The following is a 57671-nucleotide window of genomic DNA, read 5'->3' as shown; positions in this document are numbered from 1 at the left end:
CAACGAGACGGCCACGGACGTGCTCCCCTTCATCCGCGCCGCGCGCGACTCGGCGGGCGACGAGGACGCCCACTACCGAGTCGAGATCGACGTCGAGGGCAAGCGGCTCGTCAGCTACGACAAAGACACCTTCCTCGTGTACGACCACGAGGGGAACCTCCTGCGCAACGAGAGTCTGATCCCGTCGGGCGTCGAGCTGTGACCGCGCGTCAGCCGTCTATTCCGCTGTTTTGAGGGCGGTCGGTCACCCCAACTCGATCGTCTCGATGTACCGGAGAAGGGATTCCAGCCCCTGATTCGCCGTGTAGTGGACCGTTCCAGCGTCGGCGTCATACCGGACGATCCCCGCCTCTCGGAGCTTCGGGAGGTGCGTCTGGACAAGTTCGGTCCGGATCTCCTCGGGCGGCGATGCGTCTCGGATCGGGAGTGCTCGATCGAGGTCGTGGACTTCCTCGACCAGCCGATCGAGCGGAATCTCCTCGCTCGGCCGGTTCTTCAAGTTGTACAGCAGCGTGCGCCGGCGCGCGGACGACAGTAGGTCCAGTATCGTATCGAAGGAGTACCGCATCGGTACCGTTTCGGGGCGGGCCGGGTCCGTCTTTGCCGCTCCGCCGGGTGGGGGCACCGTCGAACGGAACGTCGGTGCCGTCCCCGTTCTCTCACTCACCGTCGGGATCCAGCCGTCGGCCGGAGTGTACTCCACCACCGCGTCGTACAGCGGCCGAAGCATCGCCACCGTCTCTTCGCCGTGTTCGTCCGGATCGACATGGTGGTGAGCGATCACGCCGAGATGCTCGCAGAGGTCGTTGAGGGAGGTGATAAGGTCGATCACTCGCTCGGGGCTGTAGGTTGCGAGCAGCGCCGTCACCGAGTGGAGACACATGGCCGTCGTTTCGTCGGTGTCGCTCCACGCACCGAGCTGGTTGGCGATGACGAGGCCGATGTCGTGGAGGGTCGCGTTCTCGGGAACCCGCCGTACGGAGATCGGTCCCTCTCCGGAGGCCGGAAGCCGCTCTTTCGTCATACTCTGCCGCGCGTCGACGATCGTTGCCCGTGTCGGGAGTTCGCTGCCGGCCTCGCGCTGCCAGATCGACAGCCGCTCCGTTGGTGACGCCGAGAGAGTGACGCTCAAGACGTTGGTCTCGACGGCCGGATCGCGAGCCAACAGGTCGATACAGGCGCTGTCGTCGGGAGATTCGTGTAACGGAGCGAGAAGGAGAACGGACGACGCCCTACCGATCTGATTGCTGAGCGCGAGAGACGGATCGGTCACTGCCGCCTTTCGGTAACTGACTGTCATAAAGTTGTCGTCTATTCTATATTTTGCTACCACAGATCGCGGGTGAAACGATGTCTATCTCTCGATCTCTGTCACGCATCTCTCAATCTCTGTCACGCATCTCTCAATCTCTGTCACGTCCCTCGGTTACGGAGGAGGAGACATCGATCGTCGAACAGCCGTCTCTGTAACGGCTCGGTCCCCGACGGAGGGTCGACGGAGCCGCCGTGCTACAAGCTCACGTTGTCGGCGACGATCCGCACCTCATCACCGGGTCGGAGGTCGAACGCGCCGTCGCCGCGCCCGTCGTTCACGTCGCACTCGACGTAGCCGTGGCTCCCGACGGTGACGAGCCGGTCGCCCGGGTCGACCGCGCCGAACGTCTCGGCGACCGGGGTGAGGTCCCCGTTGATCCGGACCCAGTCGCGGCCGCGGATCAGCCCTCCCGGGACGTTGGTGACCACGTTGCCGAACCGGTCGATCGCGAGCACCTCGCCGTCGACGGCGACCGGGTCCCTCCCGTCGTCGCGCTCCACGGTCGGCTCGGGGAAGTCGAGGTCGACCGGGTCCGTTGCCGGCGAAACGTCCTCCATCGACGCGAGCGCCTCGGAGACCTCCGCCGGGGTCGACGCCGCCGGACCGCCGTCGAGCGCCGCCCGAATCCGGGCCGCGACCGGCGCGAATACGTCGCGGCCGTGGAACGTCTCGCTCGCCGGCTCGTCGACGTCGACGACGAACGCCTCGATCGCTTCCCCTCCCTCCTCCCCAGCGAGCGCTCGGGCCGGCGGCATCGCGAGCCCGTTGTCGGGGGCGACGAGCACGTGCGATCCGGCCCGGACGACCAAGGCGTCTCGGTCGGTGCCGACGCCCGGATCGATCACCGCGCAGTGGACGGCCGGCGGAAACTCCGAGAGCACGAAGCGGAGCCAGAAGGCGGCCGCCCGCGGGTCCCCCCGGGGGAGGTCGTGAGCGACGTCGATCATCTCGGCGTCCGTGTGCCGGCGGATCACTCCCTTCATCGCGGCGGGGTACGGCGACCCGAAGTCCGAGGTCAGCGTGATCATGAGCGATCCGCAGTGCGGCTCGTTCTTAAAAGGCGGGTGGCCGAACTCGACGGTGGGCGGCTGTCGGCTACGCGTCGGAGGGCGCGTCGCCGTTCGTGTCGGTCTCCGCGATCCGGCGGATGCGCTCAACGCCGTCGATCTCCTCGATCACGTCGACGACGGTCTCGGGGACCAGCGCCTCCCAGTCGCGGCCGTGGATCATACGCTCGCGGAGTTCGGTCCCCTCCAACACGTCGCGGCGGAACATCGGGGAGCCGCGGACCTCGACGCCGGCCTCTTCGAACAGCCGGACGACGAGGGGGTTGTTAGAGTACGCCACGTCGAACCGCGGGGTCATGCTCTGGACGTGGCTCACCCACACGGAGTTGCGCTCGAGGTCCTCGATCGGGACGACGTAGGTGGTCACGTCGAGCTCTTCGACGGCCTTCGTCACCATCATCACGCGCTCGCCGGCCGTGAACGGGTTTCGGGTCGTGTGAGAGTCGCCGGCCGATCCGATCCCGAGGACGAGCTCGTCGACCTCGGCCGCGATCTCCTCGACCATGTGTCGGTGGCCGTCGTGAAACGGCTGATACCGCCCGATGTAGAACCCGCGCATGGATCCACGTTGCGGGAGCCTTGTTTATAAACCTCGTGGGAACCGCTTTCGGACAATTTCGGCGTCTGTGGGGCGTATCGGGGGCGTTTTTCTGATTTTGCACCGATCGGCCGCGGGGAGAAAGTATATCAGTTGCCGACCCTTCGTTTTTCGTAGCGAACCCCGATTCTATGAGCAACGAAAAGGACGCGAACGACCCGCCGACCGAGGACCCCGACGAGCCGGACGAGTCCGGCGTCGGGGCCGCGGACCCGACGGGGAACGGCGAGGACGCCCGCGACGACGGCGCCCGCGCGCCGGCGGACGACGGCGTCGACGAGCCCGACGGCGCCGGCGACTCGGCTTCCGAGGAGGAGGCGGTCGCCGACGAGCCCGCCGAGCCCGACGAGATCTGGGACGACGGAGTCGTCGTCGACGACCCCGGGCCGGACGGCGCCGACACGGGCCGCGAGGAAGCGAACGGCGCCACCCCCGAGGGTGTCACCGAAGCAAACGAGGGCGGCGGCATCGACGAGCTCGGCAGCACCGTCGAGGTCGAGGGCGCCGAGATCGACGAGGACCCCGACGAGGACGACCTCCTCGGCGGGCTCAAGATCGACACGACGGCCGAACTCGAGATTCCCGACCGGCTCGTCGATCAGGTCATCGGGCAGGAGCACGCCCGCGACGTGATCATCAAGGCGGCCAAGCAGCGCCGCCACGTGATGATGATCGGCTCGCCCGGGACCGGGAAGTCGATGCTGGCGAAGGCGATGTCCGAGCTGCTCCCGAAAGAGGAGCTCCAGGACGTGCTCGTCTACCACAACCCGGACGACGGCAACAAGCCGAAGGTCCGGACGGTCCCCGCCGGGAAGGGCGACCAGATCGTCGACGCGCACCGCGAGGAGGCGCGCAAGCGCAACCAGATGCGGTCGCTGTTGATGTGGATCATCATCGCCGTCGTGCTGGGCTACGCGCTCATCATCGTCGGCCAGATCCTCGTCGGCATTATCGCCGCCGGGGTCGTCTACCTGGTCTTCCGCTACCTGAACCGCGGGTCGGACGCGATGATCCCGAACCTGCTGGTGAACAACGGCGACACGAAGACGGCGCCGTTCCGCGACGCGACCGGCGCACACGCCGGCGCGCTGCTCGGCGACGTGCGGCACGACCCGTTCCAGTCCGGCGGGATGGAGACGCCCAGCCACGACCGCGTCGAGGCCGGGGCCATCCACAAGGCGAACAAGGGCGTGCTGTTCATCGACGAGATCAACACGCTGGACATCCGCAGCCAGCAGCACCTCATGACGGCGATTCAGGAGGGCGAGTTCTCGATCACGGGCCAGTCCGAGCGCTCCTCGGGCGCGATGGTCCAGACCGAGCCCGTCCCGACCGACTTCGTCATGATCGCGGCCGGGAACCTCGACGCGATGGAGAACATGCACCCGGCGCTGCGCTCCCGTATCAAGGGGTACGGCTACGAGGTGTACATGGAGGACACCATCGAGGACACCCCGGAGATGCGCCGGAAGTACGTCCGGTTCATCGCCCAGGAGGTCGCGAAGGACGGCCGCCTGCCGGAGTTCACGGCCGAGGCCGTCGAGGAGGTCATCCTCGAGGCCAAGCGCCGCTCGGGCCGGAAGGGCCACCTCACTCTCCTGTTCCGGAACCTCGGCGGGCTCGTCCGCGTCGCCGGCGACATCGCCCGCGGCGAGGACGCCGAGCTGACCACCCGCGACCACGTGCTGCAGGCGAAGGGGCGCTCGCGCTCCATCGAGCAGCAGCTCGCGGACGACTTCATCGAGCGCCGGAAGGACTACGAGCTGCAGGTCTCCGACGGCTACGTCGTCGGCCGCGTCAACGGCCTCGCCGTGATGGGCGAGGACTCCGGGATCATGCTCCCGGTGATGGCCGAGGTCGCGCCCTCGCAGGGCCCCGGCGAAGTGATCGCCACGGGGCAGCTGAAGGAGATGGCCCAGGAGTCGGTGTCGAACGTCTCCGCCATCATCAAGAAGTTCTCCGACGAGAACATCTCGGAGATGGACATCCACATCCAGTTCGTGCAGGCGGGCCAGCAGGGCGTCGACGGGGATAGCGCGTCCATCACGGTCGCGACCGCCGTCATCTCCGCGTTAGAGGACGTGGGCGTCGACCAGAGCCTCGCGATGACGGGCTCGCTGTCGGTCCGGGGCGACGTGCTCCCGGTCGGCGGCGTCACCCACAAGATCGAGGCGGCCGCGAAGGCCGGCTGCACCCGGGTCATCATCCCGCAGGCGAACGAGCAGGACGTGATGATCGAAGACGAGTACGAGGACATGATCGAGGTCATCCCGGTCTCGCACATCAGCGAGGTCCTCGACATCGCCTTAGAGGGCGAAGCCGAGAAGGACTCGCTCGTCTCCCGGCTCAAGTCGATCACCGGCTCGGCGCTGAAGGAGGGGAGCGTCTCCGGTCCTTCCAGCCCGAGCCCGCAGTAGGGTAGCCACTCTCACCAACACCGATGCCCGACTGGGCGACGTTCGCGACCGCGACCGTCGCCCTGACGCTGCTGCTTTTGGTTCTCACCCGTCGTTCACGGCGAGCGCTGGAGAGCGCTCGGCTCGTCGATGCGCGGAGCGACGTGGCCGACCGCGACGAAGTCGGTGACGGTGACCGCGACGAAGTCGATGACGGCGACCGCGATGGAAACGCCGATGCTGACAGCGACGCCGCCCCGTCGCCCGACGCGGTCCGACGCGATCAGCCGGTCCTCACGACGCGCCTGTTGCTGGCCAACGCGGCCGCCACGCAGGCGATCGCGCTGGCGGTTCTCGTCGCGATCGGGTGGTGGGCCACGGTACCGGCGTCGGCGTTCGGGATCGGCGGGCACCCGACGCTCGGATCGTCGACGCTCGGTCCTCTCGAACTCCCCGGACACCTCGCTCTCGGCGTCGGCGCGGGAATCGTCCTCGCCGCCGGCAACGAGGCGGCCGCGTGGCTGGGCGCTCGGGCCGGCGCCGCGCCCTCGACGCGGCTCCGCGAGGCGATGGCCCCGACCGACGCCGGCGAGTGGGCGCTACTGCTCGCCGTCGTCCTCCCGGTCGTCGCCGCCTTCGAGGAGGCGCTGTTCCGCGGCGCGCTGATCGGCGCACTGTCTGTCGGCTTCGCGGTCGAGCCGTGGTTCCTCGTCGCCGCGTCGTCGGTCGCGTTCGCGCTCGGACACGGCGCGCAGGGGCGGCTCGGCGTCGTCGTCGCCGGGGGGCTCGGGGTCGCGCTCGCGGGCCTGTTCGTCGCCACCGGGAGCCTCCTCGCGGTCGCCGTCGCGCACTACGTCGTCAACGCGCTGGAGTTCGTCGCACACGAGCGCTCGGGGGCCGTTCCCTCGGCCCCGGAGACGGGGTGACGGAACCCCCCGCCTCCCGCCCCTTTTTACTCCGCCGGCGTCAACCACGGACGATGAGCGGAAAACCGACCGTCGGCGAGTACATGACCCGCGACGTCGAGACCGTGAGCCCCGACGAGACGGTGGAGACGGTCGCGCGACGCATGGCCGAGAGCGACGGTCACAACGGGTTCCCCGTCACGCAGGGGCGGACGGTCGAGGGGTTCGTCTCGGCGGCCGACCTCCTGCTCGCGGGCGACGAGGCCCCCGTCTTCACCGTGATGTCCGACGACCTCATCGTGGCGCACCCGGACATGAAGGTGACCGACGCCGCGCGCGTCATCCTCCGGTCCGGGATCCAGCGCCTCCCGGTCGTCGACGACGCCGACAACCTCGTGGGGATCATCTCGAACACGGACGTGGTCCGCTCGCAGATCGAGCGCGCCACCCCGAGCAAGGTGGGAAAGCTGATGCGGACGCTCGAACAGATCCACGGCGTCGGGCTCTCGGAGGAGCGCCGCGAGGTGGAGCTCACCAATCTCACGCCGACGCAGGCCCGAGTCTACGCCGACGAACTAGAGGGGCGGAAGTACGAGCTGGAGCGCGGGCTAGCGGAGCCACTCGTCGTCATCGACAACGGCGGGGAGCTCCACCTCGCCGACGGTCACCACCGTGTGATGGCGGCCCACGAGGCCGGGATCGATGAGATGGACGCGTACGTGATCGTCACCGACCGTCCCGTCGACCTCGGGATGGCCAAAACCGCCGAGAAGGAGGGGCTCGACGATATCACCGATATCGAGATCGTCGACTACGCGCGCCATCCCCTCGTGGAGACCACGAAGCGACTGCAGTGACCGCGCCCGCGGCCCCGAGCTTTCTCTTCGGCCGTCATCTTCCGTCCTCACGGCGACGACAGGTTTTTGAGAGCTCGCAGCGAAGTGACGTGTATGCGATCCAAGATCAAGGGCGCGCTGTCCCGAGCGAAGTACGCGGCGGTCGGGGCGGCGGTCGGCGCCGCAGTCGGTGGATTGGTCAGCCGAAACGCGGCGAGTACCGGCGGTGCGCTCGGCGGGCTCGCGGGCGCGACGCTCGCGGACCTGCGAAGCGGCGCCGACGGCGTCTTCGCGGAGTTCCGCTCGGGATCGGACGACGCGGACGGATCCGACGAATCCGACGACGCGGGCGCGACGATCGAACTGGCCGACGAGTAGCCGCAGCGGTTCCCCTTTTCGCGCGGAGCGTCCCGAAGCCGTTTCGGGAACGCCTATACGACCGGCCGGAGTAGCCACGGGCAATGACCGACACCGACGACAACGCGGGCGCGGGCTGGTTCGCGGGCGGTTCGCCCCCCGGCTCCGAGGCGACGGGCGACGAGGGGACGCTCCGCGTCCGAATCGTCGACGGCGAGGCCGACGAGCCGGACGACTGGCCCGGCCTCGCGGTCGAGTCCGGCTTCGCCGACTCGCGCGACGACTACTACGACCGGCTCCACGACGCGTCCGTTGCGGCGACCCGCGAGGCGGTCCGCGAGCGCGAGCGCGCCGACGACAGACAGCTCGTCCACGCGGTGCGGGCGATGGACGACTGCGAGCGCACCGCCAACGAGCTGGCCGAGCGCGCCGCCGAGTGGGCGGGGAGCCTCTTCGACGACGCCGAACCGGGGATCGAGGGCGCTCGCGCCGTGGCAGAGCGCGAGCCGGACGGCGAACTGGAGCGGCGCGCCGTCTCGCTCGCGGCGCGCGTCGCCGACCTCGCCGCGGAGCGCGACGCGCTCGCCGAGACGATCGAGCGGACCGCGCCGGCGGTGGCGCCGAATCTCACCGAGATGGCCGGCCCGGAGCTCGCGGCTCGGCTGATCGCGCTCGCGGGGGGGCTGGAGTCGCTCGCGAAGAAGCCCTCCGGGACCGTGCAGGTGCTCGGCGCCGAAGAGGCGTTGTTCGCCCACCTCGCCGGGCGCGCTCCCTCGCCGAAACACGGGATCATCTACACGCACGAGTACGTGCGGAACACCCGCCCGGAGGATCGCGGATCGGCCGCGCGAGCGCTCGCGGGCAAGCTCACGCTCGCGGCCCGGGTGGACCACTACTCGGGCGAACGCCGCGAGACGCTCCACGAGGAGCTCCGCGAGCGAATGGCGACGATCCGGGCGCGGGCGGAAGAGGGGGGCGACGGTAGCGGGAGCGATGGCGGGGGCAGCGACACCGACGCGGAGGGCGACGCATGAGCGCTCCCGACCTACCGGCGGGCGTCGAGCGCCGCGAGATAAACGGGGAGACCCGGCTGGCGACCCGCGGTCCGCCGGTGTACGGCGAGCCGACCGCGGACGGGTGGCGCGCGTGGGACGCCGGTCGCTCGAAGCTCGGCGGGATGTTCGAGCTCGGGGTCGAGACGGGGCTCTCGGGCGGCGAGACGGTGCTGTACCTCGGCGCCGCCAGCGGGACGACGGTCAGCCACGTCGCCGACTTCGCGGGGCCGACGTACGCGGTGGAGTTCGCGCCGCGCCCGGCACGGGACCTCGTCGAGGCGGCCGAGCCCCGCGACCGGCTGTTCCCGCTGTTGAAGGACGCCCGGACGCCGAACCGGTACGCGCACGTCGTCGAGAGCGACGTGGACGCCATCGTCCAGGACGTGGCGACGCGCGGGCAGGCGGAGGTCGCGGTCCGGAACCGCCAGTTCCTCGCTGACGACGGGCGGCTGCTGCTCGCGATCAAGGCGCGCAGCGAGGACGTGACGGCGGATCCCGAAACCGTGTTCGAGAGCGCGCTCGATCGGCTCCGGGAGGCCTACGAGATCTTGGAGACGCAGCGGCTCGACCGGTTCCACGAGGACCACCTCGGCGTCGTGGCGACGCCGCGATAGGGTGCGCGGTAGCGGAGGCGTCGCGGCGGCGGGGTGAGTACGTCGGGGAGTGTCAACGCGGCTCGACCTTATACCGCTTCGGCTCGCTCGCCGATCGCCTCGAACAGCTGCGGCACGAACGCCTCCGCGAGCGGCGACAGCTCGTACACCCGAGCCTTTCCGTCCCGGAATTTCCCGACGAGGCCCGCGTCTTCGAGGGTGTTGAGGTGATGGTACAGGTCGTTTTGACGGCGATCGAGGGCGTCTGCGAGCTCGCCGCTCTCGATCTGACCCTCCCGGGAGAGGAGGTACAAGAGCGTGAATCTGGTCGGCTCGCCCATCGCCTTGAGTCGCTCGCTCTCCCGATCGAGGTCGAGCGACCCGTCGAGCAGCTCCGATTCTACTCGCCTGTACCCCTCCGGACGGGCGTTCGCGGCTTCGCTCCGGTCGGTGACTTCCGCTTCCCGTTCGCTCATACGCGTGTGTTCGTCGGCGAGACGGATATACTTAATCGTCGTTAAGAAGAACGGTGGGCAGTATTGATAATCGAAGCGGCACCGAGACCGGACACGATGACCGGCCTTCGAACGTACCAGGACACGCCGATCCGAGAGATCATCGTCGGATCCGTTCCGTGGGCGGACGCCTCCGACGCACTCGTCTTCCTGATGGGTCCGTATCGGCTGCTGGACCCGTCGTATCTCTATCCCGACGACGAGTACCCGTTGCCACCGGATCCGCTCGCTCCCGAGAGTGACGACGCGGCTCCGGATGCGATTCAGGCCACACTCAGATCGATCTGTCGGGCGGTCTCGGCAGAGACGCAAGCAGCGCTTTTCATCGCGAGCGACGTTGAGATTCCGACGAAGCAAGAGGTCACAACCGAAGAGCTCGCGGAACCCGGCATGGCGGTGATCGACCAGTCGGTCGCGTTCGCGACGGCGAGTGACGGGAACGCGTTCGTCTTCACGAAAGCGGGGCTCACGACCGGTGCAGGTGCCGAAGCGGGCGCAGTTCCGGAGCACTTCAGCCTACGAGACACCGACGCAGCCAGACGAGACCCGCGGACGTTCTGCATCTTCTCTGAAGCCGAACGAAGCGGCGGGGGGCGAAAGACGTACGAGCCGAAATTCAGCAGCGCGTCGATCGACGAGATGGACGACGCCTACAGTCTGCGTTTCCGGTATTTCGTCGATCGAGACGAGCTGGAAGAGAAGCTCATCGACTTCGTCGAATCGTACGTTATTCCATTATAAAGAGAAGTACCGCGGACGCGGCGGCGCGCCTCCGAGATCCCTCAGCGGTCCTCCGCCGTGGGATCGAACAGGTCCTCGATCCGGCAGCCGAAGTGGGCGGCCAGATCGAAGGCGAGCTCCAGCGAGGGGTCGTAGCGTTCGCGTTCGATCGCGTTGATCGTCTGGCGGGTGACGCCGACGGCGGCGGCGAGGTCGGCCTGGCTCTCGCCGGTCTCCGCGCGTCTGTCGGGGATGTCGTTTCTCATGTCCGGTACTTGTAGTAGAGGACGAACGCGCCGAACACGGCGGACACCGCGAAGAGGGTCCACATCGCGCCGTAGAATTCGCCCGGGAGCGTGACGATCCCGCTCTCCTCTAACACGAGCCCGCCGGGCGCGCCGAGGATGAACACGTACGCGAAGACGTTCATCGTGCTCTCGCTGGCCTTGCGCTCGATAGTGGTGTCGCGCTCGTCGTACAGGTCCACGGGGCTGAATCGCTGGACGAGCCCCATCCCGAGGCCGCCGGCCCAGTAGAGGGCGACGCCGAGGACGAACCGATCGAGGGCGACGGCGACGAACAGCGCCGCGATACCGGCGCCGAGCAGTGCGTAGGCGATGCGTTTGTACCGTTTTCGGGTGGAGGGCCGCGTCGTCGCGGGGGTGGTGCGTTCGCTCATGATTGCGCGTAAAGCGAGCGCGATCTGGTTGTAAAGCTCGCTTTACAGTAAAGCATCCTTTACGTTTGCTAATAAATCTATCGCCGATGGCGGATCGGGGCGGAACAGGGCGTTAAAAGCGGTCGGGAGGCGTTCTCGGCGGACTCACCACGTCGGCGGTGAGAAGCCGGCGTCTTCCAGAATCGGCTTCCAGCGCTTCTGCACCGAGAGCCTGGAGACGTCCATCGCGTCGGCGACGGCGGACTGCGACCGCTCTTGGCCGCGGATCAGCGCGGCGGCGTAGAGGCTGGCGGCCGCGACGACGCGCTTCCCGCGGTCGTCGTCGGGGGCGCGCGACAGGAAGAGATCCGTCGCCGTCGACAGCGTCTCCTCGTCGAGGTCGAGCGTCGCGCACGCGTCGTCGAGCCGGTCGATCCACGCCGCGTTGTCGACGCGATCGCTCGCGCGGTACATGGCCTGCAGTTAGGCGCACCAGTTTAAAAAGATCGCGCGGGGGAGAGGCGAGTCGAGTCGGGGATCCCGGGGCGATCGGAGATACGAGGCGAGTCGGGGATCCCGGGGCGACGGAGAGCGCGAGCTGGCCACGCCTCCTCCCGGTCGTCGCCCTCAAGTCCGCGCCGTCCGTACGACGGGTATGTCGACGCACGCGTGGACCGAATCGCGGGTCCGCGAGCTCCACGACGATCTGGTGTCGCTGTACGAGCCGGTGGACCGCGTCGCCGAGCACGGCGCCGATCCGACCGCCGACCCCGGCGAGGGGGTCCGCCAGCTGGTGACGACGATCCTCTCGCAGAACGTCGCCGACGCGAACACGAGCCGGGCCGCGGAGGCGCTCTTTGAACGGTACGACGACTTCGCGGCGATCGAGGCCGCGGACCACGAGGAGCTGAGAGAGACGATCCGGGTGGCGGGGCTCGCCGACCAGAAGGCCGCCCGGATCCAGCGCGCGCTGGCCGCCATCCGCGAGGAGACCGGCGGGGCGTACTCGCTGGCGTTCCTCGACGCGATGGCGACCGACGACGCGAAGGCGTGGCTCACCGAGATCAAGGGCGTGGGGCCGAAGACCGCCAGCGTCGTGTTGAACTTCCACTTCGGGAAGCCGACGATGGCGGTCGACACCCACGTCGAGCGCGTCTCCAAGCGGTTCGGGTTGGTGCCGGAGTCGGCGTCGAATCAGGCGGCGCACGACGCGCTCGACGCGCTGGTCCCCGACGAGCTAACCTACCCGCTCCACGTCCTGTTGATCCGGCACGGTCGCGAGCACTGCTCGGCCCGCGGCGCCGACTGCGACAACCCGGTGTGTGAGGCGTACTGCGACTGCGAGTACTGTTGAGACGTGGGATCGGCGACGTACATCTTCAAAGCCCCACCCACTCGGCAGTGCGTAATTGGTAACTGTGGATCGACGGCGAAGACCTCCAAAGCCCCAGTCGCGAGGACTCGCGCGGCTCGTGGCGTTCCTCACTCGTTCGCTCCGCTCACTCGCTGCGGTACTTACGTCGCCGTGCTTCGCCCTCGCGACTGCCCCTTTGAGTCCCGCCCCGCACCGCACAGCCTCACGCCTCCCCAGCCTCGTCGGCCGGCGCTTACAAGCGCCGGCCGACTCCCTCGCGCGTGCACCTCGTGCCCTTCGGGCGCTCGGCGGCACGCGCCGCCGCAGTTATCGCACGGTCGCCGTCGTCGGTTCGTCAGGTTCTTGAGTCGGTTTCGCCTACGCTCGGTCGCGCGCGGGTTGCCGAGCCAGGCCAAAGGCGTAGCGCTTAGGACGCTATCCCGTAGGGGTCCGCCGGTTCGAATCCGGTCCCGCGCACTGAGCGAAGGAGCGTAGCGACTGAGCGAGAGAGCAGGTGCGGATTTGAATCCTGGAAGTCGCGCGCGACGAGCGGAGCGAGTGAGCACGTCTTCCTCCGGTTCGAATCCGGTCCCGCGCATATCTCTCCGAGCAATTCGCGAGGAGAGGCATTTCGACGAGGATTCGAACCCTACCAGACGCGCGCAGCGAAGCGAGCACGTCTGGTTCCGGTTCGAATCCGGTCCCGCGCATGCTTCTGCAGGCGGCGATGGAAGGCGACGGTTCCCCGGATCGATCCGCGCCACTCGCACAACACTTGCCGCTTCCGAGGTTCCCGCACAAACACGACCGCTATCGGAGAACCCCGACAGAGTTGGCCGTAGCGGGCCTGATTAAGTCGATCCGGGTGGATGAGCGGGTATGGACACCGAATTCGCGTACTGGGTGCCGAACGTCAGCGGCGGGCTGGTCGTCTCGGACTGGGAGACGGAGACGGACTGGACGTACGACTACAACCTCGATCTCGCCCGCACGGCGGAGTCGGTCGGGTTCGACTACGCGCTCGCGCAGGCGCGCTTCTTCGGGAGCTACGGCGCGGACAAGCAGTTGGAGGCGCTGTCGATCGCCAACGCGCTCGCCGCGCAGACCGACGAGCTGCACGTGATCGGCGCGGTCCACCCCGGGCTGTGGGAGCCCGGCCCGCTGGCGAACTTCATCTCGACGGCCGACCGCATCAGCGACGGGCGGTTTTCGATCAACGTCGTCTCCGGCTGGTTCAAAGGCGAGTTCACCGGGTTCGGCCAGCCGTGGCTCGAACACGACGAGCGGTACGCCCGCTCGTCGGAGTTCATCGAGGTGCTGCAGGCGCTGTGGACCGAGGAGCGCGCGACCTACGACGGGCGGTTCTACACGATCGGGAAGGACATCGAGGGGTTCGAGGGCGCGCCGATGGAGCCCAAACCGATCCAAGATCCGTACCCGCAGGTGTTCCAGGGCGGGAACTCGCAGGCGGCCCGCGAGATGGCCGCGAGACACGCGGACGTGCTGTTCATCAACGGGGGCAGCCTCCAGGAGATCCGCGCCGTCATCGACGACGTCGAGGAGTACGCCGCGGAGTTCGGCACGGAGCCGCCGCGGTTCGCCGCGAACGCGTTCGTCATCCAGCGCGACACCGAAGCGGAGGCCAAGGAGGTCTTGGAGGGGATCATCGAGAACGCCACCGACGAGGCGGTCGATGCGTTCAAAGACCAGGTGAAGGAGGCCGGCCAGTCGTCCGAGGAAGGCGAGGGGATGTGGGCCGACTCGGACTTCGAGGATCTCGTCCAGTACAACGACGGGTTCAAGACCGGACTCATCGGGACCGACGACCAGATCGTCGAGCGGATCCGGAAGCTGGACGCGATCGGGATCGACATCGTCCTCGCGGGGTTCCTCGACTTCGAGAAGGAGCTCGAACGCTTCGGCGAGACGATCATCCCGGCGATCGACGAGGCGGACCCGCTCGACCCCGAGGCGGTCGACGCGGTCGACGAGATCGAGGAGATCGGCGGCGCGAAGGTGGCCCGGTAGATGACCGACAGAACGCTTCTCGGGATCGTCGGCAGCGTCTCCGCCGACTCCCGGACGCGGACCGCGGTCGAGGTCGCGCTGGACGCGGCGGCCGACCGAGACGGCGTCGAGACCGACGTGCTCCACCTCGCCGACTACGACCTGGACACGGCTGACGGTCGCGGGATCGACAACTACGAGGGCGACACCGCCGCCGCGCTCGACCTGATCGTCGAGGCCGACGCCTACGTCGTCGGCACCCCGGTCTATCGCGGGTCGTACTCGGGCGCGCTCAAGAACCTCCTCGACATGGTGCCGCGCGACCAGTGGCAGGGGGACGTGGCCCCCTTCGAGAACGCGGCGGTCGGACTCGTCGCGACCGGCGCGACGGACCACCACTTCCTCGCGGTCGATCAGGAGCTCCGCCCGGCGTTCGCGTTCTTCGGGGCTCACGCCGTGGGGGGCGCGACGTACGCGAGCGGCGACGACTTCGACGACGGCGAGCTCGTCGACGCCGACCTCCGCGAGCGACTCGAACTGCTCGGCGAGGCGACCGTCGATCTGGCGGCCGCGATCGACGAGTCGGAGGCGCTCGGGTCGCTCGGGCCCGCGATCTGACTCGAATCGATCCCGATACTGAAGGCCGAACTCACGCCAGTTCGGAAACGGATTCCGTATATCACGTCATTGATTGCTGGTTGCACCAACCATATGTGGGCGTGTCGTATCGGTTGGGCTATGGCTGGACCGCCGATCCACGAATTGCACTTCGCGGAGGAGCCGAGCGTCGACCAAGTCCCCGGTCCGAACTCGCGGCGCCTCCTCGACAGACAGGAGGCGATCGACAGCAGCGCGGTCGCGTACCCGAACGACATCCCGCTCGCGTTCGAGGAGGGGCGCGGTGCGACCCTCAAAGACGCCGACGGGAACCTGTTTCTCGACTTTTTCGCCGGCATCGGCGTGTACAACGTCGGCCACGCGAACCCGTACGTCAACGAGGGCGTCCACGAACAGATCGACAAGCTCACGCACTCGGTCGACTTCCCGACGGAGCCCCGGCTCGACCTCATCGACAAGCTCGACGAGATCGCCCCCGGGAGCCTCGCCGGCAACAGCCGGTTCGTCTTCGGCGGCCCCACCGGCAGCGACGCGATCGAGGCGTCGATCAAGCTCGCGAAGTACAACACGGGCGGGAACGGGCTGCTCGCGTTTCGGAACTCCTACCACGGAGCGACGACCGGGGCGATGAGCATCACGTCGAACAAGAAGTTCAAGAAGCCGTACGCGCCGCTCTTGCCCGACGTGGTCCACGCGCCCTTCCCGTACCCGTTTCGGGAGGGTCGTAGCCCCGAGGAGTCGGTCGACCGCGCGCTCGAAGAGGTCAGGGCGATCGTCGAGGAGCCGTACGGCGGTCTCACGGACCCGGCCGGTATCTTCGTCGAGCCCATCCAGGGCGAGGGTGGCGTCGTCGTCCCGCCCGAGGGGTTCCTCTCGGGGCTGCGCGAGATCGCCGACGAGAACGACCTCCCGCTGGTGTTCGACGAGATCCAGGTCGGGATGGGGCGCACCGGCGAGTGGTGGGCGTCCGATCACTACGACGTGACGCCGGACGTGATGACGACCGCGAAGGCGCTCGGCGGCAACGGTCAGCCGCTGTCGGGAACGCTGTATCACGAGGACCTGGACACGTGGGGGTCGGGCGACCACGCCGGGACCTACCGCGGACACGTTCCCGCGATGGTCGGCGGGCTGCGCGCGATCGAGTACATCCAGTCGCACGACTTACTCGACCACGCGACCGAGGTCGGCGCGTGGATCCGCGCCCGCCTCCGCGACGCGGGCGAGGGCGACCCGGGGCTCGGCCAGGTCCGCGGGAAGGGGCTGTTCGTCGGCGCCGAGTTCGTCGACGCGAGCGGCGACCCGGACGACGACCGCGTCGAGGCGATCCAGCAGTACTGCTACGAGCGCGGCGTCCTCGTCTGGACGGCCGGCCAGTACGGCAACGTCATCCGACTGCTCCCGCCGCTCGTCCTGACCCAGCGGCAGGCGGAGGTCGGGACCGAGGTCATCGCGGACGCGATCGACGCGACCGCCGAGTAACCCCGCTCGGTGCCGCTCAACCACCGATATCGGCATCTCCGTTTCGATCGCGGTCCGCGGGCGCTTTCGGTCAGAACCCACGCCCGAAAATATATACGAAGCAGAATTTACAGTAGGTTTATATCTTCACCGAGCGATAGAAGACTGTAAGTAAAGGTATCATGTCTCAAAATGAACTCTCGCGGCGAATCGTACTGCGGAGGAGCGCTATCCTCTCGACGTCGCTCGGACTGGCCCTGCTGACGACGACGGGGCAGGCGGCGGCGATGAACAAAGCGGAGCTCATCGAGTCCATGGCGAGCGAGGCCGAACTGAGCAAGTCGGACGCGAAGGCGGCGCTGGACGCGTTCACCGGCGCGGCGACGGAGGCCCTGAAGAGTGGCGACAGCGCCGCACTGATCGGGTTCGGCTCGTTCAGCATCTCGAAGCGCTCCGCGCGAACGGGGCGGAATCCGCGGTCCGTCAACGGACCTGCGGACGACTCGCCGGTGACGTTCGACTGGTGTCCGGAGTTCGCGGCCGCGCTCGATCTCAACCCCGGTCGGGGCGACGAGGCCAGCGCCAAGTGTCGGGACGCCGACGTGGTGATCGACGCGGCGTACGTCGCGCGTGAAACGCGAGGCGACTCGGACGAGGGATTATCCGAGAGGGACGCGAAGCGGGCGCTCGAGGCGTTCATCGACACGACGACGAAAGCCCTGAAGAAGGGTGATCGGTTGTCGTTGGGCGAGGAGGGAGGAGATGAGGCGTTCGGCACGTTCAGTATCTCGAAGCGGTCCGCCCGGACCGGACGCAACCCCCAGACCGGGAAGAAGATCCAGGCCGCGGCGAAGAACGTGGTCAGGTTCAAGGCGGGTGCCGAGCTCTCCAAGGCAGTGAACTGAACGACGGGAGTTCGACGGGCGTCACTGCACCGAGTTCGAGCGGCGCGTTTGCCTCACGCCGGCAGCGCCGAGTCGGGGACCGTGCCGTCGTCGTCCCACCCGCGGATCTCGTAGTAGGAGTCGATGGCGTCGTCGAGGCCGGGGAGTTCGTCCTCGTAGGGGAGGCGGTCGTCGTCGCCGTCGATGCCGCGCCGGTTGTTGAAGTGCCGCTCCAGAGTCACGGTCCGCGCGCCCGCCGCGAGCAGCTCCTCGAACTCGGCGTCGAAGAGGAGCTCGTAGCGCTCGGGCGTCATGAAGTCGCGGGAGAACTTGCAGACGACGCCGCTGTCGTTGAGCGCCATCAGGTTCTCGCGCTGGACGAGGCGCTCGGCCTTCCCCTCGAACCCCGCGGGCTCCATCGCCTCTTCCTCCTCGACGAGGGGATACTCGACCGAGTAGAAGGTCGCGTACATGTGGTCGGCGCCGCGGTTCGCGACCGCGTACGAGAGCGCCTGCCCGTGGAGGAGCCGGCCCTCGTGGGCCGCGAAGTCCATGTTCTTCACCGACCAGTTCCCCACGCCGAGGTCGTCGTGGATCCGGCCGATCCCCTCCGCGAGCCGGTCGCCCACGCCGTCGCGCTCGGCGATCTTGTCGACGAGGTCCCAGATGAGTTCGCGGTTGCCGAACTCGTCTTCGGCCTCCAGGTACGCGGCGATCGTGTTCCCCGTGGAGATGGCGTCGAGTCCGTACTCGTCGCAGCGCCGGTTCGACTCCATCACGTCGACGATGTCGTCGATCCCGGAGTTCGAGCCGAACGCCATCGCCACCTCGAACTCGGGGCCCTCTGTCTCGACGCCCCGCTCCTCGTCGCGGGTCGGGAGCTTGCAGGCGAACGCGCAGCTAGAGCAGGTCCCCTTCTTATACTTCTTCTCCGCGACGGCGGCGCCGTTGATCCCCTCGACGCCCTCGAAGGATCGCTCGGAGAAGTAGTACGACGGCAGCCCGTCCATCTCGTTGGCGAGGTCCATCACCGCCACCGTCCCCTGCTCTTTCATGATGTGGTCGTCCGTGGCGGCGTCCCGGTGGATCTCGTTGGCGGTCGCCGAGATCTCGATCTCGGGCGCCGAGTCGCCGCCGAAGGTTAGGGCCTTGACGTTCTTCGAGCCGAGGACCGCCCCCAGCCCGCCGCGGCCGAACGCGCGCTCCTCGGTCGTCATGATCGACGCGAACCGGACCTCGTTCTCGCCCGCCGGCCCGATCACCGCCGTCCGGTCGCTGGAGATGGCGCGTTCGTCGTCGAGGTAGCCGGTCGTCTCCGAGACGGTCGCCCCCGCGAGCTCCGGTACGGCTTCGAACTCGACGCCGTCGTCGCGCACGTGGACGGCGATCAGTTCGTCGCTCGCGCTGGCCAACTCGACCGCCCCGTACCCCGTCGCCGCGAGGTGACGGGACATGAACCCGCCCGCGTTCGACGAGAGCAGGCCGTCCGTCAGCGGCGAGAGCGCGGTGCAGTTCGTCCGCCCCGTGAAGCTCATCTGGGACGCCTGCATCGGCCCGGTGGTGAACACGGCGCGGTTCTCTGGACCGAGCGGGTCCGCGTCGAACGGGACCCGCTCGTGCGCCAGCCGCGTCCCTACGCCTCGCCCGCCGATGTATCGCTCCTGCACCTCGCTGATGTCGGTTTCCGTCGTCGTCCGCTCGCCGACGTCGATCGACAGCAGCGGCCCGGCACTGTGTAGCATGCGTACGTATCCGCGGACCCGATACAAAAACCCCGATCCAAGAGGAACTGATTGAGGCTTTCGGGCCCTGTCGACGCCTCCTACGAGGTATCTCCCCGCTGTGTAACGGAGCGCTACCGCGCTGATTCTCCGGATCCGCGCCGTAAATCGTACACAGTATCTGTTTTTAATATACACGGTAATTTTATGCTGTTGCTGGCTGATCGCTTCTGTAGACGCCCTGTTACCATGCCACGGGAACATATCTTCGACGAGACCGAGTACGAGCGACGGGTGGCGCGGACGAAAGAGCGGTTGCGCGAGCGGAACCTCGACGCGATCGTGGTCAGCGACCCGGCGAACATGAACTACCTGACCGGCTACGACGGCTGGTCGTTCTACGTCCACCAGGCGGTCGTGGTCACGCCCGACCGCGACGAGCCGATCTGGATCGGCCGCGACATGGACGGCGACGGCGCGCAGGCGACGACCCACCTCGCCGAGGAGAGCATCCGCGCGTACAGCGACGACCACGTGCAGTCGCCGCGCGACCTCCATCCGATGGACTACGTCGCCGGCGTCCTCGAAGAGCTGGGGGTCGCGGACGGGCGCGTCGGCTTGGAGATGGACGCCGCCTACTTCACCGCGAAGTCGTACACCCGACTGCAGGGGAACCTCCCGGACGCCGAGTTCGCGGACGCGACGCTGCTCGTCGGCTGGATCCGGATCAAGAAATCCGACCGGGAGCTGGAGTATATGGAGCAGGCCGCGCGGATCTCCGAGAACGCGATGCGGGCCGGCCTCGACGCCGTCGGGGAGGGGATCCCGGAGTACGAGGTCGCGTCCGCCGTCTACCAGCAGCTGATCGACGGGACCGACGAGTTCGGCGGCGACTACCCGGCGATCGTCCCGCTGATGCCGTCGGGCGACCACACCGGAACCCCGCACCTCACGTGGACGGACCGGGAGTACGAGGACGGCGACCCGGTGATCATCGAGCTCTCCGGCTGTCGGCACCGCTACCACTCGCCGCTGGCGCGGACGACGTTCGTCGGCGACCCGCCGGCCGAGCTGCGGGAGACCGCGGACATCGTCGTCGAGGGACTGGAGGCGGCGCTCGACGCCGCGGAGCCCGGCGTCAAATGCGAGACCGTCGAGAAGGCGTGGCGGACCACTATCGAGCGGTACGGGCTCGAAAAGGAGGACCGAATCGGCTACTCGATGGGACTCGGCTACCCGCCGGACTGGGGCGAACACACCGCGAGCATCCGCCCCGGTGACGAGACCGTCCTCCAGGAGAACATGACGTTCCACATGATCCCGGGCATCTGGACCGACGAGATCGGGATGGAGATCAGCGAGACGTTCCGAGTCACCTCGACCGGCGCGGAGACGCTGGCCGAGTTCCCCCGCGAGCTGTTCACGGCCTGAGCGGGCCCTCCCCGGGCGACCGCGCCCCTCCGATCAGCCGTCCGCGTCCGGGGTGACGACCGCGTTCTCCAACTCGCCGTCCCCGTCGAGCGCCGCGACGTTGCTCGCGACGATGTCGGCCAGCCGGTCCCAGTGTTTGGGCGTGTGGCCGCCGGTGTGCGGGGTGATGAGGCAGTTCTCTAAGTCCCAGAGCACGTGGTCCGGCGGGAGCGGCTCGGGGTCCGTGACGTCGAGCGCGGCGCCGCGGATCCCCTCGGTCTGCAGCGCCGACACCAGGGCGTCGGTGTCGACGAGCCCGCCGCGGGCCGCGTTGACGACGACCGCCTCGGGCGGGAGCGTCGCCAGCTCCGCCGCCCCGATCAGGCCTCGGGTCAGGTCGTTGAGCGGGCACGCGAGCACGACGTAGTCGCTCCGCGCGAGCGCCGCGTGGACGTCGTCGTCGTCGAAGCCGAGCACCTCGTCGGTGGGGCCGCCCTTCTCGGGCGTGTAGCGGATCCCGATCGTCTCCACCTCGAACCCCGCGAGCCGCTGGACGACCGCCTGGCCGATCGATCCGAGCCCCACGACGGTGACCGTGCTGTCGGTGAACTCGCGCGACTGGAAGTGGCGCCACTCGCCGTTCGACTTCCGGCGGAACCCCTCGTGGAGATTGCGCGCGAACACGAGCATGTTGGCGATCGCCTGCTCGGCGATGCCCGGCGCGTGGATCCCCCCGGCGTTCGTCACGCTCACGCCGTGCTCGCGCAGCGCGTCGGTCGGGACGTGGTCGGTGCCGGCGAAGGTGCACGCGAACAGCTCCAGCCGGTCGGCGCGGTCGAGGAGGTCGGCGTCGATCGTGATGCCGGTCACGGCGCGGGCCGTCGGCACGAGGTCGCGCTCCTCGGCGGGCGTCCGGGCGAGCGCGACCGTCCGGTCCGGGAGTCGCTCGCGGAGCGCGTCCGCGTACGACGCCATCGACAGGCCCTCCGTTCCCTCCCGTAGCACGACGATATCGGGATCAGCGGTCTGGTGTGCACTCATGGGTAGTTGACGCGTCGAAACGACGCGTTGGCGGATCATCACGAGGGTGGTTCTTAGCCTTTTGTGTATCTCTTGTACACGACAATTGTGTACAGTTAAGGCGATCGAGCGAGAGGGTGACACTCATGAACGAACCGATCCGGGACCGGCTCGCCAGCGTTCGCCGCCGACTCCACCGCCATCCGGAGCCCGCGTGGCGCGAGTTCCTCACGACTGCGAGGCTCGTCGAGGAGATCCGGGCGATCGGCGTCGACGAGCTCGCGATCGGGCCGGACGCGTACGACTCGGCCGACCGCATGGCCGTTCCCGATGCCGACCTCGATCCGTGGCTGGAGCGCGCCCGCGACCGCGGCGCGGACGCGGAGCTGCTCGATCGCATGGCCGGCGGCAACACCGGCGCCGTCGCCGTGCTCGACCGCGGCGACGGGCCCGCGATCGGGCTCCGCGTCGACGTCGACGGGCTGTTCATCGGGGAGTCGACCGAGCCCGACCACGACCCCGTCGACGAGGGGTTCCGCTCGGAGATCGACGGCACGATGCACGCCTGCGGCCACGACGCCCACATGACGTGGGGGCTCGCCGTCCTCGAAGCCATCGCCGAGAGCGACTTCGCCGGGCGGCTGGTCGTCTTCTTCCAGCCGGCCGAGGAGACGGGGGGCGGCGGCCGGCCGATGGCCGAGAGCCGGTTCGCGGACGACCTCGACTACCTGCTCGCGGCTCACGTCGGCTTGGACCACCCGACCGGCGAGGTGGTCGCCGGGATCGAGAAGCCGCTGGCGATGGCGCACCTCGACGCGACGATCGAGGGCACGTCGGCGCACGCCGGCAAAGCCCCCAACGAGGGCGACAACGCGATGCAGGCGATGGGGGCGGCGATCGTGAACGCCTACGGGATCGCCCGTCACGCCGACGGGATGACGCGGGTCAACGTCGGGAAGGCCGAGGCCGGCACCGCGAGCAACGTCATCGCCGAGCGCGCGCACATGGAGGCCGAGGTGCGCGGCGAGACGACCGAGCTGATGGAGTTCATGAAACGCCGGTTCGAGCGCACCGTGCGCGGCGCCGCGACGATGCACGGCTGTCGCGCGACCGTCGACGTGGTGAGCGAGTGTCCGCGCGCGGACAGCGATCCGGAGCTACAGGCGCTGGTGGCCGGGGTCGCCGAGGGTGTCGACGGGATCGAGACTGTGCTCCCGGCGGCGGACTTCGGCGCGAGCGAGGACGCGACGTTCCTGATGGAGCGCGTCCAAGAGGACGGCGGACTCGCGACGTACCTCATCGTCGGCACCGACCATCCGACGAGCCACCACACGCCCACCTTCGACGTCGACGAGCGAAGCCTCCGGCACGGCGTGGACGTCTTGGTCGGCGCGATCCGCGACCTCGAACGGCGCCATCCCGTGCCGCAGGCGGACGCCCCCGAGGACGCCCACCCCGGCCTCGAATGACAGAGGACGAGCCCGACGACCGCGACGCCGACGAGCGGGGCGACGGCGGGGAGAACTCCCCGCCGTCCGTCACGCGCGCCGCGATCGAGGACGCCCGCCGCCGGCTCGCGGACGTTGCGCACCGAACGCCGCTCGACACCTCGCGCACGTTCGCCGAGATGAGCGGGGCCGCGTCGCTGGGGCTCAAGCTCGAGTCCTTCCAGCGGACCGGCTCGTTCAAGATCCGCGGGGCTTACAACGCGATGGCGCGGCTCTCCCCGGACGAGCGCGAGGCCGGCGTGATCGCCGCCAGCGCGGGCAACCACGCGCAAGGGGTGGCCCTCGCGGGCGACCTGCTCGGGATCGACACGACGATCGTCGTCCCCGAGGTGACGCCGGCGGCGAAGGTCGCGGCGACAAGGGAGTACGGCGCGACCGTGCTCGTGGAGGGCGACATCTACGAGCGCTCCTACGAGCACGCCGTGGCGCGCGCCGACGAGACCGGTGAGACGTTCGTCCACCCGTTCGACGACGCCGCCGTCGTCGCGGGCCAGGGGACGATCGGCCTCGAACTGATAGAGCAGTACCCCGCGATGGACGCCGTCCTCGTTGCCATCGGCGGCGGCGGGCTCATCTCGGGGATCGGCACCGCGGTGGCGGCCGCGGACCGCGACGTTCGAGTTATCGGCGTCCAGCCGGAGGGGGCGGCACACGCGAAGCCGTCGCTGGAGGCCGGCGAGATCCGCCAGCTCGACGACGTGGACACCGTCGCCGAGGGGGTCGCCGACACCCGGATGCTGGGGACCACCTTCGAAGTCGCGAGCGAGGTCGTCGACGACGTGGTGACCGTCTCCGACCGCGAGATCGCCGCCGCCGTGACGCTGCTGGCCGAGCGGCAGAAGACGGTCGCCGAGGGCGCCGGCGCCGCGCCGCTCGCCGCCGCGCTCTCGGACCGGCTGGACCTCGCGGACGCCAACCCCGCCGTCGTCGTCTCGGGCGGCAACGTGAACCTCACCGGCCACGCCGAGCTCACCCGGATCGGCCTGTTCGAACTCGGACGCTACGCCGAGGCGCGGCTCGCGCTCGCGGCGTGGCCGACGCAGGTTAGCGAAGTGGTCGAGGCGGTGACCGACGCGGGCGCCGAGCTCGACGCCCTCGAACGCGCGCGTCGAACGGGGACCGACCACCCCAACCGCACCCCCGTGACGGTCGGGATCGAAGGACGCGACGCCGACCACCTGGATGCGGTGCTGGCGGCGGTGTCGGCGCTCGACGGCGTGTCGGTCGTCGAGCGGTCGGTCGCTGAGGAGAACTGAGCGGGTCGGCAACGAAGTTCGCACTGCGGCTCTCGGATCCCCTCACTTCATTTTTTGGTGTCGTGGTGGGAGGATACTAATCCCGGTCCGGTGTCACGTGTGAGTTGCTCGACGGCGATCACCGGGCGGACAGAACCAATCCGCCCCCGACAGCGACCAGTCCGAGCGGAGCGAGGACCGCAGGAAGCGGGATACTACACTCGTTCACTCCGTCGGGCGTGTACAGGAGGTCTGCCCCCTGTACGCCGAGAACGCCGACGCCGGTCCCCCGTCCCTCCGAGACGCCGACGTCGGTACAGCCGCCGAACAGCATTCCGGGGAAGGAGACCAGTTCCGCGAGGGCGATACCGACTCCGACGACGAGCAACGCGCCGCCGAGGAGGGCTGTTCGATTCATGATCGGTTCGGTTGTACGGTCCCCGATAGGGCCACGGCCCACTTCAGCCTCCCGCCGTCCTGCGCCCGAACCCGGCCGGCTCACGCGCCGCCGGGCGCGGCTGCTCAGTTCGCCGCCGCGCTCGCGCTGACGGCGTCGATCGCGTCGAGGAAGATCCCGGTCCCGAGCGCGATCTCGCGTTCGGTCGAGTCCAGCGGGGGGAGTAGCCGGATCGTCTTCTTGCCGCAGCCGAGCGTGAGGAGGCCGCGGTCGAGCGCGGCCTCGACGACGGCGGAGCGCCGCTCGGGCGTGTCGAACTCCACCGCGAGCATTAGCCCCTTGCCGCGGACATCGACGACGGTGTCGGGCGCGTCGTCGCGGAGGATCTCGCACGCCTGCCGACCGCGCCGGGTCGCGTTGGCCAGCAGGTCGTGCTCATCGATCGCCTCCAGCGTGAACGTCCCCATCATCGAGCCGAGGACGTCGCCGCCGCCGAACGTCGAGCCGAGGCGGTTCTTCTCGGTGGGGAACACCTCCGACCGGGAGATCGTCGCGCCGACGCGCAGCGCCTTCGCGCTCGCGATCACGTCCGGCTCGATGGCGTAGTGGTCCGCCGCCCACATCTCGCCGGTGCGTCCGACGCCCGACTGGATCTCGTCGACGACGAGCGGGATGTCGTACTCGTCGGTGACGGCCGCCACCTCGTCCATGAACGCCTCGCTGGGGAAGCGGTAGCCGCCGACGCCCTGGATCGGTTCGAGCGTCAGGAAGGCGATCTCCGCCGGGTCGACGTGGCCGCCCTCGGGCGCGAGCATGTTCCGCAGCTGCGAGCCGCCGCCCGCGAAGAAGCCGCAGTCGCAGCTCGCCGCGTCACAGCCTCGATCCGCACAGAAGGGTACCGTCTCGACGCCGCTGATCTCGGGGTACTGGCGCGTGTACACGTCCTTCGACTTCGTCAGCGAGAGCGTGCCGAGCGTGCGCCCGTGGAAGCTCCCGTCGAACGCCACGCCGTACTTCGCGGGGGCGCGGTAGTCGTGGGTGATCTTCATCGCGTTCTCCATCGCCTCGGCGCCGGAGTTCGAGAGGAAGACGGTGTCCATCCCGTAGTGACCGGACACGTCGGTCAGCCGGTCCATGAGGTGACTCGACCCGGGGAAGTCGGCCTCCTCGGGGGTGGGGCCCGACCCGAAGTACATGTCCTGACCGGCGATCTTCATCGGCTCGACGAGGTCGAACTCCCGGAGCTTCGAGAGCACCTTCTCGTTGTTGTAGCCGAGCGGAGCCGCGCCGATGTGACAGGTGAAATCCAACAGAACGTTGCCGTCGACGTCGGTGACGAAGGGCCCGTCGGCCTCGCGGGTCACGTCCCAGACGAACTCGTGCGAGTATTCGCTGGGCGCGGAGTGCGACTGGTGGAAGTCGACCCAGCGCTGCGCGTTCGGGCCGGGGAGCGCGTCCGCGCTTGGTTCCGCCGTATCCCTATCCATACACAGATTATGTATACGTTATACATTAAAACTTGGTATGGAAGCCCAAAAGCGGGTCAGGTGAGCGTCAGTCGTCGTCCGACCCGGCGGACTCGACCGACTCGGACCGGGCGTCGACGTCTTTCCCCGCTCCGTACAGCACCGTGTCGTCCTGCAAGAGCACTTGGTCGTAGTGCTTGCCGAAGTCTTTGATCAGCGCTAACATCGCGAGGAAACAGACCAACGCGAACGGCGTGCCGGTGATGATCGCCGCCTGCTGGAGCGTGTTCGCGCTGCCGCTGCCGCCGAGGATCATCAGGATCGCCGCGGTCATCCCGAGGACGACGCCCCAGAAGATGCGGTTGATGTTCGACGGCCTGGCCTTCCCGCCGGTGGTCATCATCGAGACGGCCAGCGTCGAGGAGTCCGCCGACGTGATGAAGAACGTCGTCACGAGGATCATGAACGCGTAGATCAGCACGGACCCGATCGGGATCGTCATCGACGCTCCACCGAGGTTCAGCGTGAAGTTCAGCGCCTCGAAGAGGATGAACCCGGACACCTCCGGCCCCGCGTCGCCGGCGATCACCGCGCCGAAGTCGGCGATCCCGTTGTGCTGTGCCCACACCGCGGTGCCGCCGACGAACGTGAACCACGGGATGGTGGCGCCGGAGGTCGCGACGATCCCCGTGAACGCGACCTCGCGGACGGTCCGTCCCTTGGAGATCCGCGCGATGAACAGCCCCGCGAACGGCGACCACGAGAGCGCCCACGCCCAGTAGAACACCGTCCACGCGTTGATCCAGCCGGTCGCGCTCGCGTCGCCGCCACCCATCGGCCCGGCGCCGGTGAAGAGGCTCATCGAGACGAACTCGCTTATCATGCCGCCGAACGCCTGCGTGCCGAGCAGCACGAGGAACAGCGTCGGGCCCACGATGAACGTCGCGAACATGAGCACGACGAAGAGGATCATGTTGAAGTTCGAGAGCCGGCGGATCCCCTTGTCGACCCCGAGCACCATCGAGGTGGTAAAGAGGAGGGTCATCATGGTGACGACGAGCAGGATCCCGAGATCGCCCATGTTGATCCCCCACTGGTAGTCGAGCCCGGTGACGAACTGGCTCCCGATGAACCCGAGCGACGTGGCGACGCCGCCGATGGTCGCGAAGACGGCCAGAATGTCGACGACCTTCGCGGCCGGGCCGTCGAGATTGTCGGCGCCGAGGATCGGCATGAGCGCCGAGGAGACGCGCAGCGGGACGTTCTCGTAGTTGTACGCGAAGTAGCCGATCGCGATACCCATGATGGTGAACACCGCGAGCTGCGGCAGCGCCCAGTGGAACAGCGTCTGTTGGACCGCGACGGTCATCGCCTCGGCCGTGCTCCCCTCGACGTTACTGAACAGCGGCGAGGGGTTGTTGTAGTAGAACAGCGCCTCGGTCGGTCCCCAGAACACGACCCCGGCCGCGAACCCCGCGGAGTACAGCATCGCGAAAAACGAGAGGAAGCTGTACTCCGGCGGCTCGTCGCCGAGCTTGATCCCTCCCCACGGCCCCACGATCAGGAAGAGTAGGAACAACACGATCAGGAAGACGATCAGCATCAGCGCCCAGTTGAACGCGCCGAGCAGCTGATTGTTCAGCGACTCGATGCCGTTCTCGACGGTGGACGGGCTGATGAAGAACGCGGCGATAACGCCCAGCGTCAGCAGGGCGCCGAACGCGAAGACGATCGGGTCGATCTCGTCGCGGAACTCCTCTATCACTCCCGGTTCAGAGCCACTCATCAGGTGACACCCCCGCGACGGCGACGACTACTGGGTCCACGGTGCCTCCGCCGGTCGAGTACCATGCCACGTGATGGCATGGTCGGTCGATCGGAAGTGTACACAATAAGTGTTTCTCAAGGTGCGACTATCTATCCGATTTATGTATTCTGTATATATGTTCAACGATATTCGTACCAAACAGCTAACGGGGCGGGATCGTCAGCGATCAACGCGATACACTGGACGATCAGCGGGAATCAACCGAAACAGCCACACATTCCGTATCAAAAGCCGCCGAAGATCGAGCGGCACCGGCTCGACACCGCGCCGGCACCGTCCCAAGCGGCCGGTCGCCGGGAGGTCGATCGTGACCAGTATCTGTTACCGCACGGCGCGTCTCCGCCGGTCAGTTCGTCAGCTCTTCGAGCGTGCGCTCGTGAGAGGTCGCGCTCTCCGTCAGCTTCTCGGCGAACTCGTCGACGCGGTCTTTGATCTCCTCGCCCGCCTCCTCCGGCGAGAACGACTCCGACATGGTCAGCAGGCGGACGAACGCGCGGAGCTCCTCGTCGGTGAGCTCGGCGAACTCGTCGTCTTCGAGCTTGGCGACCACCTCGTCGACGTCGATCTGGCCGACCGGCTCGACGTTGAACTCCACGTTGACCATGCGGTAGTTCGACCCCGCGAGCTGCTGTTCCGCCTTGCCGACGCCCTCCGAGAGCATGTCCTTGAACGGCGTGTGGTACCCCATCGTGCCGAGGTGGAGGAACGCGAGCATGTCGGTGATCCCCTGCGTGTACGCCTCCCGGTCCTCGTCGTCCGGATCGAACACCGTCTTCCGGTCGCGCTCCTCCAGGCACTCGAAGAGGATGCTGAAGTCCAGGATCGCGTTCCGGACGCGGCGCCGGATCCGGTTGCGCTTCTGTTTCCGGGAGTGGTCCGTGTAATCCGTCTTGCGTCCGAGCAGAAAGTCACGGTCGGAGGGCGTGAGGATCCCGCGAGGCCGGTCCGAGTCGGCCGCCGCCTCCAGCGACTCCGGCACGTCGTTCTGGCTCATGGGTAATATAGCGGGTGCCACCGGATTAACAGTATTGATCAGGCGGACCACCGCCGCCGGTTGTGGTGCAATTCACCGGCTCGCGCCCTCCTACGGCCGCCGCCGCGACAGCTCGACGAACGCGTCCGACAGCAGGTCGACGCCGATCTCGAGGCTCGCTTCGTCGACGTCGAAGGTGGGCGTGTGGTGGCTCGTCGGGTGGTCGGTGCCGATGAGCACGTACGAGGCCAGTCCGCCGGCGTCCTGGACCCGCTGCATCAGATACGTACCGTCCTCGCTGACGCCGAACTCCTCGGACGGGATCACCCGATCGACGCCGTCGACCTCCCACGCCACGTTCCCGATGAGCTCTCGCAGCGCCGGGTGGCTGTCGACGCACGGCGATTCGCTGATCACGCGCGGCGTCACGTCGCAGTCGTGGAGCTCGGCGGCGGCGTACAGGATCCGTTCGAGCTCGGTGCGCGCGTACGTCATCAGCGCGGTCGTCTCGCCGCGCACCTCGGCGTCGATCGTCACCTCCTCGGCGATGACGTTGCTCGCGGAGCCGCCCTCGATCCGGCCGACGTTCACCCGGGTCGCGCCGTCGCGGTGGCGCGCGATACCGTACGCGTTCTGGATCGCGCTCGCGGCGGCCTGCATGGCGTTTGCCCCCTCGTTCGGCGCCTTGCCGGCGTGTGCGCTCGCGCCCTCGAAGGTGGCCGTCAAGTGGGCCATCGCCAGCGGGCTCTCGACGCCGGCGACGATCTCGCCCGTGGGGTGGTCGAGCCCGACGTGGAGCGCGAACAGGTAGTCGACGCCGTCGAGGTGGCCGCTCTCGGCCATCGCCTTGCCGCCCCCCGATATCTCCTCTGCCGGCTGGAAGAGCACCTTGAGCGTCCCCCGGAAGTCGCTCTCCTTGACCGCCGCCAGCGTGCCGAGCGCGATCGCGAGGTGCGCGTCGTGCCCGCAGGCGTGCATGTACCCGTCGTGTTCGGACCGGAACCCCTCCGCCGCCGGCCGGTGGTCGGGAGCGTCCGACTCGTGGATCGAGATCGCGTCGAGATCGACGCGCAGGCCGATACACGGCCCCTCGCCCTGCGTCAGCGTCGCGACGACGCCCGTGTGGCCGCCCGCGGTGCGTTCGAGCAGGTCGTCGCTGACCCCCGCCTCGCGGGCGCGGTCGAGCCACGGCCGGATCTCCTCGTCGTCGGGCACGGCCATCCGCGCGTCGGTGGCGAGCGCGTCGCGGCCGACCGCGATCTCGTCGACGCCGATGCGTTCGAGCTCCGCGACGACGCGAGCGGTCGTCTGAAACTCGCGCCACCCGGGCTCCGGATGGCGGTGGAACGCCCGCCGGAGATCGCTCAGTCTGGCTCGCGCGTCGTGGGACATCTGTCCGAAGAGAAAGCGATGCGAGTACTTAACGGTAGCCGGTGGCTCACTCCCGCTTGCCGTGTCGGGAGCGCCGCTGTCGGTCGATGCTGACCAGCGCGAGCGCCGCCTCCCTACTCCTCGTCCGCGGCCGACACCCGCACCACCTGCTTGCCGATGTTGTCGCCCGCGAAGAGCCCGAGGAAGGCGTCGGGCGCGTTCTCTACCCCCTTGACGACCGTCTCTCGGTGTTCGAGCTCGCCGCTCGCGACCCACTGGCCGAGCCGCTCGCTCGCCTCGCCGAACCGGGTCGCGAAGTCGCCGACGAGCAGCCCCTCAACGCGCGCTCGCACCGCGATGATCCCCGGGAGCTTTCGCGGCCCGGTGGGGACCTCCTCGTCGTTGTAGTGAGCGATCTGCCCGCAGACCGCGACCCGCGCGTCGAGGTCCAGCTTGGTGAAGACGGCGTCCGTGATGGGGCCGCCGACGTTGTCGAAGTACACGTCGACGCCGTCGGGCGCGGCCTCGTCGAGCGCGGCGCGGTAGTCGTCGGTCGCCTTGTAGTTGATCGCGGCGTCGAAGCCGAGGTCCTCCGTGAGCCACGCCGTCTTCTCGTCGCTCCCGGCGAACCCGACCACGCGACAGCCGGCGCGCTTCGCGATCTGGCCGACGACCGACCCGACAGCGCCCGCGGCGCCGGAGACGACCACGGTGTCGCCGGGCTTGGGCTCGCCGACCTCCAACAGTCCGAAGTAGGCGGTCCGGCCGGGCATCCCGAGCACGCCGAGGTAGGCTTCGGGGTCGGCGACGGTCGGATCGACCGGGGCCACGTCGTCGGCGTGGAGCGTCGCGTAGTCGGCCCACAGCCCCTCGCCGGTCACGAGGTCGCCTTCGGCGTACGCGTCGCTTTCGCTCTCGACCACTTCGCCGACGATCCCGCCTTTGAGCGCGTCGCCCACGTCCCACGGCTCGGCATACGACTCGGCGTCGCGCATCCGCCCGCGCATGTACGGGTCGACCGAGAGGAACCGGGTGCGGACGAGGAGTTCGCCGGGAGCGGGGACGGGAACGTCCGTCTCGCGCAACTCGAAGCAGTCCTGATCGGGCTCGCCGTCGGGGCGCTCGGCGAGCAGCCACTCGCGGTTGGTGTTCGTCACGGGCGTCGTTGGGGGATGCGACCCAATAGGGTTTGGACGCCAGCAGGGAGCGGGGTCGAATTCTGTGGGCGATCAGGTGAACGGGTTGTCGGGCGTCTCCAGCCGAGTGATACCTTGGATCGTGTCGAAGTCGTCATCAAACGAATAGAGGTATTCGATCCCTTCCCGATCCATGTATGCAGCAATGGTCGCGTCCCCGAAGGACAGGCCCTCATAGATCTGGAAGAGATTCACAGCGTTGGTGAAGTCCTTCTGGGCCGCGTGGAGCACTTCAAAACCGGCTGACTGGTTCAGCCGCTCAAACGTCTCTACGGCCTTCTCGTGTCGCTTCCGATTATGTATCCAGTTGAGTGTTTCGAGGACGACGTAGTTCGTCACTCGGGCTGTCGGGAGGTCACCGTGGTCCATTCCATGGACGATCTCCATCGCGACATCGTGGTGTTCGTCGTCAGCATCGGCCATCCCAACTAGAACGCCTGTGTCGATCACTGCGACAGTCATCAGTTGCTCTCCGAGAAGGTGGGATCGTCCTCGTGGCCTGCGAGGTCGTGGGTTTCAGAGCCACCGCCTCCCATCGAGACTGGCTCGAAGTCGTCGAACGCGCCGTAGCGCTGCTTGACGACCTCCACAGAGAGGTTCCCTTCGTCGTCGGTAGTCCACCGGAGTTTGTCGCCCGGCTCGATGTCAAGCCGTCGTCGAAGCTCAGCCGGGATCGTGACCATCCCTCGATCGCTGACCGTGGTTTCCTCGGGAGCCTCTTCAGTTGCCATACCCGGCAGTACACGTTCGTATACCATACATGTTGCGCCGCATGTGGGTGTGTGGAGAAACGATCAGTCGTCGATCCCTAGTCATGCTGAGCCTCATTCCGCGCCCAGCGGGAACGCCAACCGATCGTCGTCGCGCTCGATCGCGGTGTCGAACGCCGCGGAACGCTCCGCGAGCGTATTACGCACCCACTCGGCAACCTCGTCGTCCGCCAGCGTCGCGGTCTCGTCGACGATTTCGATCGGCTCGACGACCAGCTCGTCGAGGGCGCCGTCGCGCACGACGAGCTCGAAGAGCGCGCTCCGCTTGTTGCGGACGCCCTCGCGGTCCTGATAGCTGATGTAGTCGTCGACGAAGTCCGCCGCGTCGTAGATGATCGGGCGCCCCTGGTACACCTCAACACCCTGGAGCACGTGCGCGCTGTGGCCGTGGACGACGTCGACGCCCTGCTCGACGAGCCATCGGCCGAACCGCTCGTGGACCGCCCCGGGTTCGGTCTCCCAGTTCGGCCCCCAGTGGAGCGACGCGACGACGAGGTCGGGGTCGTGGGCCTCGGCGCGGTCGAGGATCTCTTCGACCAGCGAGCGCGTCGCAGAAACGGACGGATCGAGCGTCGCGAACGCGGTGCCCGGGCCTGATTCGGAGGCGGCGAACTCCTTGGCCTGGTCGGTGAGCCCGAACGCCGCGACGGTGAGATCGCCCGCTTCGAAGGCGGCGGGTTCGAGAGCTGCGTCGCGGTCGGTGCCGGCGCCGGCATGCGCGATCCCCGCGTCGGTGAGGTGCGAGTCGGTGTCCCGGAGCGCCGGCTCGCTGTAGTCGAGGACGTGGTTGTTCGCGAGCGAGACGAACGAGGCGCCCGCCGCTTCGAGGGCCGGCACGGCGAAGTCGGGATCCGATCGGAAGTAGTACCCCTTGTCCGGCCAGCGCGTCCCGCGGTCGGAGACGCAGCACTCCAAGTTGCCGACCAGCCCGTCGAGTTCTTCGAGCCGCGAGAGCGTCGACCCCCAGACCTTCTCGGCCCCCCCGTCCGCGTCTGCCCACCGCTCGTTGACGCTCCGGCCGAGCATCAGGTCGCCGACGAACCCGATCCGGGTCGCGTCGCGCTCGTCGGCCCCGTCCGAGTCATCGTCGCTCGCGCCCGAGCCACCATCTCCCGATTCGGCCTCGCCGGTCGATCCTCGATCCCCGTCGTCCGGGTTCGCTGGTTCGCCGGCGCACCCGGCGAGTCCGACGAGTCCGGCGACGCCCGACGCCAGTAGTGTCCGGCGCGTTCGCATCGGTCTCGGGTTCGACGAGCGCCGACTTTAACCTGCTGTACGCGATGGCTGAGTCGCCTCGAAGCGGTCCCCGATGACCGTCGATCGCGATCAGTACTCGATCGCCGCGGAGTAGCGGTCCAACACGAGCACGAACGCCGCGCCGGCGACCGCCGCCAGCGCGAACCGCGGCGCGGCGGCCCGCCACGACTCGCCGCTCTCCGCCAACCGGATGGAGACCTCGGCGATGGGCGCCCGGAGCGCGCCCACGACGAGACTCACGAGAAACGCCAGCGTCGCGGCCCGGGCGCGGGCGAGCGCGTATCGAACCGTGTGGGCGATCGTGAACAGGCCGACGACGCCCCCGACGAGGAACGTCGCCACCGGCGGGAGCGTTGCGACGAGCGCGTCGCTCCCGTTCCCGTTCGCGACCGCGACGAGCCCGTCGACCGCCCGGCCCACGGTCCCCGACATGTACTCGTACTGGCCGAGCACGACGAGCAGCAGCGACCCGGAGATCCCCGGCAGCACCATCGCGCTGACCGCGACCGCGCCGGCGACGAAGACGACCGGCAGCGAACTGCCGAGGCCGGTCGACGCGAACCCCGACGCGAGAAACGCGAGGAGAAAGCCGGCGACCGCCGCCGCCTTCCGACGCGGCGTATCGAGCTCGACCCCACCGAGCAACACGCCCGCGCTCGCCGCGATCAGCCCGAAGAAGAATCCGTAGGTCGCGACCGGACGGGCCGACAAGAGGTAGTTGACTCCGCTCAAGACGACGATAACGGCCGTTCCGATCCCCGCACCGAGCACGAACAGGAAGGCACCGTCGATCTCGTGAAACGCGGCGCGCGCGTCCGGGACGTTGGCCGGGCGCACCCCCGCGAGCAACCGTCGGATCCGCGCGGGATCGATCGCGGTGACCGCCGCGATCAGCCGCTCGTAGATGCCGACGATGAGCGCGATGGTGCCGCCGGAGACGCCGGGGACCGCGTCCGCGCTCCCCATCGCGACGCCCTTCAGATACAGCGTCGCCCAGTCCCGGAGGCCGGCCATGGCGAGTTACGCGCTCGCGTCGGCGAGAGCGATCGATTCCTCGACGACCGGGTCGGCGGCCGTCAGCGAGGCGGTCTCGTTGCCGGCGCCGCTATCGTCGCTTCCGTCACTGTCGCCGTTCTGGTCGATCGGACACTCGGGGTCGCCGCTCGGGCAGTCGATGATCTCCTCTTCGAGTTCGACCGCCGCCGCCGCGTCGTCCGCGCCGACGACCTGCCCCTCGGTCACCGCGACCTGTCCGACGTGTTGGGTCGTGTACAGATCGTCGCCGGTGGTCGCCTCAGTGGTGATGTTGTAGGGGCCGGTCGCGCGAACGCTCGTGTTCGTGTAGCCGTTCTCGGGGCCGAACTCGTCGTAGCCCGTCGTCGAGTACGGCACCGTGAGCTCGAAGTTCCCGTCCGCGTCTGCCTCGGCGTACTGGGTGTACTCGAACGTCTGCCCCGTGGGCTTTTCGAGTTCGACGGTCGCTTCGACCTCCTGGCCGGGCGCGGCACCCGAGCCTTCGATCGTCGCCCCGGGGACGCGCTCGAACGTCTTCACGAAGTCGTCCTGGAAGGCCGCGAAGCCGGACTCCCCGAGGACGCTCTCGACGTCGACGCCGAGCTCCTGGAGGATCTGCACCTGCCGCAGCGAGGGCGACCGCCCCCGCGCCTGCGAGGCGTGAACGAGACGGTGGTGCTCTAAGGCCTCGACGCGCTCCGAGGGGAGATCGCCGACGCCGCCGAGTTGCGCGCTCCCGTCTTCTTCGACGTACGCCCGGGCCGCGGAGACGTTGTCGAACTGTCGGATCGTCGCTCGCGGGTCGCTCGGGAGCGCGTTCACCTCGACCTGCTCGCCGCTCGTGGTCTGAGCGGCCTGCGCCTCCCAGTCGACGACGACCGGCTCGGGGTCGACCGCGCTGCCGTAATGCTCGTACAGCCGGATCATCTGGCTCTCGTGGTACCGCTGGGTGTTCACCTGCATCACCTGCCGGAACCCGCCCTGCTCCGTCTGTTGGTAGAGCACGCGGTTGAAGTCAGACCGCGTCTCGTTGTATGAGGAGTACGTAACAGGCGCACCGAACTTGGAGTTCGGCGACGCCATCTGCCAGTCGACCATCACGTAGCGGGTATTCTCGCCTTCAGTGCTCTGGCTGGCGAGTACCTCGCGAGACGCCTCCTCGCTGGGCGCGAGCAGGTAGTCGGCGGCCTCGCCCGCGTTCTGCTGGAACGGGTTCGCGTTCGGGATACGCTCCGCGCGCGTGGTGATCCAGTGGCCGTAGTCCCACCACGACTGCACGCCGTAGGCGCCCTCGGGATACTCGAAGTCGCCGTCAGCCGGGCGTTCGTAGGTGCCGTACAGCTCCATCGGGTTGTCGGCGCCCTCCAGCTCTCCGGGGGTGGGCGTCTCGTCGTTCATCCACTGGAGGCTGCCGTCCCACTGCGTGACGCTTCCGGGACCGGTGTTCGCGCCCGCGGCCCAGACGGGAGTGGCCATCGCGACCAGCGGGACGAGGATGACGACGACGAGAACGAGCGTCCCCATCGCCTGCCACCCCTCGATGTCGCGGGCGTCGTCGAGCGTGTGCAGCCGGAGGAAGTTGACGGCCAGTTGGCCGAAGTACGCCGTGCCGACCGCGACGATCACCGCGAGGTAGTAGTTGAAGCGGAGCTGCGTGAACGCGGCGCTCCCGATGAACGCCGCCCACACGACGAAGTAGAGCTCCTCGGCGTCGTACTCGACGAGGAACGTCGCGCCGACGAGGAAGCCGGCGGCGATGACAAGCCCGACCACCTGCCAGCTCACGCCGACGACGCCGCCGATAGCGCTGTACAGTTGGGGGACCGCGTAGACGGAGCCGACCACGGCGAGCGCGGCCGGGATGTAGAGGGTGTGGTTTGCGTCGTCCGAGCGGTAGAGGGGGCGCGCGACGATGTAGAGGACCGCAGCGAGCGCGAGGAAGAACGCGAGACCATACTGGGAGAGGACGAAGTTAGTGAATGAGGCCTCCTGGAGGGGGGGTTGCGCCTCACCGATGGTGCGGGCGCCGGCGCTGGCCGAGAAGCCGACGGTGTTGAGGAGACTCCCCGTGAGCGTCGACCATAGCGAGGGAATTACGATCCAGATGATGCCCGCAGACGCAAGGATGAGGCCGCCGACCGCGGGTGGGTAGGTCGTGGCGTCGAGTTCGCGACTTTCCCACTGACGGGCGAGCCACGCGAGGAAGACTGCGCCGAGCGCGACACCGAGCGGGAGGACGATCTGGAGGAAGGAGTATCCGGTTACGGCGAATGTGAACTCCGTAAGCGGAATTACCTGCATGAGTCCCGCAACAGTCATCGAGACCGCTCCGGCGAAGGCGATGGGTTCCGGGCTTTGTCCGTGAGACACGTCGCTGGTGATCTTGATAGCGAGGAAGATGCCAGTGAACCCAACCATGAGCACGCCTGGCTGCCATGTCCACATGTAGAGGCCGAGCGCGACGCCCGCGGCGACCGCGTACGCGGCGGGACGCTTGAGAGCGGTCCAATCCTGATCGACGAGGAGTTCCCAGACAGGAGCTTCGCGCTCGGCGACCGCGAACGCGGCGAGGAATGCGAGGACGGCGAGACTTTGGAAGAGCACCTCGGCCGCGCTGTGATCGGGGAAGCCGACGAGACTGTAGCTGAAGAACGTACCTGAGAAGAGTGCGAGCACGCCGACCGCGGCGAGCGCTGCAAATCGATCGACGAACCGACGCGCGATGAAGTACGTCGGGATTGCAACGAGCGTTCCCGCAAGCGGGGCCATGATCAGCATGACCTCCTCGGCGCTGCCCATGATGGGGCGGGCGATCCAGATGCTAACCGCCATGATGTGGTCCCACAGGGTCCCGAACTGCCCGGCTTGCGCGCCGTATGGGAACCCAGACCACACGTCGAACGGCATGTTGTTCGGCCAGTTCTCCATGATGTAGGTCGTCTCGCGGAGGTGATACCACGGGTCGTTCCCGCGGAAGTACACCTGGCCGTTCTGAACGAAGTTCCCGTACGATTGGACCCGCGCCCACAGCATGAACATCAGTATTCCGAGGAGGGCCGGAATATGGTACCACCGTTCGAGGAGATCGAGCGGCGACGCCTCGTTCCCCGTGGTGGAGTCGGTTTGCTGGCTCATTGTACGATGTGACTCACAAAACGCGCTTAAGGCTTGTTATATATGCGACGTACTTGCGGTAGTGTACGGACTCAGTTGATGATTGAGTTTATTTATTTGTATGACACCTACATCCGTTATTCGATATTTCTAATCGAACCCTCACACCCCACTAGTTCCGCTGTTAGAACGTTTCGATGCTGCCCTGGAGTACACACGTTAGTCGCTACAGAGTGAGGAATCTACCTCGCAGCACACGAGATGAAACCTAACACCGGAACGGGTGGGGTCGATGTTATATAAAAACACACTAACAGCGGAAACATAAGAACCAATGGTTAAGTGAGTTGAGTGTAACCGAGAGATAATGAGCGAATTTTCGTTCTGTCCGACCGGACGAATATTCACTGAACGGGAGGCACTTCTCGAAGAGTGGACTCCGGATCAACTCGTCGGACGGGACACTGAGCTTCACGCGTATCACGCAGCGCTCCAACCGGTTATCGAAGGCGAAACACCGTCGAATATCTTCCTCTATGGGAAAAGTGGTGTTGGAAAGACTGCTGCAACTCGCTTCCTCCTCCAGCAACTCACCCAAGACGCGAAAAATGTCGACGGCGTCAATCTCCACACGATCGAAGTGAACTGTGATGGACTCAATACGAGCTATCAAACTGCAGTCAGGCTGGTAAACGAACTTCGCCCGCCCGAGTCACAGATTTCTAATACTGGATACCCGCAATCGTCAGTCTATAACTTCCTATTTCGTGAACTCGACGAACTCGGCGGAACGGTGTTGATCGTACTCGATGAAGTCGATCACATAGAGGATGACAGTCTTCTCTATAAACTTCCCCGGGCACGGTCGAACGGAGATGTCGAAACCGTTCGCTTAGGTGTGATCGGGATCTCAAACGATCTTCGATTCCGGAATCAGTTGAGTTCGAAGGTGCGCTCTAGTCTGTGTGAAAAAGAAGTTTCGTTCGCTGCGTACAACGCTGACGAGCTTCGAAAAGTCCTCCAACAGCGCGAAGCGGTCGCGTTTCACGATGATGTCGTCGATGAGGGAGTTCTCCACGCGTGTGCCGCGTACGGAGCAAAAGACTCTGGGGACGCTCGACAGGCGCTGGATCTCTTACTTGAGAGCGGCGACATCGCCCGTGAGGAGAACGCGGAACAAGTGGTCGAAGACCATGTTCAGGAGGCACGCAAACGGCTCCAAACCGATCAGGTCGTTCAGGGGATTGCGAACTACCCAACACATGGGAAACTTGTGTTGTTGGCACTTACTATTCTGGCCGAACACGACCAGACACCGGTCCGAACGCGAGACGTACGTCCGGCCTACGAAGACATCTGTACTCAGGAGGGAACCGATTCAATCTCCAATCGGGCGATCAGAGAGTATCTCTCCGAGCTGGAGACATTGGGAATCGTCTCCGCTACTGAACAAAACAAGGGCAAAGGTGGTGGCAAATATAAGCTTCACTCGCTGGCGCAATCGACCGAGAGCGTTCGACGAGGATTGACCGACCTGCTTGACTGACCTGCCCGAAGCCCTCGCTAACAGCGGAACTAGTGGGGTGACCGTGTGAGGGCCTCGGACCGCGTCCGAATTTAAAACACAATTCTTATTCGCCGTATACGTCATCTTTCGGGTATGAAGGTCTCCGTAGTCGTCTGCACGTACACGATGGATCGGTACGACGACTTCGCTGAGGCCGTCGACAGCGTTCTCCGGCAGACCTACGATCCCATCGAAATTGTCCTTGTGAGTGACGGAAACGCGGAAGTCGCTGACCGGATGTCGGAGGACTTCGGTCACTTCGATTCTGTTCGCGTACATTGTACCGACGAGAATCGGGGAATCTCCTACAGCCGGACCAGAGGCGCTGAACTGGCTACCGGAGACCTCGTCGCGTTTCTCGACGACGACGCGATCGCGACCCACGACTGGATCGAAACATTGGTCGAGACGTACGAATCGACCGACGCGTACGCAGTCGGCGGTCGCTTAGATCCCCACTGGCTCGTGGGACAGCCGTCGTTCCTTCCGGAAGAGTTCTACTGGTTGATTGGCTGTACCGAGCGAGGATTCGCCGACCATCTGGAAGAGGTCAGAAACACCTACGGATCGAATATCGCCTTCAACCGTGAGGTGTTCCTCGACGTCGGTGGATACGACGAAGAGACGGGGCGAAAAGGCGACAGCCACGTACAGGCACACGAAGCACCGGCCTGTATCCGGATGCGTGAGCAGTACGGGCGTGGCGTCGTGTACAACGAGGAGGCGATCGTCTATCACAAAATCTTCGAGTACAGAACGGAGTTCCGCTGGTTAGTGGGGCGTGCGTTCTGGCAGGGGTACTCGAAACGGGTGATGAATCTACGGCATCCCGAAGACGAAGGCAATGAAGGGGCGTACCTACGCGATCTGGTAACGCGATATGTTCCACACCGAATTCGGAGCCTTCTACGCAATCCGACAGTCCCGAGGCTCACACAGCTGCTCTCGATATTCGTCTTCACAGCTGTCGTTGGGATCGGCTATCTCTACGGGCTCGCGACGTACCGCTGACACGTACTCAACAAGGCTTATCTGTCGGATCGAGCTATAGCGGGGTAATGCATACTGGTGACGACACGCCGCGTGTCGGCGTCGTTGGACTCGGCTACGTCGGACTGCCGCTCGCGTTGGCGTTCACGCAAGCAGGCTACGAGGTCGTCGGTGTCGACATCGACGCAGATCGTGTCGATACGCTTCGAGACGGGCGGTCGTATGTAACTGACATCTCTGATGAAGATGTGGAAATCGCCCTCGCAGAAGGGTTCACTCCAACGACCGAGTACGAGACGTTGAGTGATGTCGACGGCGTGTCGATCTGCGTACCGACGCCGCTTCGGAAAACGGGACAGCCGAACCTTTCGTACGTCGCAGACGCGACGGAGCGGCTCGCCGAGGTGCTTCCCGACGGGTGCACCGTCATACTCGAAAGCACCGTGTATCCAGGTGCGACGGAAGATTTGGTCGCGCCGACGCTGTCTGAGAACGGAAAAGTCGTGGGTGAAGACGTGCATGTCGCTTTTTCTCCCGAGCGCATCGATCCGGGACGAGAAGACTACGCGCTTACAGAGATTCCGAAGGTTCTCGGCGGCGTGACACCATCGTGTGGCGATCATGCAATGGCGCTGTACGAGGGCGTGTTCGATAAGGTGGTACGTGTCGAATCGTCGACGGAGGCCGAGCTGGTGAAACTATTGGAGAACACGTTCCGCGCGGTCAACATCGGGCTGATCAACGAGATCGCGATGATCGCGAATGATCTCGATGTCGATGTCTGGCAGGTCGTGGAGGCGGCTTCGACGAAGCCCTACGGTTTCATGCCATTTTATCCGGGCCCGGGACTCGGTGGACACTGTATTCCGATTGATCCGTTGTACCTCTCGTGGAAGGCAGGCCAGCAGGGGATCGAGACGCGTTTCATTGACTTAGCAGACGAGGTGAACCGGGAGATGCCCGTCCACGTCGTTCGACAAGTGAACGAACTTCTCAACGAAGAAGGATTGGCAGTGTCGCAGTCGTCGATCTTGGTCGTGGGTGTGGCGTATAAATCGAACATTTCTGATGTCCGCGAGTCGCCGGCATACGACGTGATCGGACTCTTAGACGAACGGGGGGCATCGATCTCGTACCATGACCCGTACGTTCCAACCTTCGAGGTTGAGGAAGAATCGTATGAATCGGTCGAACTGACAAGAGAGAGACTGGATGAGACGGACTTAGTGTTGGTTCTGACCGACCACGATAATATTGATTTCGCTCGGCTCGTGGACGAATCCTCATTGGTATTCGACACGCGGAACGCCACAGATGGCATCAAGAGCGAGTCCATAGTGCGTCTCTGAACCCCATCCGTTCTTAGAACGAAATATTACTTCTCCTCAGCGGGCACTCCCACCACCGTTGAATGGGGAGGGACATCGTCAACGACAACAGAGTTCGCGCCAGTGGTGCATCCCTCGCCCAAATCGATGTCTCCCAGAATAACGGTTCCGGCGCCGATCGACACATCGTCAGCTATCGTCGGATAGCCCGCATCAGGATCCGGTTCGGACCGACCGATCGTTACACTTTGACGGATTCGAACGTTTGACCCGATCTCGACGTCATGGCCAACCACGATCCCGACGGGATGTGGTAGTTCTGTACTGCGGGGCAAACACGTGGAGATATCACACGATGTCGCTATCGTGTGTTCTCGGAAAATAATTGCATTATAAAAATTAATGATATTTATGCCGGTCAAAAATTTTATACTTAAATGGACCGTCATTAAGAGTCCGTCAGAACGGAGCCGGACCAGAAATCTCCTGAGCAGTTCCATATCACCGCATCTGCGCAGGACGGTATTATAAATTAGGGCTCCGTTCGAGATAGCATTCAAACAAATTGCTCGCAAACTAAACAGACGGTCTGCAGTATATTCTACATCTCATGGTAACTGTAGATCGGTTTAATATCGTCCTAATTACACAGTGTCTATATTTGGTGTCGAGATATTCTCGCGGTGCCGTTTCGAGACCGACCACCCGTCTCATCCCAAACGTATAATACCTTAACCCATATTTCACACCTGATGAGTGGCTCACTTACTATCAGCATGGAAGTCGAACTTGGCTGGGGAACCCACGATAGGGGGGAATACGAGTATTTTTCCCCGGATGGGGAGAGAGAATCTGAGACTCTGAATTCGTTTCTCCGAGTATGTGATAAGTACGGAATTCCGGTGACGTTTGATGTCGTCGGACACCTGATGGAAGAATCCTGTAACGGTACACACAGCGGTCCCTATCCGGACAACTGGTGGAGCGAGGATCCCGGTACCGATTCGGAGACGGATCCACTATTTTACGCTCCGGAGTTCGTGCGACGGATCGACAACACCAACGTTTCACACGAGATTGGAACGCACACCTACTCGCATATCCTCTGTGACGATGTCCCGTCGGAGACCATACGGCACGAGTTACAGCGGGCAAGCGAAGTCCATCAGGAGTTCGGTCTTGAACCTCCCCGTTCAGTCGTGTTTCCACGTCATCAAACGCCTCCATACGATGTCTTTAGTGATCTCGGTATCGAAGTAGTGCGCCGGCCGATCGACGATTATCACGTTCCAGAAAATCTGCCGAAAAAATTCTTTTGGGGAGTGACGAGGACACATCCCGTCACTGAACTACAGCGCGAGGAAGGTCTTGTTGAGACACTGTGTACCCCACATCCTTCATTAAGCAGTGGCTTTCTTCAGACGGGCCAAGCCGACTTACATCCCGTATTGCGGGGGATTCCACAGCCGATCAGACAGCGAATTCTCCGCCATTACATCAAGTCAGCTGTTGATCGGGCCGTAGAAGAGGATGGTCACGTCCACCTGTGGACGCATCTATTCAACATAGCTAACGACGAGCATCTCGCACCAATTGAATCGGGCCTACAGTACTTGGCTGAAAAGCGGGATGCGGGCGAAGTCACCATCGATCGAATGTGTGATCTATCCACGGCGATAAGAGATGACTGAAGTACCAATCCAAGTCGCAGTACTGCTCAACTCCGAATCGGTTAACGAGTGGCAGCGCCGGGCCTTAGAGGTACTTTTTGACGATAGTGATATCCAAGCGGAGCCATCGTTGCTCGTGGTCGACTCCGACCCCCGCAATCGATCAAGGCTCGACTCAGTTCGAACCCACCTTTCCGAACTATCGTTGTGGAAAGTTATTCGGAGTTTTCATTTAATAAAAAACCACGTAACCGGCCCTCCTTGGTATAAAAAGCGTACGGCTATCCGTGATATCGATGCTTTTGACGGTGTGAAAAAAATCACTTCTCGACGACTACCACGCGAAGGACTCGGTATCGAACTTTCTGGGGAGGCCGTTGATCACCTTGAAAAAACGGATATCGCGATCCGGTTTGGTTTCGGGATCGTTATGGGTGACGCCCTAACCGCACCGAAATACGGGATGTTAAGTTATCATCACGGAGATCTCAGACAGTACCGTGGTCGGCCGGCAGGATTCCACGAGTTTGCCCGGGGAGAAAGGTCGGTCGGGGTCACCGTACAGCGGCTCAACGAATCACTTGATGGTGGTGATATTGCTGCCTTCAAAGAGGTCGATATCTCTGACGCCACCTCATGGCCTGAAGTGCTCTCTCGACTGTACGGTATCTCAGACGAACTATTACTGAGCGGCGTAAAGAATTGCGTGAGTGGAGACCTAGAGACGGATCCCAAACAGGGTAGTCTGTACACAATTCCCACTAATCGTGAAACGTTGCTGTACTTACGGCAGAAATTGAAACGTATATGTAGAAATATTTCGTGATTCGATTGACTTATTTGGTTATGTGTGTTTGTTCTAATTCACGTATGAATTCTTGCTATCTCTTGAGATAATCGTGGCATAACCAGTGTCCGATGATTTTCTGTGTCGATCGTCGTGAAACGGAGTACTGTCATATTTCTTATATTCAGGTGAATAGAGCGAAAGAACATTATCACATGAATATCGCGTAAGTAGTATGGCAATTTGCGTCGTGACTCATCCAGTTGGGCCAACCGCGACCGCAACGTCCGGTCTTCTCGACATCCTGTCGGAACTCACTCCCGTTTCTTTGGTCTCAGCTAACGTCAGCGGCAGTTCCGAGATACGTGACGATCACGAGGTCATCGAAGTTTCGGCTTCGGGGACGGGTAGCACCATTTTCATTTCTGGAGTCCGGTTTCTATTAAATCAATTTCGAATGTGTCAGGTGATCGCTGAGCGAGATGAAGAAATAATTTGGTTCTTTGGGGCCACGTCGTATCTTCTTCCAATACTATTCTCTAAGCTACTCGGGAAGACAGTGGTTCTCCATCCCCGCGGTGATGTCCCGCGTACACTACGGATCCAGTGGGAAGAGCGCGTTCCAGTACCGATAGCTCGTTTCCTCGCCGGAAGTGTTCGAGCCTTGGAAAACACCGGGTATTGGATTTCCGACGCGATTGTGGCGTACACGCCGTCAATGGCTGCGGAGCTCGGATTAAATAGATACGAATCCAAACTTTACACAAACGGCGCACGCTACGTGGATCTCAAGAGATTTACCCCGCAAGGCGCCTACGAAGAGCGTGAGAACGTCATCGGTTTCTTAGGTCGTCTTGACGAGGAGAAGCGAATTCACGAGCTCGCGAGCGTCGCGAAACAACTCCCCGATGACATCACTTTCGTGTTCGCGGGTGACGGACCACTTCGCGATTGGTTGGCAGACGAGCTCTCCGCGGAGATTGAGTCGGGATCAGTCGAAATGCTCGGTTGGGTCGATCGCGAAGACGTGCCGGCCGTTTTGAATCGCTTTCGTTTGCTCCTTTTGCCCTCCGAGATGGAAGGGCTGCCGACGGTGATATTGGAGGCATTCGGCTGCGGAACCCCTGTGTATGCCACACGAGTTTCCGGTGTTCCGGACGTGGTAGTAGAGAGCGAGACCGGCTTCTTGATCGATAAGGTCGATAGCAGAGTGATGGCGAACGAAATCGCGGAAATTCTCGAACGAGATCACTTAGCGGAGATCAGTACAAATGCGCGAAGGGTCGCAGAGGACGAATACGGGTTTGACGCGGCGGTAGACCGGTACGAACAGATCCTGTCGCATATTGAGCAACCTGACTAGCTCCGATAGATTGAATCCCCTGTCGGTTTCATTGAGGATATGTCCATCGCAGTCGTAACCGGTGCTGCAGGATTCATCGGCTCTAGCCTCTCGGAAGCACTTCTTGACCGAGGATATCGTGTCCGCGGAGTCGATAATCTCACGACAGGACGAAGGACGAATCTTCGATCACTTAAGAACCGAGATGAGTTCGAATTTCACGAAGTCGACATCCGTGACAAATCGGCTATGAACGATTTGGTTGAGGGTGTCGAATATGTGTTTCACCAAGCCGCAGTTCCGTCCGTACCGCGAAGCGTCGACGATCCAATAACGACGACGGATGCCAACTGTACTGGAACCGCGACAGTCCTTGATGCAGCTCGTCGTGCGGATGTCGACACCGTAGTGGCCGCTTCATCGTCGTCTGTCTATGGCTCGTCGACGGGACTACCGAAAGTGGAGTCGATGACTCCCGACCCTGAGTCTCCGTACGCACTTTCGAAGTACTACACGGAGAAACTGGCCATACAATTCAGCGACCTGTACGATATCAACACGGTTGCACTGCGCTACTTCAATGTCTTCGGGCCGGGACAGGACCCTAACGGAGAGTACGCCGCTGTGATTCCGAAATTTGTTCAGCTGATGTTGGATGGGGATCGGCCTACTATTTACGGTGACGGGGAACAATCGCGGGACTTTACATTCGTCGATAATGTTATCCAAGCGAACATACAGGCTGCGGAGGGTAGTGCGACTGGCGTAGCTGTGAACGTTGGCTGTGGTGGCCAAGTGACGATCAACGAACTTGTCGGCCATATCAACGATATCTTGGGTACTGATATCGAGCCCATTCATGATAGTCCTCGTCCGGGGGATGTCCGTCACTCACATGCGGATCTGAAATCGGCTCGTGAAGAGATTGAATACGAACCGAAGGTGGATTTCCAAGAGGGATTAGAACGCACGGTGAGCTATTTCAAGAACGCATAGATAAGACGAACGAATAATTGACCAATCTCCAGCGTAGCGGATGTCGGCTACGACGGAGGAGTTGGATGCAGATAGAATCCAACCGAGGTAGCTGTTAGCCGTTCTCCTCGATATTTTCGACTCGGATAACATCGATCAGACTCTTGGTAACGGTCGTGATCCGATGTAGGATACAGCTTTACAGCAGTCTCTGACAGGGTCGAACGATTCGAGTGGACTACTGGAGTAGAATCAAAAAGAACTATACAACGAAACGCTCAACCGAACGACGTAGAGAGCCAATGATTGGTCGTGTTTTACAGAAATAAACAGTCTCTGCCAATGTCGACCGATATTGCGGTTCACCTACCTGATCTCAGTGGCGGAGGGGCAGAGCGGATGGTCGTTAATCTCACCGGAGAGTTTGCTGCACGTGGGTACGATGTGGATCTCGTTCTCTCGAAAACGTCAGGTCCGTACATGACTGATGTGTCTCAAGACGTGAATATCGTTGATTTAGACGCCCCCACTCTCCCCGGATACGCTGCACTCGGATCTCTTCCTGCACTTGGGAGTTATCTTCGACGCCATCGACCCACTGCATTACTCGCCGTTCTCACGCGCGTCAACGTTGTATCTCTCCTTACACGCCGGTTAGTGAGGAGCGACACAAATGTCGTCGTGAGCGAACGCAATCACCTGTCGAGTGTGTTGGATCAGTACGGTCGCGTCGGTAAGCGAGTGCTCCCGTCGTTGGTCAGGCGAACCTATCCGTGGGCAGACGGAATCGTTCCTATCTCTCACGGAGTTGCGGACGATCTCAGTACGATCAGCGGAATTCCGACATCGGAGATGACGGTGATCCACAATCCCGCCTACTCCAAAGGGATCTCCGAGAAGGCAACAGAGCGCGTGTCTCACCCGTGGTTCCAGTCGGATGAACCGCCAGTTATTCTCGGAGTCGGGAGCCTCACACCGCAGAAAGACTTTCCCACGCTTGTTCGCGCGTTCAACCGACTTCGCTCTCAACAGGATGCCCGCCTCGTTATCCTCGGTGAGGGCGACCGACGTGAGGAGCTTGAATCGCTTATTCAGCGGTACGGAATCGGCGATAGCGTTGACCTCCCTGGATTCGTTGATAATCCGTTTAAGTACATGAAACAGGCGGACGTGTTTGTCCTCTCTTCAAGATGGGAGGGCTTCGGGAACGTTATCGTAGAGGCGATGGCCTGTGGAACTCCTATCGTATCGACCAACTGTCCGAGCGGCCCTGCGGAGATCCTGCAGAACGGGAAGTATGGACAGCTCGTGCGGACAGGCGATCCCGAAGCGCTCGCAGCAGCGGTTCAAGCCACTCTTGCCGAACCGCCGGCCCCCGATCCGCTTATCGAACGCGCTAAGGAATTCTCCGTTGAAAGGGTCGCAGACAAGTATCTCGCTACGCTACTGCCGTAGAACACTCTCTGAGGTTCGGGCTGAGACGGTTATTTTTCTACCACAAAGTCGTTCAGTACGAGGACGTCGAGACCCATCCCATAGAAGTCCTTGAGTGCTTCCGCGGGCGTGGTTACGATCGGTTCTCCGTGATCGTTGAACGACGTATTCAGGAGAACGGGAACATCGGTAATTTCCTCGAACGCTGAGATCAGATCGTAATACCGTTCGTTCTGGTCACGACGAACTGTCTGGGGTCGTGTCGTATTGTCTCCGGGATGAAGTACTGCCGTGATATCGTCTCGTGACTCTGCATCCGTATCGAACGTCTTGATCATATACGGAGATTCTTCCTGATTCACGAGGAACTGATCGGCTTTCTCTTCCAACATCGACGGGGCGAACGGACGCCATTCTTCGCGGTGTTTGACGTATTTGTTAACACGATCGCGCGACTCGACAGTTCGCGGATCGGCAATAATACTGCGGTTACCAAGCGCTCGTGGCCCCATTTCGAGCCGACCTTGGAACCACCCGACCAGTTTGCCGTCCACAATCCGTGACGCGACGAACTCCGAGAGTTCAGCCGGCTCGGTGTATTCGACTTTGTTTTTTTGTAACAGAGCCTCGATTTCATCGTTCGAGTACTCCGGCCCCCAATAAACGGTGGACATTTCCGGAACGGACTGAGGTGACTGATCAATCATTCCACCACCAACTGCCAGCCCTGCATCGCTCGCAACCGGCTGTATGAAGAGATTGTCAACACAGTCCAACTCCATAATCTCCTTGTTCATTTTGCAATTAAGCGCCACACCACCAGAGAGAGCGACGTTCGAAGTATCGAGTTCAGCGGTGTACTGGCGGGGGATGTCGACTACAATCTCTTCGAGGAGTTTCTGAGTTACGAAGGCGAGATCTTTCTCCCAGTCAGTAAACTGTTCAGTGTCCGATTTCCGCTCACGGCCTAATGCTTCTTCGAGCACCTCGACACCTGTACGGATACTTCCAGACTTCGTCAGTGGAGTCACATCGTACTCGGCTTGGACATCGATAAGGTCACGGAGCGTCGATTCGATTTCGGGGTTCTCACTACCATAAGGTGCGAGCCCCATGATCTTTCCTTCTCCATTGGACACGCGGTAGCCCAGAAATTCTGTGACGATCCCGTAGAAGTATCCGAGGCTGTTTGGAAACTCGAACGTTTTGATTCGTTGAAGGCCATTATGTGTGCCTTCCCAAACGACAGTCGAATCATATTCACCCCTTCCGTCGATAGTGAGGACGAGTGCCTGATCGAAATCTGACGGATGAAACGCGCTCGCAGCATGACAGGCGTGATGGGCACGCAGTCCAATCGGCGGAAGAGGCCCGTCAAAGTGAGACCGCAACTCTTGTTCGACTTCGACTGTAGGGTAAAAACGAGCAATCGCGAGCCGCTTTATCGACTCCGAAAGCTGATATGCCTTTTCAACAGTAGAGTCCCCCCAAGAAGCTGCTTCACGTAGCTTCTGTCCGGTGATTTTTGTCTGTAGTTTCGGGTTGTATGGAAGTATAATTTTATCGACATCACTTAGATCGATATCCGGGTACTCCAAGCAGGCCTGAATTGCACGATGTGGGAAGTCGCCTGCAGCGTGTTTTTGTCGATTTAGTCGCTCTTCCTCTACCGCGTAGAGTATTTCACCATTTCTGAAAATTGCTGCACTGGGGTCGTGAACCCCAAACTCGCCAATAGCAGGCTTGAACGAAAGCACATACTTTTCCATCGTGTGGTTGCTTGAAATTCTTCATTTTAAAACTTATGAATAACTCTACTTCTTGATTCTTAGAGACATATTATAACATCACCACTTTCCCATTCTGAGGCTCATTTATCATGCCAACTCAAAGAGAAGTCTATTTCAGTATAGATGTCGTAAACTACGCGATGGTTTCTGATGAGAAAGAAGTAGTGCTAGTCCAAGGTGATTCTCTCACGTTACCTCATGATTCAGTACCATATCTCTACACATGGCCAGGTCTGTTACAACGAGATCTTGACGAGTTCCACGTTGTGAACGTTGGACAAAGCGAGAAAACTACTGCCGACTTTTCGGGAAGGTTAAACGTACATCAGAAGAGAGAGCTAGAATACTACGAACCACAGATAGTAGTCGTACAGGTTGGCATCGTTGACTGTGCCCCGCGATATTTCAGGAAATGGGAAAAACAGTTGCTCGACCTCATTCCTGTCCATACTGTCTCAGACGGACTCTTTTTCCTCGCAAAGCATCTTCGAAGTCGGTCGGAGAGACGGTCGTATGTGGACAGGCCCACATTTAGAGCGAACTTAGAGTCTTACTGCCACCGCGCCGAAAAATCGGGTGTGGACCGTATTGTGCTGGTGAAAATACTACAGCCGGGAACGACGTACTCCGAAAAAAATCCACGGATTGAAGAGAGTATCAGCAGCTATAACGCTATTATTGAAGACGTTGCCGACCAGTTCAGCAACGCAGAGACACTCCGGCCGCTCGCGGACGATCCAACTGCCGAGAAAGCGGTGATCGAAGAGAATACGCTTTCGGACGGCTATCACCTCAACAGGAAAGGCCATCGACGTCTTTTCGAACGTCTTCCGTTTGTTTGAGAAGCTCAACGGGTAACTACGATTCACTCATCAGCGACGACAGCGTCGATGAGGTCAAAGAGTTTCGTCACCTGCCGGTCCATAGAGAACTTTTCTACATGCTGCTTCCGGTCCGACCGGTCGGCAGCAGAATCCTCGTTGAGGGCCGTTTGAATGGCATCAACCCACGCCTCAACGGATTCGATATCTGTGACTGTCTGACCGAGATCACCGACTACCTCGGGTAAGCCGCCACGGTCGCTGACGACGCACGGAATCCCGCTCGCCATTGCTTCCGCGGCGACGCGACCGAACGCTTCTTGTATACGAGACGGAACGACGACGAGTTTCGCCTGTTGATATACGTGGCTCATATCATCTTGCCAGCCGAGATATGTGACATTGTCGAGCTCTTCAATTCGCTGCTCAATGGAGGGATCGTTTGTGGAGCCAGCGACCAGAAATTCCTCTTCGGGAAGGCGTTCAGCAATATCCAAGAAGATATCTGCCCCTTTGTATTTCGTTCGGGGGTTCACCATCGTTATCTTTCCTCCCGGGTTGTAAGGTACCTGATACTCTTCAAGTGAAATTGGAGGATAAATGATCTCTGTCTCTACATTGAACTGATCAGACAGGCAGTTGGCGGTGAACTCACTATTTGCAACGATGACATCTGCAGCCTCCATAGCGGTGGCGTAACGTTGGCTGGTAGCATACAAAAAGGGGAACTGAATCTTACCACCGATATCGGTATGGAAATAGTTCGCTACGAGTCCTCTGTTCCGATCGTATACTCCAAGACCGAGAACTAGAATCGAGCGAACAAAGAAAATCGATGGGACATCGTAACGGTTGGCTACTGCGATCGACGACGGTCCCAAAATGTTCTCTGTGAGAAGAACATCGTGGGTGTGATCGAATTCGGTTTCCAAGAAGCGTTTCCACCGCCAGTTGGTAAGTTCTTGATTTACCCACGATAGTCGGGGAATTGAGGGGAGGTCGGTAGTTTTTGTTCGGCACTTAGTATCAGGGTCTTGTTTCGGTGCTGTTCGGTAGACAGTCGGTATGAAATCATACTGTCTGTTTGTTTCGTCGACAAACTGGAGTAGGGAAACACTATGACCGGAGTACGTCCATGCCATATTCATTTTGAAGTAATCAGTAGACAACATGTGTAAACAAACCTTCGATGAAGCTTGGATAGTGGTTGGAGAAACTGTTCCTAGAAATATCGAGAGAGTTAAAGTACTTGTAAGTGTTATCTACGTCACCGTTATGATCGGTTAGAAAATATCATATCTATAATTATTTGAACAATGATTGATTCTGGTATCAAAACTAATTCCACTACATCTTGAGAAATGTAGGATGCGAAAAGGAAAAGTAATACTAGAGAACTGTCTACAAGCGCTTAATGCCAGTTAATTTTCGAAAGTGGGTATCTGAAAGTGTTAGAAGAACTAAGAATGATCCAAAAATGGGAATACCTCGAAGTGCATATTATGCTTACGTAGGTGCTTTACTAACTGTAACGAATCGGAAGTCTTGGGGAACCAATATTTTCGATTGTGACTGGGATCTACTTATTATTCTCGACGGGTGTAGAGTTGATGCAATTCAGGAGGTTGCAGATGAATATTCGTATATAAATAAAATAAATTCAATCCGTTCGGTTGGTAGTACATCGTTTGAGTGGATGCCACTCACATTTCAACAAAGATATCGACATAAGATCCAAGATACTGCTTATGTGAGTGGGAACCCCTATATTACTCCAGTTTTTAGAGAAAAGAAAGAACCACCAGTTAAACAATCACTTCCCTTTGGTCCAAAAGATTACGATGTCGTCGATCCAAGTGACTTCCTATACCTAGATGAAGTGAGAAAATACGGGATAGACTCAAAGAAGAATTGTATACTACCTCGAACTATGACCGATCGTGCAGTTGATGTTGCTAGATCAAGGAACCCAGATCGTCTTATTGTTCATTATATGCAACCGCACGAACCCCACATTGGGGAAGAGAAGGGTCTCGGACAGAATGTTTTTACTTCTCTTCGGGAAAAGAAAATAACAAAAGAAGAAGCATGGGCATCCTACATAGAAAATCTTAGACTCGTTCTTGACGAGCTTGAAGTTCTATTGGAAAATGTTAATGCTGAAAAAGCAGTAATAACCGCAGACCACGGAGAGGCATTTGGTGAATTTGGGTTCTATGCACATCAGATTGGATGTCCTTTGCCCGTAGTTCGGAAAGTTCCTTGGGTAGAAACAAGCGCAATTGATCAGGAGACTTACAGCCCCACGATAAAGCCAAACACTGTAACAAATCAGGATACCCTGGAAGATCATTTGGAAGATCTAGGCTATATCTAGTGATTGTATTTGCCCGAGAAGCCTATTACAAACGTGATCACAGCGCCTGGCATAATATTCCTGCACCGAGGGTTACTGTCGAAGTAGAAATATAGGACTGAGGGGCTCTGTTGAAATCCTATTCTTCAGACAGGTTCTTGTCTGAAACAGTTGGTCGCTGAACGTACGTATTGACCATAAGAAATTCATGAACTCGTCGGGTTAGAATCCACTATGACCCTCTCTGTCAGCAACTATCGCCTACAGCTTTGTCGCGTCTGCTATCATGGGCCTCTCTGCTAGCTTTCTCACCGACCGTATCTCCGTGAAAATGGGACTTCTCTTAGCAGTTTCTACTACAGTTGGTCAAGTAGTCGTGAGGATACTGTGATCGGTATATCGATCGCAACCGGATCAGAATATATCACTTCTTGAGGATTTCAACAGAGCCGACTGAGGCAGAGAGTTAGAAAATTGAGTGTGACTTTGAACCATCAAATTCATGCACTCATGACGATTTATTTGGAATAATGAAAGTCGCCCAGACTTCTTTGATTGTCTTCATATCGAAATTGTTTGGCTCAATACTTGGGTTTACTGCTACCGTTTATTTTGCCCGTGAGTTAGGTGCAGAGATATATGGTGTCTACGCGGTATTCATTGCTGTCCTTGCATGGCTAAAAGTGGGAGGAAGAGTTGGAATCAACGCAGGTATAATAAAGAGAATCAGTGAAGGTAAAGAACAGGGACAGTATTTAACCGCAGGAATTTTCTTGATTACTACTTTGATAACAGGTGTTATACTCCTAATTTTTATATTAAATAGCTACTTTGAAGCCTATCTCTCCGGTTTTGGAGAATATTCATCTGTTTCAGTCATCTGGTTTCTTGTGCCAATGCTGGCTCTCTACATCGCTTATATACCTATCAAATCAACGCTCCACGGAGAGGGGAAAGTACACATAGCGGGTATCCTTAATCCGATTGAGGTTATCTTAAAGAGCCTCTTCCAGATTGGACTAGTATTCCTCGGATATAGTCTCGCGGGAATGGTGATAGGATACGCTGCCGGAATTATTGTTGTTACTGCTATCGGGGTTCTTTTTGTTACTGTCCGACCGCAACTTCCAAAAGTTCATCATTTCCGTAGCATCTATAATTATGCTAAGTATGCGTGGTTCGGCGATCTCAAGTCACAAGCCTTCAATGACGTAGATATTCTGATTCTCGGAGCGTTCGTCTCACAGTCACTTGTCGGTGTGTATGCCGTAGCATGGAGTCTCTCGAGGTTTATCGATATGTTTAGCGTCGCGGTCAGTCAGGCGATGTTCCCCGAAATTAGCAATATCTCGAGCCAAGATTCAAAACAAAAAGCTGCCGGACTTATTGAGGACTCGTTTGCTTATACTGGAATCATCGCAATACCTGGATTTATTGGAGGATTTATACTCGACGAGCGTCTAATGCGTATATACAGCGGAGAGTTCATCCAAGGAACTGAAGTTCTATGGATATTACTACTTTCTATTCTTTTTTACGGATACCTCAAACAGTGTCTTAACGCACTCAATGCACTCAATCGTCCTGATCTCGCATTTCGTGCCAACTTTGTATTTATCGCTGCAAATGTGATTTTGAATGTCGTTTTGATTTGGCAACTGAGCTGGGTCGGTGCGGCAATAGCGAGCGCGATATCATCAGGTATTGGACTAGTCATCTCGTATGTGTTATTAAAACGAATAATAGTCTTCACCCTTCCTCTAAGAGAAGTCGTTAAACAGGGAATAGCAGCGCTTGTCATGGCAGGTGTCACGATCGCGTTACAATGGGCTATTGAGACGGCTGATATAATTCAAAACAATTTTTTGATCGTTATAATATTAGTAGCAGTTAGTGCCGGACTTTACTTTGCCCTGTTACTTGGTATGTCCTCGGGATTCCGGGGAACAGTCAGACGGAATATTCCTTTGGATCCGTTCTAAATTCGATTGTTTGATCTGTGAGTCCCGAACCACGGACCCGATAACATTCATATTAGAATGTTGAAGTCGTTAGAAGGGCTGAAAACTACTAGAACTGAGACGGCGGCTAACTCATCTCTAACCGACTTCTTCAAGCAGATATTCTGCTCACAAAGTATTTCCCACCCCACCGACACCACCCACCTATGCAAGCAGTCGTACTTGCCGCGGGAAAGGGCACACGCCTCCAACCGCTGACGGACGACAAGCCGAAGGTGCTCGTCGAGGTCAACGGGACGCCGCTGATCGAGGACGTCTTCGACAACCTGATCGATGCTGGCGCGACGGAGCTGATCGTCGTAGTGGGCTACAAGGCCGAGCAGATCATCGATCGCTACGGCGACGAGTACCGCGACGTGCCGATCACGTACACGCACCAGCGCGAGCAGCTCGGGCTCGCCCACGCCATTCTCCAAGCCGAACCGCACATCGACGGCGACTTCATGCTGATGCTGGGCGACAACGTGTTCCGCGGGAACCTCGACGACGTGGCTAGCCGCCAGCAGGAGGATCGCGCCGACGCCGCCTTCCTCGTCGAGGAAGTCCCCTACGAGGAGGCCTCACGCTACGGTGTGCTTGACACCAACGAGTACGGCGAGGTCGTCGAGGTCGTCGAGAAACCCGACGACCCGCCGAGCAACCTCGTGATGACCGGCTTCTACACGTTCACGCCCGCCATCTTCCACGCGTGTCACCTCGTCCAGCCCTCCGACCGCGGCGAGTACGAACTCCCCGACGCGATCGATCTGCTCATCCAGTCTGGCCGCACCATCGACGCGATTCGCCTCGATGGGTGGCGTATCGACGTGGGCTACCCCGAAGACCGCGACCGCGCCGAGGAGCGACTCGACGAGCGGGCCGAGGAGGACGACGCGGAAGCGGAAGTCGACGAAGCCGTGGTCGACGACTGAGTAGTCGACAGCCGTCCGAGACACACCCCTCGTTTCGTCTGTTTCTGCTGACCACGCTAAAGGGTATCCAGAACCATCCCGCGGATCTCACGATGCTCGGGTTTCTCGAACGATTGAACGGACGAGGGGCGTGCAGGCGGTGTCCACTATCGGTACGAGCTCGCGTTGAACCCCGAAATGATCGTAGAGACACGGAAATCGATCGAGAAGCAGCCGTAGTCAGATGAACCGAAGAACAGGCGAAACGAGAGGTGTCCGAGGACCACAGAACTGCGGGCAAGCAGGCTTATTCACGATAAAGATCGTGTGGATATGCAAGTACTAACTCGACATCGATCGGGAGATCACCCTCGGACTACGCCACGAAGCTGACACAGATATCGCTCCGTGACACTCGACAAAGTCAGACGAAATGTACCTCCTCACTCCCGGCTGCCACGCGTCACAACGTAGTCCACTCGTCGCTCACACGTTCTCGAAACGCTCAAATTGATCGACGTTCGCCGTCAGGATCGATACCCGCTGTGCACGAGCGATCGCTCCGGTGTACACGCCTGTTGGTCGTCGAGCCGCTGCCGGCTGTCCCGAAGTTTCGCAACGACACTGATCCTCACGGGCTCTGTCGCTCCGAGCGCAAATTTTTCTCGATAGCGACGGAACACTACTCCCGATCATGAGCGTGACCGAGGAGGGGGTCCGAAACATCTGTACGGACGCGGTTTTCGAGCGCGGCGAGGGCTACCTCGCCGAGGGCCGTATCCGCGAGATCCACCGCGTCGGCGCCACCGTGAGCGCCGTCGTAAGTGGGAGCCGCCAGTACGACGTGCGCGTCGATCTCGCGGCCGACGAGTTCGATCCGTGGTGCGACTGCCCGTACGACGGACCCGGCGCGTGCAAGCACGTCGTCGCCGTGCTGCTCCGCTGTCTTGACGACGCGCCGCCGGACGAGGGAGATCGGCTCGATGTCGAGCTCGACGCTGCGGACCCCGACGACCTGCGGGCGTTCCTTCGCGACACGTTGGCGACCGACGCCACGCTCCGCGAGCGGTTTTTCGCTCGCTTCGGCGAGTCGTCGACGCGGTCGGTCGAGGAGCTGCGCACCGCGATCGATCGGCGGTTCGAGGAGACGAACCCCGAGTACTACGTCGTTTTCGAGCCGATCGACTTTGCGGAGTGGTTCGATCTCGCCGACGAGTACCGCGAGCAGGGTCGGAACGGGTCGGCGGCCGTGGTGTATCGGGCGCTCGTCGAGTCACTCGATGACAACATGGAGCGTGTCGACGGCGCGTACGACCATTTCTCGCAGGCGTTCGCGCGAGCCCTCGACGGCTACGTCGAATGTGCCGCGGACCGCGAGGACCACGGAGCCACAGACGCTGTCGCCTTCCTCGAGGAGCGCGCGGAGTCGGGAACGTCGTATCTCGCCGACCAGTTCGAGCGAGCGGCGTCCGAACTGCGAGAAAGGCTGGCGAGAGGATCTGGGGGCTGAGTGAACTCGACACGGCCACCCCGATCGGGACCAGGCAGCTGACGGCGCAGTCTCACTCCGCAGTCACATTCTCCGCCAGATTCCGCAGCTCGTCGATCGACTGCCTCTTCTCGTTTGCCACGTGGTACCCGAACAGCCGCAGGTAGCCGTCCGCGATCAGCGGCTCGCCGACGCTCACGTTAATTACGTCGCCACACTCGATGCCGCCGGCCGACACCAGCCGGCGCAGCGTGTGTCCGCTCTCACGGGCGTCCCGCCCGAGACGATGGTGTCCCGTGTTGGCCGGGCACGACGTGTTCCTCGACGCGTAGCAGTCTCGATCTTTTGCAGGAGGTAGTGCATAGACGCGAAGCGACGCCGACAGCGATCGCTCAGGGGTCGAGGCGTGGCGTCATAAAGAAAACCGCAAGGGGTCGGCCCGCGAGGGCCGATGGTTGGTTAGTGGTGAATCGCTGCTGCGTTACTCGGTACGCCGCGTAGCGAGGAGCGCAGCCGCGATGAGGGCGACGAGAGCGACGAGGGCACCGAAGCCGGGCGTCCCGTCTTCAGAGCCGCCGTCGCCACCGTCACC

54 protein-coding genes and 1 tRNA gene (1 of these 55 running past the window's edge) are annotated in these 57671 nt (G+C 62.5%); 30 read left to right on the top strand and 25 right to left on the bottom strand.

Annotated elements, in window-relative coordinates:
- On the top strand, positions 1-202 hold the 3' end of the coding sequence (locus C471_RS14660) for a DUF5793 family protein (protein WP_004050307.1). It extends 260 nt beyond the left edge of the window; the window shows 202 of its 462 coding nt (coding positions 261-462); its start codon lies beyond the left edge, outside the window; its stop codon occupies positions 200-202.
- A 42-nt stretch (positions 203-244) separates the two neighbouring features.
- Here the strand turns inward: C471_RS14660 and C471_RS14655 are convergent, their stop codons facing one another.
- The 3 genes from C471_RS14655 to C471_RS14645 all read right to left on the bottom strand — a co-directional run bounded on the left by C471_RS14655 (position 245) and on the right by C471_RS14645 (position 2941).
- Positions 245-1273: a DUF7504 family protein gene (locus C471_RS14655; RefSeq protein WP_004050306.1), complete on the bottom strand. Its 1029-nt coding sequence runs from the start codon at positions 1271-1273 to the stop codon at positions 245-247.
- 236 nt (positions 1274-1509) lie between these two features.
- Positions 1510-2343: an SAM hydrolase/SAM-dependent halogenase family protein gene (locus C471_RS14650; protein WP_004050305.1), complete on the bottom strand. Its 834-nt coding sequence runs from the start codon at positions 2341-2343 to the stop codon at positions 1510-1512.
- A gap of 67 nt (positions 2344-2410) precedes the next feature.
- Positions 2411-2941: a nicotinamide-nucleotide adenylyltransferase gene (locus C471_RS14645; protein WP_004050304.1), complete on the bottom strand. Its 531-nt coding sequence runs from the start codon at positions 2939-2941 to the stop codon at positions 2411-2413.
- 170 nt (positions 2942-3111) lie between these two features.
- Between C471_RS14645 and lonB the strand changes: the two genes are divergently transcribed.
- The 6 genes from lonB to C471_RS14615 all read left to right on the top strand — a co-directional run bounded on the left by lonB (position 3112) and on the right by C471_RS14615 (position 9143).
- Positions 3112-5397, top strand: a complete 2286-nt coding sequence (lonB, locus tag C471_RS14640; RefSeq protein WP_004050303.1) for an ATP-dependent protease LonB — start codon at positions 3112-3114, stop codon at positions 5395-5397.
- A gap of 23 nt (positions 5398-5420) precedes the next feature.
- Positions 5421-6302 (top strand): CPBP family intramembrane glutamic endopeptidase, encoded by an 882-nt coding sequence (locus C471_RS14635; protein ID WP_004050302.1) that lies wholly within the window; start codon positions 5421-5423, stop codon positions 6300-6302.
- Positions 6303-6355: 53 nt separating this feature from the next.
- On the top strand, positions 6356-7138 hold the full coding sequence (locus C471_RS14630) for a CBS pair associated ParBc domain-containing protein (protein WP_004050301.1): 783 nt from the start codon (positions 6356-6358) through the stop codon (positions 7136-7138).
- Between the two features lie 93 nt (positions 7139-7231).
- The gene (locus C471_RS14625) at positions 7232-7495 is read left to right on the top strand and encodes a glycine zipper domain-containing protein (protein WP_004050299.1); all 264 of its coding nucleotides are present in this window, start codon (positions 7232-7234) and stop codon (positions 7493-7495) included.
- A gap of 83 nt (positions 7496-7578) precedes the next feature.
- Complete coding sequence (locus C471_RS14620; RefSeq protein ID WP_004050296.1) at positions 7579-8508, top strand: NOP5/NOP56 family protein; 930 nt, start codon at positions 7579-7581, stop codon at positions 8506-8508.
- Positions 8505-9143, top strand: coding sequence for a fibrillarin-like rRNA/tRNA 2'-O-methyltransferase (locus tag C471_RS14615; RefSeq protein ID WP_004050294.1), 639 nt, complete (start codon positions 8505-8507; stop codon positions 9141-9143). Before C471_RS14620 ends, C471_RS14615 begins: the two co-directional genes overlap by 4 nt.
- Before the next feature lie 68 nt (positions 9144-9211).
- Here C471_RS14615 and C471_RS14610 read toward each other — a convergent pair whose 3' ends face one another.
- Positions 9212-9598 carry an ArsR/SmtB family transcription factor gene (locus tag C471_RS14610; RefSeq protein ID WP_004050292.1) on the bottom strand — a complete coding sequence of 129 codons (387 nt, stop codon included), beginning with the start codon at positions 9596-9598 and terminating at the stop codon, positions 9212-9214.
- Between the two features lie 96 nt (positions 9599-9694).
- Here C471_RS14610 and C471_RS14605 point away from each other — a divergent pair, with 96 nt between their 5' ends.
- A complete protein-coding gene (locus C471_RS14605; RefSeq protein ID WP_004050290.1) occupies positions 9695-10378 on the top strand; it encodes a DUF7509 family protein in 684 nt (227 codons plus the stop codon).
- A 41-nt stretch (positions 10379-10419) separates the two neighbouring features.
- On the opposite strand, the gene C471_RS14600 is transcribed toward C471_RS14605, so the two are convergent.
- From C471_RS14600 to C471_RS14590, 3 genes are all read right to left on the bottom strand, one after another.
- Entirely contained in the window at positions 10420-10623 is a 204-nt protein-coding gene (locus C471_RS14600) for a helix-turn-helix transcriptional regulator (protein ID WP_004050288.1), read from the bottom strand.
- Positions 10620-11036, bottom strand: a complete 417-nt coding sequence (locus tag C471_RS14595; protein ID WP_004050285.1) for a DUF2178 domain-containing protein — start codon at positions 11034-11036, stop codon at positions 10620-10622. Before C471_RS14595 ends, C471_RS14600 begins: the two co-directional genes overlap by 4 nt.
- A 144-nt stretch (positions 11037-11180) precedes the next feature.
- Positions 11181-11489 carry a hypothetical protein gene (locus C471_RS14590; RefSeq protein WP_004050278.1) on the bottom strand — a complete coding sequence of 103 codons (309 nt, stop codon included), beginning with the start codon at positions 11487-11489 and terminating at the stop codon, positions 11181-11183.
- 181 nt (positions 11490-11670) lie between these two features.
- On the opposite strand from C471_RS14590, the gene C471_RS14585 reads away from it, so the two are divergent.
- From C471_RS14585 to C471_RS16700, 6 genes are all read left to right on the top strand, one after another.
- On the top strand, positions 11671-12369 hold the full coding sequence (locus C471_RS14585; RefSeq protein ID WP_004050276.1) for an endonuclease III domain-containing protein: 699 nt from the start codon (positions 11671-11673) through the stop codon (positions 12367-12369).
- Positions 12370-12761: 392 nt separating this feature from the next.
- Positions 12762-12846 (top strand) — tRNA-Leu (locus tag C471_RS14580).
- Between the two features lie 402 nt (positions 12847-13248).
- Entirely contained in the window at positions 13249-14397 is a 1149-nt protein-coding gene (sfnG, locus tag C471_RS14575; RefSeq protein ID WP_004050274.1) for a dimethylsulfone monooxygenase SfnG, read from the top strand.
- On the top strand, positions 14398-14994 hold the full coding sequence (locus tag C471_RS14570) for an NADPH-dependent FMN reductase (RefSeq protein ID WP_004050272.1): 597 nt from the start codon (positions 14398-14400) through the stop codon (positions 14992-14994).
- A 120-nt stretch (positions 14995-15114) separates the two neighbouring features.
- The gene (locus C471_RS14565; RefSeq protein ID WP_049909454.1) at positions 15115-16476 is read left to right on the top strand and encodes an aspartate aminotransferase family protein; all 1362 of its coding nucleotides are present in this window, start codon (positions 15115-15117) and stop codon (positions 16474-16476) included.
- 161 nt (positions 16477-16637) lie between these two features.
- A complete protein-coding gene (locus tag C471_RS16700; RefSeq protein ID WP_004050268.1) occupies positions 16638-17360 on the top strand; it encodes an HU family DNA-binding protein in 723 nt (240 codons plus the stop codon).
- 53 nt (positions 17361-17413) lie between these two features.
- Here C471_RS16700 and C471_RS14550 read toward each other — a convergent pair whose 3' ends face one another.
- Positions 17414-19081, bottom strand: a complete 1668-nt coding sequence (locus C471_RS14550) for an aldehyde ferredoxin oxidoreductase family protein (RefSeq protein WP_004050266.1) — start codon at positions 19079-19081, stop codon at positions 17414-17416.
- Positions 19082-19309: 228 nt separating this feature from the next.
- Here C471_RS14550 and C471_RS14545 point away from each other — a divergent pair, with 228 nt between their 5' ends.
- Positions 19310-20491, top strand: coding sequence for a M24 family metallopeptidase (locus tag C471_RS14545; protein WP_004050264.1), 1182 nt, complete (start codon positions 19310-19312; stop codon positions 20489-20491).
- A gap of 33 nt (positions 20492-20524) precedes the next feature.
- On the opposite strand, the gene C471_RS14540 is transcribed toward C471_RS14545, so the two are convergent.
- Positions 20525-21511, bottom strand: a complete 987-nt coding sequence (locus tag C471_RS14540; RefSeq protein ID WP_004050262.1) for an NAD(P)-dependent oxidoreductase — start codon at positions 21509-21511, stop codon at positions 20525-20527.
- A gap of 125 nt (positions 21512-21636) precedes the next feature.
- On the opposite strand from C471_RS14540, the gene C471_RS14535 reads away from it, so the two are divergent.
- Together C471_RS14535 and ilvA are read left to right on the top strand one after the other, a co-directional pair.
- Positions 21637-22959 carry an amidohydrolase gene (locus C471_RS14535; RefSeq protein WP_004050250.1) on the top strand — a complete coding sequence of 441 codons (1323 nt, stop codon included), beginning with the start codon at positions 21637-21639 and terminating at the stop codon, positions 22957-22959.
- Positions 22956-24254, top strand: coding sequence for a threonine ammonia-lyase (ilvA, locus tag C471_RS14530; RefSeq protein ID WP_004050248.1), 1299 nt, complete (start codon positions 22956-22958; stop codon positions 24252-24254). The genes C471_RS14535 and ilvA overlap by 4 nt, the downstream gene beginning before the upstream one ends.
- 118 nt (positions 24255-24372) lie before the next feature.
- Here ilvA and C471_RS14525 read toward each other — a convergent pair whose 3' ends face one another.
- From C471_RS14525 to C471_RS14475, 11 genes are all read right to left on the bottom strand, one after another.
- Positions 24373-24651, bottom strand: a complete 279-nt coding sequence (locus C471_RS14525) for a hypothetical protein (RefSeq protein WP_004050246.1) — start codon at positions 24649-24651, stop codon at positions 24373-24375.
- Between the two features lie 104 nt (positions 24652-24755).
- Positions 24756-26117 carry an aminotransferase class III-fold pyridoxal phosphate-dependent enzyme gene (locus C471_RS14520; protein ID WP_004050244.1) on the bottom strand — a complete coding sequence of 454 codons (1362 nt, stop codon included), beginning with the start codon at positions 26115-26117 and terminating at the stop codon, positions 24756-24758.
- Between the two features lie 67 nt (positions 26118-26184).
- The gene (locus C471_RS14515; protein ID WP_049909452.1) at positions 26185-27882 is read right to left on the bottom strand and encodes a BCCT family transporter; all 1698 of its coding nucleotides are present in this window, start codon (positions 27880-27882) and stop codon (positions 26185-26187) included.
- Positions 27883-28270: 388 nt separating this feature from the next.
- Positions 28271-28918 carry a hypothetical protein gene (locus C471_RS14510; protein WP_004050241.1) on the bottom strand — a complete coding sequence of 216 codons (648 nt, stop codon included), beginning with the start codon at positions 28916-28918 and terminating at the stop codon, positions 28271-28273.
- Positions 28919-29008: 90 nt separating this feature from the next.
- Entirely contained in the window at positions 29009-30289 is a 1281-nt protein-coding gene (locus C471_RS14505; RefSeq protein ID WP_004050239.1) for an amidohydrolase, read from the bottom strand.
- Between the two features lie 113 nt (positions 30290-30402).
- The gene (locus C471_RS14500) at positions 30403-31425 is read right to left on the bottom strand and encodes an NADP-dependent oxidoreductase (protein ID WP_004050237.1); all 1023 of its coding nucleotides are present in this window, start codon (positions 31423-31425) and stop codon (positions 30403-30405) included.
- 72 nt (positions 31426-31497) lie between these two features.
- A complete protein-coding gene (locus C471_RS14495; protein ID WP_004050235.1) occupies positions 31498-31926 on the bottom strand; it encodes a type II toxin-antitoxin system VapC family toxin in 429 nt (142 codons plus the stop codon).
- On the bottom strand, positions 31926-32195 hold the full coding sequence (locus tag C471_RS14490; protein ID WP_049909451.1) for an AbrB/MazE/SpoVT family DNA-binding domain-containing protein: 270 nt from the start codon (positions 32193-32195) through the stop codon (positions 31926-31928). The genes C471_RS14495 and C471_RS14490 overlap by 1 nt, the downstream gene beginning before the upstream one ends.
- Positions 32196-32288: 93 nt before the next feature.
- Positions 32289-33470: a CapA family protein gene (locus tag C471_RS14485; RefSeq protein ID WP_004050233.1), complete on the bottom strand. Its 1182-nt coding sequence runs from the start codon at positions 33468-33470 to the stop codon at positions 32289-32291.
- A gap of 90 nt (positions 33471-33560) precedes the next feature.
- Positions 33561-34505: a DUF368 domain-containing protein gene (locus tag C471_RS14480; protein ID WP_004050232.1), complete on the bottom strand. Its 945-nt coding sequence runs from the start codon at positions 34503-34505 to the stop codon at positions 33561-33563.
- Between the two features lie 6 nt (positions 34506-34511).
- Positions 34512-37640: an oligosaccharyl transferase, archaeosortase A system-associated gene (locus C471_RS14475; RefSeq protein ID WP_004050231.1), complete on the bottom strand. Its 3129-nt coding sequence runs from the start codon at positions 37638-37640 to the stop codon at positions 34512-34514.
- Between the two features lie 346 nt (positions 37641-37986).
- On the opposite strand from C471_RS14475, the gene C471_RS16695 reads away from it, so the two are divergent.
- From C471_RS16695 to C471_RS14460, 3 genes are all read left to right on the top strand, one after another.
- Positions 37987-39165 carry an orc1/cdc6 family replication initiation protein gene (locus C471_RS16695; RefSeq protein WP_004050230.1) on the top strand — a complete coding sequence of 393 codons (1179 nt, stop codon included), beginning with the start codon at positions 37987-37989 and terminating at the stop codon, positions 39163-39165.
- A gap of 114 nt (positions 39166-39279) precedes the next feature.
- On the top strand, positions 39280-40197 hold the full coding sequence (aglG, locus tag C471_RS14465; protein ID WP_004050229.1) for a glucosyl-dolichyl phosphate glucuronosyltransferase: 918 nt from the start codon (positions 39280-39282) through the stop codon (positions 40195-40197).
- A gap of 47 nt (positions 40198-40244) precedes the next feature.
- Positions 40245-41525, top strand: coding sequence for a nucleotide sugar dehydrogenase (locus C471_RS14460; protein WP_004050228.1), 1281 nt, complete (start codon positions 40245-40247; stop codon positions 41523-41525).
- Positions 41526-41551: 26 nt separating this feature from the next.
- Here the strand turns inward: C471_RS14460 and C471_RS18265 are convergent, their stop codons facing one another.
- Positions 41552-42004: a serine O-acetyltransferase gene (locus C471_RS18265; RefSeq protein ID WP_004050227.1), complete on the bottom strand. Its 453-nt coding sequence runs from the start codon at positions 42002-42004 to the stop codon at positions 41552-41554.
- A gap of 252 nt (positions 42005-42256) precedes the next feature.
- Here C471_RS18265 and C471_RS16685 point away from each other — a divergent pair, with 252 nt between their 5' ends.
- The 5 genes from C471_RS16685 (at position 42257) to C471_RS14445 (ending at position 47733) form a co-directional block, all read left to right on the top strand.
- Positions 42257-43195: a polysaccharide deacetylase family protein gene (locus tag C471_RS16685; protein WP_080505615.1), complete on the top strand. Its 939-nt coding sequence runs from the start codon at positions 42257-42259 to the stop codon at positions 43193-43195.
- A complete protein-coding gene (locus C471_RS16680) occupies positions 43188-44000 on the top strand; it encodes a formyltransferase family protein (RefSeq protein WP_080505614.1) in 813 nt (270 codons plus the stop codon). Before C471_RS16685 ends, C471_RS16680 begins: the two co-directional genes overlap by 8 nt.
- A 196-nt stretch (positions 44001-44196) precedes the next feature.
- Positions 44197-45324, top strand: coding sequence for a glycosyltransferase family 4 protein (locus tag C471_RS14455; protein ID WP_049909448.1), 1128 nt, complete (start codon positions 44197-44199; stop codon positions 45322-45324).
- Between the two features lie 39 nt (positions 45325-45363).
- Positions 45364-46299 (top strand): SDR family NAD(P)-dependent oxidoreductase, encoded by a 936-nt coding sequence (locus tag C471_RS14450; protein ID WP_049909446.1) that lies wholly within the window; start codon positions 45364-45366, stop codon positions 46297-46299.
- Between the two features lie 321 nt (positions 46300-46620).
- Positions 46621-47733 carry a glycosyltransferase gene (locus tag C471_RS14445; RefSeq protein ID WP_049909445.1) on the top strand — a complete coding sequence of 371 codons (1113 nt, stop codon included), beginning with the start codon at positions 46621-46623 and terminating at the stop codon, positions 47731-47733.
- A gap of 29 nt (positions 47734-47762) precedes the next feature.
- Here C471_RS14445 and C471_RS14440 read toward each other — a convergent pair whose 3' ends face one another.
- On the bottom strand, positions 47763-49481 hold the full coding sequence (locus C471_RS14440) for a carbamoyltransferase family protein (protein WP_049909443.1): 1719 nt from the start codon (positions 49479-49481) through the stop codon (positions 47763-47765).
- Positions 49482-49642: 161 nt separating this feature from the next.
- Here C471_RS14440 and C471_RS16675 point away from each other — a divergent pair, with 161 nt between their 5' ends.
- On the top strand, positions 49643-50344 hold the full coding sequence (locus C471_RS16675; protein WP_160163153.1) for an SGNH/GDSL hydrolase family protein: 702 nt from the start codon (positions 49643-49645) through the stop codon (positions 50342-50344).
- A 23-nt stretch (positions 50345-50367) separates the two neighbouring features.
- On the opposite strand, the gene C471_RS16670 is transcribed toward C471_RS16675, so the two are convergent.
- On the bottom strand, positions 50368-51255 hold the full coding sequence (locus tag C471_RS16670; RefSeq protein ID WP_160163152.1) for a glycosyltransferase family 4 protein: 888 nt from the start codon (positions 51253-51255) through the stop codon (positions 50368-50370).
- 482 nt (positions 51256-51737) lie between these two features.
- Here C471_RS16670 and C471_RS17250 point away from each other — a divergent pair, with 482 nt between their 5' ends.
- The 4 genes from C471_RS17250 to C471_RS14425 all read left to right on the top strand — a co-directional run bounded on the left by C471_RS17250 (position 51738) and on the right by C471_RS14425 (position 57100).
- Positions 51738-52700: a hypothetical protein gene (locus C471_RS17250; protein WP_004050221.1), complete on the top strand. Its 963-nt coding sequence runs from the start codon at positions 51738-51740 to the stop codon at positions 52698-52700.
- Positions 52701-53209: 509 nt separating this feature from the next.
- Positions 53210-54661, top strand: coding sequence for an oligosaccharide flippase family protein (locus C471_RS16665; protein WP_004050220.1), 1452 nt, complete (start codon positions 53210-53212; stop codon positions 54659-54661).
- A 185-nt stretch (positions 54662-54846) separates the two neighbouring features.
- Complete coding sequence (gene aglF, locus C471_RS14430) at positions 54847-55611, top strand: UTP--glucose-1-phosphate uridylyltransferase AglF (protein WP_049909442.1); 765 nt, start codon at positions 54847-54849, stop codon at positions 55609-55611.
- Positions 55612-56284: 673 nt separating this feature from the next.
- On the top strand, positions 56285-57100 hold the full coding sequence (locus C471_RS14425) for an SWIM zinc finger family protein (protein WP_004050218.1): 816 nt from the start codon (positions 56285-56287) through the stop codon (positions 57098-57100).
- 52 nt (positions 57101-57152) lie between these two features.
- Here C471_RS14425 and C471_RS18260 read toward each other — a convergent pair whose 3' ends face one another.
- Both C471_RS18260 and C471_RS16655 read right to left on the bottom strand, forming a co-directional pair.
- Positions 57153-57278 carry a hypothetical protein gene (locus tag C471_RS18260; RefSeq protein ID WP_275039955.1) on the bottom strand — a complete coding sequence of 42 codons (126 nt, stop codon included), beginning with the start codon at positions 57276-57278 and terminating at the stop codon, positions 57153-57155.
- Between the two features lie 282 nt (positions 57279-57560).
- Positions 57561-57671 (bottom strand): PGF-CTERM sorting domain-containing protein (locus C471_RS16655; RefSeq protein WP_004050216.1); only part of this gene is annotated, 111 nt, incomplete at its 5' end.

This window comes from Halorubrum saccharovorum DSM 1137 (assembly GCF_000337915.1).
Taxonomy (GTDB): domain Archaea; phylum Halobacteriota; class Halobacteria; order Halobacteriales; family Haloferacaceae; genus Halorubrum; species Halorubrum saccharovorum.
Note: the sequence above shows the minus strand (reverse complement) of the source record. Positions and strands in the feature narration are given on the sequence as shown.

Coding starts and splice junctions, on each gene's coding strand:
- C471_RS14565 (WP_049909454.1), top strand. CDS start 15,115: ATGGCTGGACCGCCGATCCACGAATTGCACTTCGCGGAGGAGCCGAGC.
- C471_RS16665 (WP_004050220.1), top strand. CDS start 53,210: ATGAAAGTCGCCCAGACTTCTTTGATTGTCTTCATATCGAAATTGTTT.
- C471_RS14550 (WP_004050266.1), bottom strand. CDS start 19,081: ATGCTACACAGTGCCGGGCCGCTGCTGTCGATCGACGTCGGCGAGCGG.
- C471_RS14445 (WP_049909445.1), top strand. CDS start 46,621: ATGTCGACCGATATTGCGGTTCACCTACCTGATCTCAGTGGCGGAGGG.
- sfnG (WP_004050274.1), top strand. CDS start 13,249: ATGGACACCGAATTCGCGTACTGGGTGCCGAACGTCAGCGGCGGGCTG.
- C471_RS14650 (WP_004050305.1), bottom strand. CDS start 2,343: ATGATCACGCTGACCTCGGACTTCGGGTCGCCGTACCCCGCCGCGATG.
- C471_RS14540 (WP_004050262.1), bottom strand. CDS start 21,511: ATGAGTGCACACCAGACCGCTGATCCCGATATCGTCGTGCTACGGGAG.
- C471_RS16700 (WP_004050268.1), top strand. CDS start 16,638: ATGTCTCAAAATGAACTCTCGCGGCGAATCGTACTGCGGAGGAGCGCT.
- C471_RS14615 (WP_004050294.1), top strand. CDS start 8,505: ATGAGCGCTCCCGACCTACCGGCGGGCGTCGAGCGCCGCGAGATAAAC.
- C471_RS14525 (WP_004050246.1), bottom strand. CDS start 24,651: ATGAATCGAACAGCCCTCCTCGGCGGCGCGTTGCTCGTCGTCGGAGTC.
- C471_RS14440 (WP_049909443.1), bottom strand. CDS start 49,481: ATGGAAAAGTATGTGCTTTCGTTCAAGCCTGCTATTGGCGAGTTTGGG.
- C471_RS18265 (WP_004050227.1), bottom strand. CDS start 42,004: ATGGAACTGCTCAGGAGATTTCTGGTCCGGCTCCGTTCTGACGGACTC.
- C471_RS14475 (WP_004050231.1), bottom strand. CDS start 37,640: ATGAGCCAGCAAACCGACTCCACCACGGGGAACGAGGCGTCGCCGCTC.
- C471_RS14630 (WP_004050301.1), top strand. CDS start 6,356: ATGAGCGGAAAACCGACCGTCGGCGAGTACATGACCCGCGACGTCGAG.
- C471_RS14610 (WP_004050292.1), bottom strand. CDS start 9,598: ATGAGCGAACGGGAAGCGGAAGTCACCGACCGGAGCGAAGCCGCGAAC.
- C471_RS16685 (WP_080505615.1), top strand. CDS start 42,257: ATGAGTGGCTCACTTACTATCAGCATGGAAGTCGAACTTGGCTGGGGA.
- C471_RS14480 (WP_004050232.1), bottom strand. CDS start 34,505: ATGGCCGGCCTCCGGGACTGGGCGACGCTGTATCTGAAGGGCGTCGCG.
- C471_RS14460 (WP_004050228.1), top strand. CDS start 40,245: ATGCATACTGGTGACGACACGCCGCGTGTCGGCGTCGTTGGACTCGGC.
- C471_RS14590 (WP_004050278.1), bottom strand. CDS start 11,489: ATGTACCGCGCGAGCGATCGCGTCGACAACGCGGCGTGGATCGACCGG.
- lonB (WP_004050303.1), top strand. CDS start 3,112: ATGAGCAACGAAAAGGACGCGAACGACCCGCCGACCGAGGACCCCGAC.
- C471_RS14520 (WP_004050244.1), bottom strand. CDS start 26,117: ATGGATAGGGATACGGCGGAACCAAGCGCGGACGCGCTCCCCGGCCCG.
- C471_RS14425 (WP_004050218.1), top strand. CDS start 56,285: ATGAGCGTGACCGAGGAGGGGGTCCGAAACATCTGTACGGACGCGGTT.
- C471_RS14485 (WP_004050233.1), bottom strand. CDS start 33,470: ATGCGAACGCGCCGGACACTACTGGCGTCGGGCGTCGCCGGACTCGTC.
- C471_RS14585 (WP_004050276.1), top strand. CDS start 11,671: ATGTCGACGCACGCGTGGACCGAATCGCGGGTCCGCGAGCTCCACGAC.
- C471_RS14605 (WP_004050290.1), top strand. CDS start 9,695: ATGACCGGCCTTCGAACGTACCAGGACACGCCGATCCGAGAGATCATC.
- aglF (WP_049909442.1), top strand. CDS start 54,847: ATGCAAGCAGTCGTACTTGCCGCGGGAAAGGGCACACGCCTCCAACCG.
- C471_RS14510 (WP_004050241.1), bottom strand. CDS start 28,918: ATGAGCCAGAACGACGTGCCGGAGTCGCTGGAGGCGGCGGCCGACTCG.
- C471_RS16695 (WP_004050230.1), top strand. CDS start 37,987: ATGAGCGAATTTTCGTTCTGTCCGACCGGACGAATATTCACTGAACGG.
- C471_RS14450 (WP_049909446.1), top strand. CDS start 45,364: ATGTCCATCGCAGTCGTAACCGGTGCTGCAGGATTCATCGGCTCTAGC.
- C471_RS14570 (WP_004050272.1), top strand. CDS start 14,398: ATGACCGACAGAACGCTTCTCGGGATCGTCGGCAGCGTCTCCGCCGAC.
- C471_RS14535 (WP_004050250.1), top strand. CDS start 21,637: ATGAACGAACCGATCCGGGACCGGCTCGCCAGCGTTCGCCGCCGACTC.
- C471_RS14495 (WP_004050235.1), bottom strand. CDS start 31,926: ATGACTGTCGCAGTGATCGACACAGGCGTTCTAGTTGGGATGGCCGAT.
- C471_RS14595 (WP_004050285.1), bottom strand. CDS start 11,036: ATGAGCGAACGCACCACCCCCGCGACGACGCGGCCCTCCACCCGAAAA.
- C471_RS14490 (WP_049909451.1), bottom strand. CDS start 32,195: ATGGCAACTGAAGAGGCTCCCGAGGAAACCACGGTCAGCGATCGAGGG.
- C471_RS16680 (WP_080505614.1), top strand. CDS start 43,188: ATGACTGAAGTACCAATCCAAGTCGCAGTACTGCTCAACTCCGAATCG.
- C471_RS16675 (WP_160163153.1), top strand. CDS start 49,643: ATGGTTTCTGATGAGAAAGAAGTAGTGCTAGTCCAAGGTGATTCTCTC.
- C471_RS14455 (WP_049909448.1), top strand. CDS start 44,197: ATGGCAATTTGCGTCGTGACTCATCCAGTTGGGCCAACCGCGACCGCA.
- C471_RS14600 (WP_004050288.1), bottom strand. CDS start 10,623: ATGAGAAACGACATCCCCGACAGACGCGCGGAGACCGGCGAGAGCCAG.
- C471_RS14505 (WP_004050239.1), bottom strand. CDS start 30,289: ATGTCCCACGACGCGCGAGCCAGACTGAGCGATCTCCGGCGGGCGTTC.
- C471_RS14620 (WP_004050296.1), top strand. CDS start 7,579: ATGACCGACACCGACGACAACGCGGGCGCGGGCTGGTTCGCGGGCGGT.
- C471_RS14635 (WP_004050302.1), top strand. CDS start 5,421: ATGCCCGACTGGGCGACGTTCGCGACCGCGACCGTCGCCCTGACGCTG.
- ilvA (WP_004050248.1), top strand. CDS start 22,956: ATGACAGAGGACGAGCCCGACGACCGCGACGCCGACGAGCGGGGCGAC.
- C471_RS14515 (WP_049909452.1), bottom strand. CDS start 27,882: ATGAGTGGCTCTGAACCGGGAGTGATAGAGGAGTTCCGCGACGAGATC.
- C471_RS17250 (WP_004050221.1), top strand. CDS start 51,738: ATGCCAGTTAATTTTCGAAAGTGGGTATCTGAAAGTGTTAGAAGAACT.
- aglG (WP_004050229.1), top strand. CDS start 39,280: ATGAAGGTCTCCGTAGTCGTCTGCACGTACACGATGGATCGGTACGAC.
- C471_RS14645 (WP_004050304.1), bottom strand. CDS start 2,941: ATGCGCGGGTTCTACATCGGGCGGTATCAGCCGTTTCACGACGGCCAC.
- C471_RS14545 (WP_004050264.1), top strand. CDS start 19,310: ATGCCACGGGAACATATCTTCGACGAGACCGAGTACGAGCGACGGGTG.
- C471_RS14625 (WP_004050299.1), top strand. CDS start 7,232: ATGCGATCCAAGATCAAGGGCGCGCTGTCCCGAGCGAAGTACGCGGCG.